Origin of the sequence: Streptomyces abikoensis, assembly GCF_014648775.1 — a bacterium.
Lineage (GTDB): Bacteria > Actinomycetota > Actinomycetes > Streptomycetales > Streptomycetaceae > Streptomyces > Streptomyces abikoensis.
Map to the genome: position 1 here is coordinate 573,582 of NZ_BMRT01000001.1, position 55,931 is coordinate 629,512.

Below are 55,931 nucleotides of genomic sequence, written 5' to 3' on the forward strand. Positions count from 1 at the left end.
CGTCGAGGCCCTGGCGTTCCTCGCGAGGGAGGCGGCGGTCCTGGCGCGGCGGCTGCTGGCGGAGGCGCTGGCTCCGGGCCATGAGCTGACGCCCGTGCCCGGGGAGCCGACTGTGCGTGAGGACGCGGAGCGGCTGGTGGCGGCGGGGGCGCCGGAGCGGGTCGCCGCGCGGCTCGCGTCGGTGGCCGGGTAGCGGAGGCTAGCCGGCGAGTCGTCTGCGGGTGCGTCGTGGCTGGTCGCGCAGTTCCCCGCGCCCCTTCGGGGCACCCGCTCAGAAACCGAAGATGTCCGAGGGAAGCGCCGTGGGCAGGCCCGACGGGAACCCCGACGGCAGGCCGCTGGGCAGGCTCGACGGTAGCCCGGTGGGGAGCGGGAAGGGGGACGAGGCGGTGCCGGTCGGCACCGTGCTGTGGCTCGGTGTGCTGCCGCCGGGATCCTTGTCGGCGAGGAGCACCACGGCCGCCACCGCGAGCACCGCGGCCCCCAGCAGCGCGGCGACGGCCGTCGCCACCCGCCGCCCTCCCCCGCCGTCGGACGGGGGCGGCGGGTCCGGCGGGCGGGCGGGGCCGAAGCCGCCGGACGGTCCGTGAGGTCCGTACGGCGGCCCGGAAGGCGGCCCCGGTGGGAAGCCTGGTGGGGTGGCCATACGGCCAGCGTTCCCCGGCCGCGGCGGCCCGGCCCGCGCGGTGACCGTTCCGCTACGGGATCCGCTCGGGAACCGGACATTCCAGCGACCCGCCGACGATGCGGCATTACCGGAATAAATATCTGTTAACCGTATGATTCGACCGATGACTGCCGAGATCACACGGACACGCGCCGTTGAGGCGAAGGCGGGCGCGGCCCGCCTTCTGCTCGCCTTCCGGCACGGCAATCAGGCGGCGTTCGACGACTCGCTGCCCCGGTCCATGGCGACCGAAGAGGCCCGGGACCTCGTCGCCGCGCTCGTCTGGATCGCCAACGAGGCCGTCCGGAAGGCCTACCGGCCCGATGTCGCCGACCGGGTGCTGCGGCACCTCGTCAAGCGGGTGCCGGACGAGCCCGGTTGGGTCGAGACGGACGAGGAGGCCGCACCGGATGTCGCAGTGCTGCTCGAATCCGTGTGGCGGAAGGACACGGAGAGGGTACGGGAGCTGGTGCGCGCCACGCCCGACACGACCTTCGTGCTGGGCAAGCTGGTGCAGGCGGTCGCGATGCTGCTGCCGTCGGTGCGGGACGCGGAAGTGTGCCGGGTGCTCAACGAGCTGCGCGCAGGAACGTCTCCAGACCTGCCAGGTCGTCCGTGTTGAGGTAGTCCACACCGGCGGCGAGGAGCTCCCGCCAGAGCGCGTCCCGCGCCGGGCCCGGCGCGTCAGGCGTGGCCCAGAAGCGGACCGTCCGGCCCTCCGCGTGCGCGGTGGCGGCGATCCGCCGCAGGGCGGCCCGCTCACGGGCGGGCATGGGGCCCACCCCCCGCCAGGTGAAGTTCTGCCCCCAGTTGTCGCTGACGAGGGGCGCGAAGGAGGCGGGCGCGCCCCCGAGGTCGGTGAGCCGGCCGTCGTAGAAGGCGTGGCGCGTCCGCTCCGCCTCCATGGGGGCGCGGGCGCCGCGGTCACCCGAGACCACGGCGGTCACCGCGGCGCGGCGGACCCGTCCGCCGGACCACTCGGTGAGCATCGGGTGGTACGGGCGCAGACGGCGCGACAGGGCCCGGTAGGTGGCGTCGCCCGGGGTCTTGATGTCGATGAGCAACTGGAGGGTCAGGTCGTATCCGCGGTAGACCCGGCCGCGGTTGGCTCTGACGCGGCGCAGCAAGGGGTCGAGATAGAGGGATTCGAGCGTGCGTGCGGGGTCGAGTCCGGAGGCGTCGTGCGCGACGAGGAGCTCGCCCCCGACCAGCCAGATGTCGGCCTCCACGCTGTTGAAACCGTGGGAGAGGGCGTCGGTGAGCGGGTGGGGGTGCTCGTAGTCGTTGTGCGCGTGGGCGTGGCGCAGCGGCGGCCTGCCGCGCCCGGCGTCCGCCGCCGCGAGGGCCGGGGCGGCGAGGGAACCGGTGAGCGCGGCTCCGAGGGTGAGGACGGCGGATCGGCGCGTTCGGGTCATGGGGCTGCCTCCCGGTGGCTCGGTGAGCGAATAGGGGCGGGCTGCGCGCGCTGACGCTTGCGAGTATCGGGGCCCACCGGGCCGTTTGACAGAGCCGGGCCGAGAGTTGCGCCGGGCGCCGCCTGAGATTTCCCTGTCGTTCTTTCGGGGCATGGATAAGTCCCTTGCGTCGTGACAGAGTTGACGGGACCTCTGGGGAGACAGTGGGAAGACGTGGACGCCGCGTGCGCGCGGTTCTGACGGTACTGGTGGCATGGGTCTCGCTGGTCGGGGGCGGCACGGCGTGGGCGGGCACGGAGGATTTCTCCCCGCCGGAGCTGGGCGCGCCGTCGGCGCTGGGGCCCGGGGTGACGTATCGGGGGTTCTCGCTGAAGGGATCGAACGGACCGGCGTACGGGCATCTGCTCACGGTCGATCTGCGCGAACGGCGGGTGTCGGTGGACCTGCTGTATCCGGGCGCGGTGGGCGCCCGGGAGCGGCTGTCCCGGATGGCCGCCGACAGCGGCGCGGTCGGCGGGGTGAACGGGGACTTCTTCAACATCGCCGAGGCGCAGCACCCCGGGGTGGACGCCACGGGCGCGCCGGTGGGGCCGGCCGTGACGGGCGGGCACGACCTGAAGGCGGCGGTGCCGGACGGCCAGCGGTTCGGGCCGGCGATGCCGTCGGGCGGCACCACGGAGGACGTGCTGGGCGTGGGCGCGGACCGGACGGCCCGGCTGGACCGGCTCACGCTGGAGGGTTCCGTGCGCGCGCGGAACGACGAGTTCCCGCTGAGCGGCTTCAATCAGTACGCGATCCCGGTCGACGGCATCGGGGCGTTCACCCCGGCCTGGGGCACGGCGTCACGGCTGCGGGCCACCTGTGGCACGGACACCGACCGGGGCGCGCCGTGCAGCGACGACACCCGTGAACTGACCGTGCGCGGGGGCAAGGTGACGGCCGTGGCGGAGCGGCCCGGCCGGGGCGCCGTCGCGCGGGGTTCGGTGGTGCTGCTGGGGCGTGAGGACGGGGCGCGGCAGCTGCGCAAGCTCAAGGTCGGTGACCGGGTGAGGGTCGACGAGTACCTGCGGCCCCGGCGTTCGGGGTCGTTGCGCTTCGCGATCGGGGGTTTCCCCCTGCTGCGCGGGGGCAGGCCGGTCTCGGGGCTGGACGCGGAGACCGCCGCCGTACGGACCGCGGCCGGCCTGGCGGACCGGGGGCGGCGGCTGTTGCTGCTGGCGCTCGACGGCGGCGGCGCCCACCGTCCGGGGCTGACCCTGCTGGAGCTGGCCCAGGCGTTGAAGGGGCTGGGGGCCTCCGACGGCTTCAACCTCGACGGCGGCGGCTCGTCGACGCTCGTCGCCCGGGAGCCGGGAGAGGCCCGGCCGACCGTGCGCAACCATCCGTCGGGCGGTGCCGAACGGCCCGTCCCCAACGGCGTGGGCATTTTTATCCGACCTTGACATCACCCTTCAATCCCATCCTTTTGAGTGATCGCCCCCATCGATTCGCGCTGCTAGCTTCGAATGGGGGCGAGCGGGAATTCCCGACGGTTCCGCAATGGGTTCTTCCGTAATGGATGGGTGGGCATTCGATTATGACGACGTCAGTGGAGACCGGAGCGGGCACGGATAATCCACCCGGGCGGCTGAGTCTGGGCACCGAGGCCGCCCGCAATCTGGCGACCACGACCAAGTCCGTGCCGCAGATGCAGGGGATCACCTCGCGGTGGCTCCTGCGGCTGCTGCCGTGGGTTCAGCTCTCCGGCGGTACGTACCGGGTGAACCGCCGGCTGACGCACACGCTCGGCGACGGCCGGGTGGAGTTCTTCACGACCGGCGCCGAGGTGCGGGTCATCCCGGCGGAGCTCGGCGAGCTGCCCTTGCTGCGCGGCTTCGAGGACTCCGCGGTCCTGGAGGCGCTGGCCGGCCGGTTCGTCCAGCGGGAGTACCGCCCCGGTGAGCTGCTGGTCGAGGCCGGGCGTCCAGCGGACGAGGTGGTACTGCTCGCCCACGGCAAGGCCGAGAAGTTCCACGAGGGCGAGTACGGAGAGCCGGCCGTGCTGGGCGTGCTGGCCGACGGCGGGTACGTCGGTGATCAGGCGCTGGCCGCCGAGCAGCCGGGCGAGTGGGATTTCTCCGTCCGGGCGGTGACGGCCTGTACGGTGCTGACGCTGCCGCGCGCGGATTTCCAGGAGGCCCTGGACGGCTCCCCCGGCCTGAGCGCGCATGTCGAGGGCTACCGCCGCCGGTCGGCCCTCCCCCACAACGAGTACGGGGAGTCGGCGATCGACGTCGCCTCCGGCCACAGCGGGGAGCCCTCCCTGCCCGGGGTCTTCGCGAACTACGAGACCTCGCCGCGCGAGTACGGGCTGAGTGTCGCCCAGACGGTGCTGCGGGTGCACACACGCGTCGCCGACCTCTACAACGAGCCGATGAACCAGCTCGAACAACAGCTGCGGCTCACCGTCGAGGCCCTGCGCGAACGCCAGGAACACGAAATGATCAACAACCGCGAGTTCGGCCTCCTCCACAACGCCGATCTCAGCCAGCGCATCCACACCCGCAGCGGACCGCCCACCCCCGACGACCTCGACGAGCTGCTGGCGACGGTCTGGAAGGACCCGGGCTTCCTGCTGGCCCACCCGCGCACCATCGCGGCGATCGCCCGGGAGTTCAACCGCCGGGGCGTCTACCCGGACAGCGCCCAGGTGGGCGGGCACTCCCTGCCGGCCTGGCGGGGCGTGCCCATCTACCCCTGCAACAAGATCCCGATCACGGAGACGGGTGTCAGCTCGATTCTGCTGATGCGCACCGGCGAGGAGTCCCAGGGTGTCATCGGCCTCCACCGCACGGGAATTCCCGATGAATACCAGCCGAGCCTTTCGGTGCGCTTCATGGGCATCAGCGAAAAGGCCATCATGTCCTATCTGGTGAGCGCCTACTACTCGGCGGCGGTCCTGGTGCCCGATGCCCTCGGAATCCTCGAGAACGTCGAGATCGGGCACTGAGGAATTCCGTCGAAGCCCTCTTCCCGTATGAGCGCGTGAAGAGGATCGCCACCCCGACAGCCGGGCGGGCCCATCGGTCTGGGCACAGCCGCCGTCCGGCTCTCCGGGGTGCTCCGCACCACGTTTCACAGCCTGATTCACACAGATGGGTGATCACCACATATGACCACGTCAGTGGAGCCGGAGAACACCGAGCAGGCCGCTCAGGCGCAGCTGAGCCTGGGCACCGGCGCGGCACGCCAGCTCGCGACGACCACCAAGTCCGTCCCCCAGATGCAGGGGATCTCCTCGCGCTGGCTGCTGCGCGTCCTGCCCTGGGTGCAGGTCTCGGCCGGCACCTACCGGGTCAACCGGCGGCTCACCTACACCGTCGGGGACGGCCGGGTGGAGTTCATCTCCACCGGCGCCGACATCCGGGTCATCCCGCCGGAGCTGGGCGAGCTGCCCGTCCTGCGCGGCTTCGAGGACGCCGACGTCCTGGAGGCCCTGGCGGACGCCTTCGTGCAGCGGGAGTACGCCCCGGGCGACGCGCTCGTGGAGGCGGGGCAGCCCGCCGACCAGATCTTCCTCATCGCGCACGGCAAGCTCGCCAAGACCGGCACCGGCAAGTACGGGGACGAGACCGCGCTCGGCACCCTCGCCGACGGCGACTACTTCGGTGAGAAGGTGCCCCTGGAGCCCGACGGCACCTGGGCCTTCACCGTCCGGGCCGTGACCCGCTGCGCGGTGCTGACGCTCAGCCGGCAGGCGTACGAGGCGATCGCCGATCGTTCCGACGCGCTGCGCGCGCACGTCGCGGGCTTCGCGTCCCGGCCCGCGCCCCCCGCCAACAAGCGGGGCGAGGCGGACATCGCGGTGACCTCGGGCCACACCGGCGAGCCGGCCATCACCGGCACGTTCGTGGACTACGAGCTCAAGCCCCGCGAGTACGAGCTGAGCGTCGCCCAGACGGTGCTGCGGGTCCACACACGCGTCGCCGACCTCTACAACGAGCCGATGAACCAGCTCGAACAACAGCTGCGGCTCACCGTCGAGGCCCTGCGCGAACGCCAGGAACACGAAATGATCAACAACCGCGAGTTCGGCCTCCTCCACAACGCCGACTTCAGCCAGCGCATCCACACCCGCACCGGCCCGCCCACCCCCGACGACCTCGACGAGCTGCTCTCACGGCGCCGCAAGACCCAGGTCTTCCTGGCCCATCCGCGGACGATCGCCGCCTTCGGGCGCGAGTGCACCAGCCGAGGTCTCTACCCGAAGAACCTCGATTTCCTGGGCACCTCCGTGCGCTCCTGGCGCGGTGTCCCCCTGCTGCCCTGCAACAAGATCCCGGTGAGCGACACCGGCACCAGCTCGATCATCGCGATGCGCATGGGCGAGGACAACCAGGGCGTCATCGGCCTCCACCAGACCGGCATCCCGGACGAGTTCCAGCCCAGCCTCAATGTGCGCTTCATGGGCATCAACGAGCAGGCCGTGTCGTCCTACCTGGTGAGCGCCTACTACTCGGCGGCCGTCCTGGTCCCGGACGCGCTGGGTGTGCTGGAGGACGTGGAGATCGGGCGCTGAGGGGCGCCGCCGGGCCGGTCAGGGCCTGACGCCGCCGACGATCTCGGCGGTGGCGTTGATCCCGTGCGAGATGGTCGGCGCGACGCTGGTGCTGGCGAGCACGAAACCCAGCAGAACGCAGACCATCGCGTGCGAGAAGCGCAGCCCTCCGTTGCGCATGAACACCACCGACAGAATCAGAAGCAACAGGACCATGGAAATCGATACGGCCATGATGTACCTCCTCGGTGCGGCAGCGGGCGTCCGCCAGTCTTGCTCATCTCACCGCAGGGACCGGTGCGACGGGCATACGCCATCCGGGTGGGAATCACCGATTCGGCCGTGAACCGTGGAACGGGTGCGCGAAACGGGGCGACAGCCGGGGGCGGACGAGGGACACGCCACCCGGCTGTCGGCTCGTGCGGGCCCTCGTCAGGGGCCCGGCGCCCTGTCGGCGTGCCGCGCGTGACACACGCCCCCGCGGAGCGCATTCCGACGGGCAGACGGCGCCGAGGATGCCTAGGCTGACGGAATGAGCCGCACAGTCCGGGACCGGTCCGCCGCAACCGTGCGGGAATCGGGGGCGCCGGCGACACCGGGGGCGCGCTCGGCACGGGAGGGCGCGGGGGGCGCCGAACGGGTGACGGCGTGGCAGCGCTTCCTGCGCCGGGTGCCCAACGGCTTCGCGCTCTTCTTCGGTCTGCTCGGCGTCTTCTGCGCGCTGACCTCCCTGATCCCGCCGCTGCGCCGCGCGGTGCTGCCGCTGACCCGCGCCCTGGACCTGCTGACGATCCCCACCGCCGCCAACCTCGCCTACGCCGTCTTCCTGCTGCTGCTCGCCGCCGCGACCGCCGCCCGCAAGCGGGTCACGCTCTGGTTCGTGCTGGCCTACCTGGCGCTGCTGGTCTTCACCGACGCGGTGCTGCTGGCCGTGGGCTACTGGGACATGATCCCCTCGCTGGCGCTCAGCCTCGCCGCGATGACGCTGCTGGTCCTGGCCCGGCGGGAGTTCTACGCGGCGTCCCGGCGCGGCGCGTTCCTGCGCGCCTTGCTGGTGCTGGCGGCGGGGCTGGCGGTGGCGATCCTGGTGGGCTGGGGGCTGGTGTCGCTGTTCCCGGGCACGCTGGAGCGCGGCGGCGGCAACCGGCTGCTGTTCGTGGCCAACAAGGTGTGCGGCGGCCTGGTCAGCGGGCGGCACTTCGCCGGGCACCCGCCGCACTGGCTGTTCTTCCTCCTCGGCCTGCTCGGCGCGCTGGCCCTGCTGAACGCGGCGATGACGCTCTTCCGCTCGCAGCGCCTGGAGGCGGCCCTCCACGACGACGAGGAGCCGCGCATCCGCGCCCTCCTCGGCCGCTACGGCGGCCGGGACTCCCTCGGCTACTTCGCGACCCGCCGCGACAAGGCCGTCGTCTTCTCCCCCAGCGGCAAGGCCGCCGTCACCTACCGGGTGGAGGCCGGGGTCTGCCTGGCCTCCGGCGACCCGCTGGGCGACCCGGAGGCGTGGGACCCCGCGATCGCGGCCTGGCTGGAGGTCGCGGGCCGCTACGGCTGGCAGCCGGCGGTGATGGGCGCCGGCGAGGAGGGCGCCAGGGCCTACGCCCGCGCGGGGCTGGGCGCGCTCCAACTGGGCGACGAGGCGATCCTCCAGGTGGCCACGTTCGACCTGGAGGGCCGGGAGATGCGGGTGACCCGGCAGGCAGTCCACCGGGTGGAGCGCACGGGCGCGACCGTGCGCGTACGGCGTCACTCGGCGCTCTCCGACGAGGAGATGGGCGAGGTCATCCGGCGCGCCGACGCCTGGCGGGACACCGAGACCGAGCGCGGCTTCTCGATGGCGCTGGGCCGGCTGGGCGACCCGGCCGACGGGGACTGCCTGCTCGTCGAGGCGTTCGACAGCGAGGGCACGATGATCGCGCTGCTGTCGTTCGTGCCCTGGGGGTCAGACGGGATCTCGCTGGACGTGATGCGCCGGGACCGGGCGGCGCCCAACGGGGTCATGGAGTTCATGATCGCGCGCTTGTGCGCCCAGGCCGGGCGGTTCGGCGTCAAGCACATCTCCCTGAACTTCGCCGTCTTCCGCTCCGCGTTCGAGGAGGGCGCGCGCATCGGCGCGGGCCCGGTGCTGCGGCTGTGGCGCAGGCTCCTGCTGTTCTTCTCCAAGTGGTGGCAGTTGGAGGCGCTCTACCGGTCGAACGTGAAGTACAACCCGGAGTGGCGCCCTCGCTTCCTGTGCTACGCCGACGCGGGCGCCCTGGCCCGGATCGGGCTCGCGGCGGGCATCGCGGAGGGCTTCGTCTCGGTGCCGAGCCTGGGGAAGCTGTGGCGCCGAGGACGGGCCCGGGGCATCGCCAGCCCCGCCTCCACGGCCGGCCTCCCCTCCCTGTCCGAGCTGGGCTTCGCCCCCGGCGAGGGAGCCGGGACGGCGGAGGCGGACGAGCTCGCGGGCCTGCCGGAGCAGGTCCGGGTACGGCGGCACAAGCTGGACCGGCTGCGGGAGGCGGGCGTCGACCCGTACCCCGCCGACGCCCACCGCACCCACACCCTGGCCGCGGTCCGTGCCGCCCACCCCGGCCTGCCCCCCGCCTCCCGCACCGGCGAACGGGTGACCGTCGCCGGGCGCGTGCTGCTCGTCCGCGACCACGGCGGCGTCGCCTTCGCCGTCCTCCGCGACTGGTCCGGCGACCTCCAGCTGACCTTCACCCGGGACGGCTCCGGCGAGGAGCTGCTGCGCCGCTTCACCCGCCACGTCGACCTCGGCGACCACCTGGAGGCCGAGGGCGAAGTGGGCACCACCGACCGGGGCGAGCTGACGGTCTTCGTCACCCGGGCCCGGCTGATCGCCAAGTGCCTGCGCCCCCTGCCCGACAAGCGGCGCGGCCTCGCCGACCCCGAGGCCCGGGTCCGGATGCGCTACGTGGACCTCGTGATCAGCCCGGCTGCCCGGCGGACCGTACAGGCGCGCGGCGCGGCCGTCCAGGCACTGCGCCGGGGCCTGCTCGACCGGGGCTTCCTGGAGGTCGAGACCCCGATGCTCCAGCAGGTCCACGGCGGCGCCAACGCCCGCCCCTTCACCACCCACATCAACGCCTACGACCTCGACCTGTACCTGCGCATCGCCCCCGAGCTGTACCTCAAACGGCTGTGTGTCGGCGGCATGGAGAAGGTCTTCGAACTGGGCCGGACCTTCCGCAACGAGGGCGTCTCGTACAAGCACAACCCCGAGTTCACGATGCTGGAGGCGTACCAGGCGTTCGCCGACTACGACGTGATGCTCGACCTGACCCGCGAGCTCGTCCAGGAGGCGGCGACGGCCGCCCACGGCTCCCCGGTGGCGGTACGGCCGGACGAGCGCGGCAGGCCCGTCCGGCACGACATCTCGGGCCCGTGGCCCGTGAAGACCGTCTACGGCGCGCTCTCCGAGGCCCTGGGCCAGGAGATCGGCGCGGACACGTCCGTCGCGGCGCTGCGCGCCCACTGCGCCGCGGCGGGCGTGCCGCACCGGCCGGAGTGCGGTCGTGGCGACCTGGTGCTGGAGCTCTACGAGCGGCTCGTCGAGGAGCGCACCACGCTCCCGGTCTTCTACAAGGACTTCCCCACCGACGTCTCCCCCCTGACCCGCCCCCACCGCGCGGACGCCCGGCTCGCCGAGCGGTGGGACCTCGTCGCCTTCGGCACGGAACTGGGCACCGCGTACTCCGAGCTCATCGACCCGGTGGAGCAGCGCCGCCGGCTGACGGCGCAGTCCCTGCTGGCGGCGGGGGGCGACGCGGAGGCGATGGAGCTGGACGAGGACTTCCTGCGAGCGCTGGAGTACGCGATGCCGCCGACCGGGGGGTTGGGGATCGGGGTGGACCGGCTGGTGATGTTCCTGACGGGCTTGTCGATCCGGGAGACGTTGCCGTTTCCGCTGGTGCGGCACCGTTGAGCGGTGGGTTTGCCCCCACCACCGGAGGGGCTGATCTCAGCCCCGGCGCAGCCGCAACGTCACGATCTCGAACGGCCGGAGCGACAGGCTCAGCGACCCGGCCGCGAGCGGTCGTTCCAGCAGGTCGCAGACCGTCACTTCCCCGACGTCGAAGCCCGCTGTCAGGCAAGCCTTCGCGCGTCCGCCCAGTGACTCGTAGACCCGGACGACCACGTCCCCGCTGCCGTCGTCCGCCAGCTTCACCGCCGAGACGACGACCGCGTCGTCGTCCACGGACACCAGCGGAGCGACGCCGTCCACCGCCCCCGGAACGCGCCGCTCCGGCAGGTTGATCCGGTAGCCCTCGCGTACCGCGTCCCCCACGGACGCCCCCGGCACCAGCGCGTAGCGGAAACGGTGGACGCCCTGGTCGGTGCGGGGGTCCGGGAAGCGGGGAGCCCGCAGCAGGGAGAGGCGCAGGGTGGTGGTCGTACCGGTCCGCGTCACGTCGTACCCGTACGTCGAGTCGTCGACCAGCGCCACGCCCCACCCCGGCTCCTCCACATGGACGAACCGGTGCGCGCAGGCCTCGAACTTGGCGGCGTCCCAGCTGGTGTTGGTGTGGGTGGGCCGGTAGAGGTGGCCGAACTGGGTCTCGGCCGCGACCCGGTCGGTGTGCACGTCCAGCGGGAAGGCGGCCTTGAGGAACTTCTCCGTCTCGTGCCAGTCGACCTCCGTCTCCACCTCCACCCGGCGCTCCCCCCGCGGCAGCGTGATCCGCTGCTCGACGCGCGAGGAACCGAAGGTTCGGACGATCAGGACGGTGGCGCCGTCGTCCGTCAGCTCCAGCGCGTCGACGTCCGTCAGATCCGTGACCGTGTTGCGGTAGAAGCGGTCGACGTCCCACGCGTCCCACATGTTGGGGAAGTCCTGGTGCAACTGGAGGAGGTTCCCGGCGGCCCCCGGCGCCAGGGTCTCGCGGCCGGCCCGCCGGTCGTGGACGGAGACGAGCAGCCCGCGCGCGTCGACGACGACCGTCAGCAGACCGTTGTCCAGCACGAAACCGCCGCCCTCGCGCGGCTCCACGGTGGTGGCCGGCGCTGTCGACGGCTCCGCCGAGGCCGCCGCCCCGAGCGCCGGCACGCCACCCCGCGCGTGGGGGGCCGCGTTGAAGACGACCGTCGCCTCGCCGTCACCCGCCAGCGCCCCCAGGGCGTCCGCGATCAGCGACTCGAGTTCGGCGGCCACCTCGGCGTACGTCCGTGCGGCCTCCCGGTGCACCCAGGCGATCGACGTCCCGGGCAGGATGTCGTGGAACTGGTGCAGCAGCACCGTCTTCCACAGCCGATCCAGCGCCTCGTACGGATACGGCGCCCCGGTCCGTACCGCCGCCGTGGCCGCCCACAGCTCCGCCTCGCGCAGCAGGTGCTCGCTGCGGCGGTTGCCCTGCTTGGTGCGGGCCTGGCTGGTGAGCGTCGCCCGGTGCAGCTCCAGGTAGAGCTCGCCGGCCCACACCGGGGCGTCGGCGTACTCGGCGTGGGCCTTCTCGAAGAACGCCGACGGCTTCTCGAAGACGACCTTGGCCGAGCCCTCCAGATCCGCCAGCCGCTTCGCCCTCGCCAGCATCTCCCGTGTCGTGCCGCCTCCGCCGTCGCCCCAGCCCGTGGGGGCGAGGGAGCGCGTCGCGCCGCCCTTCTCGCGGAAGTTGCGGGTGGCGTGGGCGAGTTCGCGGCCCGAGAGCTGGGAGTTGTAGGTGTCGATCGGGGGGAAGTGGGTGAAGACCCGGGTGCCGTCCAGGCCCTCCCACCAGAAGGTGTGGTGCGGGAAGGTGTTGGTCTGGCTCCAGGAGATCTTCTGCGTCAGGAACCACTTCGCCCCCGCCAGCCGCACCAGTTGCGGAAGCGCCGCCGAGTAGCCGAAGGAGTCCGGGAGCCAGACCTCCTCCGTCTCGATCCCGAACTCCTCCAGGAAGAAGCGCTTGCCGTGCGTGAACTGCCGGGCCAGCGCCTCCGACCCCGGCATGTTCGTGTCGGACTCCACCCACATGCCGCCCACGGGGACGAAACGGCCCTCGGCGACCGCCTTCTTCACCCGCGCGTACGCCTCCGGCCGGTGCTCCTTGATCCAGGCGAACTGCTGCGCCTGGGACATGGCGTAGACGAAGTCCGGCTCGTCCTCCAGCAGCGCGGTCATATTGGCGGTCGTCCGGGCCACCTTGCGGACCGTCTCGCGCAGTGGCCACAGCCACGCCGTGTCGATGTGGGCGTGTCCCACGGCGCTGATCCGGTGCGCGGAGGCGTGCGCGGGCGCGGCGAGGACGTCCACGAGCCGCTCGCGCGCCCGTTCCGCCGTACCGCCGACGTCCTGGAGGTCCACGGCGTCCAGGGCGCGTTCGACGGCCCGCAGGATCTCCCAGCGGCGGGGCGAGTCCACCGGCAGCTCGTGCATCAGCTGCCCCAGCACGTCGAGGTCCTGGACGAGCTCCCACACCGTCCGGTCGAAGACGGCGAGGTCCATCCGGGTCAGCCGGTAGCGGGGCGCGTCGCCGGCGGTCTCGCGGTCGCCCAGCTCGGTGGGGACGAAGGGGCGGTAGTCGAGGATGACGGGGTTGGCGGCCGCCTCGATGTGCAGCAGCACCGGCTCGCCGCCGTCGGCCCGCTCGGCGATCCGCACCCACTGGTTGCGCGGGTTGAGCCCCTTCACGGGCGAGCCGTCGGGGCGGTAGACCAGGCCCTCGCACTGGAAGCCCGTCATGTTCTCGTCGAAGCCCAGGTCCAGGAGGGCCTCGACCGTACGCCCCGCCCACGCGTCCGGTACCGCGCCGGAGACGGTGAACCAGCTGGTGCCCCACGCCGGGCCCCACTCCGTGCCCACCGCGACGGGGGTGCGCGGCGCCGCCAGCCCCTCCGCGACGGGCACGGGCTCGCCGGGCGCGTGCCACACCGAGACCTCCAGCGGCACCGACTCGGGGTACACGGCCGGGCGGATGCGCTCCTCCAGGACCCGCTCGAGCCGGGCCTCGGTGATGGTGCGGTCGTTGTGCATGCCTCTCCTTGTCCGGTCTTCGCGGTCTTCGCGGCTTCGTCCGGTGGTTACCAGCGGTGGGTGACGGAAGCGGGGGCCGACGCGGTGTAGAGCTCGTCCACGGCGCGCACCTCGACGCGGGTGGCCTCCTCGTCGGCCGTGCGGCGCAGCGCCGGGACGTAGTAGGCATGCCCACAGGTGCCGCCGAGGAAGCGGCGTCGGCCGCCGGGCACCACTTGGTGGAGCTCGTAGTGGCGTACGGGCGTGGGGGCCCGCCCCGATGTCCGCTTTGTGGGCTGCCAGGTCAGGCGGAGCGCTGCCGTGCCGTCGGGGTTGCGGGTGGAGGCGGTGACGGCCGGCGCGTCGGGCGGGCCGGGCGGGACGGGTGAGCCGTCGTGGAGGGCGAGCTCGCCGAGCCGCCAGCGGACGCGGCCGCCGTCCGGGACGGTGAGCCGGACGCCGAGGACGTGGGCGGTGGCGGCGGCGCGGCCGCGTAACAGGCGGGCCACGGGGATGGTGGCGGTGGTCCAGCCGCCGCCACCGGCGGGGAGGTCGCCCACGGGGAGGTAGCTGAAACGATCCGGCTCGTCCAGGGCGACGGCCAGCTCCACCCGGACGGCCGCCGAGCCGGGGTCGGTGCGGTGGGCCAGCTCGGCCACGGTGGCGGGTGACAGCGGAAGTCTCGCCGCGTAGAGCTCGACGGTGGAGGGAAACGCGGACTCGCTGCCGTCGCCGCTGCCGACGCCGTCAATGAGGAGGCTGCTGCCGCCGCGCCAGGCGTCGGCGAAGTCGAAACCGACGACGGGCCGGGCGGCGCCGGCCGTCCGGACGACCCAGCGGCGGCCGGGGAGCCGGTCCTGAAGCCCCAGGTGGTTCCAGGGCGCGTCGGCGACGCGCACGCCCCGCTCGTACCAGCCGAGGCCATGACCGGTGTTGAAGGTGGTGGCGAAGGGGAGGGAGGTGAGGGTGGAGTGGTCCGCGACCGAGGCCGCCGGAGCGCGCCAGGGCCCTGGCCCGGGTTCGGGCCGGGCCGGGTCCAGGGAGGCACCGGACCAGAAACGGTCGTCGCGCGCGTGGAACGCGGCGGGGCCGCGATCGGTGCCGGGGAGGCTCTTCCAGGTCCACTCGGGGCGGTAGAAGCCGAACGAGGCGACGTGGGGGCGCCCGGCGGGGACCACCGCGTCCCAGTCGACCCGGGTGTCCCAGCCGTTCGCCTCCACATCGATCCCCGCCCACAGCTCGTACGGGCTCCGGCCGAGGCTCCGGGCGAGCTCTCCGGAGGAGGCGAGACCGGTGCGGCTCCAGTTGAAGTTGAGGAACATGGTGTCGGCGGCGCGGAAGAACGGGGAGTTGCGGTCGTTGAGCTCGTTCTGCCAGGCGATGTCACCGGAGATGACCATGGCGTCGTACCACGTCACCCGCAGGCCCGGGCCGCCGCGCCGGCGGAGGTACGCGACGAAGTCCCGCGTGTCGGCCCCGAGCCGGGCGTCCCCGCCGCCCGTCTCGGCGTTGAGGAACCAGCCGTCGAAGCCGTACGCCCGGGCCACCTCCACCAGCTTGTCGGCGAGCGGGAAGCCGCCGTCGGCGTCGCGCCGCACGAGGTCGCGGGTCCACTCCAGCCGTCCGCCGTAGGCGGTGGGCGGCAGGAAGACCGTCCCGAGCACGGGCACGCCGTTGCGGTGCGCGGCGTCGACCACGGGCGCGTTGGGCGCGAGGATCAGCCCCTCGTCCGAGGAGCCGCCCCAGAAGACGAGCTCGTCGAGGTAGGCCCAGTGCGTGAGGGCGTAGTAGTCGGCGGTGGCCGACCCCTGCGAGGGGTTGCCGGACGTCGGCGCGAACGCGACGAGCGCGGAGATCCGCGCCTCGTCGCGCCGCGCGGCGGAGTTGGGGGGCGGGGGAACGAACCGGGGGGCGAGGGGGACGGTGGCCCTGTTGAAGGGGAGGTCGGGGTCGCCGGCGGGGGCCCAGGCGCGAAGGCTGCGCCGGCGGACGCCGGGGGGTGGGGTGCCGGAGGGGAGGGTGTCGGGGTACCAGTAGGAGGCGTAGGGCTGGAGGTCGGCGGCAGGGGCGGGGGCGGTTGGCATCGCGAGCCCTGTGGCGGTGGCGGCGCCTGCCACGAGGGCCTGACGGCGGGTCATGTGCACGGTGACTCCTTCGAGCGGGGGTTCGGTGGCGGAGCCCCTGAAAGAAACGGGAAGGGGCGGGTCAGGGGCGAACGACCTCCGTGATGCCACGGGCGGCCAGATAACCGGCGTCCCCCGCCCGCTCCGCCAGCACCACCCCCGGCCGCCCCCCGCCGGAGGCGCCCCGCATCCATGCCTCGAAGAACGTGCCGCCCGGCGCGCACACCCCGCGCCCGGGGGCGTCCTCCGGCTCCCCCGCGTCCAGGACCAGCGCGGTCCGCCGCACCCCCGCCACGCCCCGGTGGCGCTCCCGCGCGTACCGCCCCACCACCTCCCCCACCGGCTTGACCACCCGGTCGTTCGTCAGCAGCCCCAGCCCGTACTCCAGCTCCGGGAAGTCCGCCAGCGCCCGGTCGACGTCGTGGGAGCACCACCAGGTGATGCCCCAGACGTCCGGGCAGTCCAGGACGGCCTCGATCGTCGCCTCCGCGAAGGCCGCCGCGCTCGACGGCGGAACGTGCGGGGCCGGTGCCCCGACCTCCTGGAGCCACACCGGGCGGGCGGGGTCGTCGGCCCATGCCCTGGAGAGCTCGACGAGGTAGGCGGCGTGCAACCCGGTGGCCGGGGCGTCGGGGCCGTAGCGCTGGGCGGTGCCGTCGAAGACCCACGAGTGGACGGCGGTCATGGCGCCGAGCCGGGCCGAGTGGGCGGGGGTGAAGGGGTGGGTGCCGTCGTACCAGGCGGCGTCGTAGGAGGCGTGGACGTGGGGCAGGCCGGGCGCGCCCGCCTCGCACGCGGCGAGCATCCGCCGCAGCCACCGGCCGGCCTGTGCGGGGGTGACGGGGTCGGGGTCGGGGTGGGGGCGGCCGGAGAACTGGTTGATCTCGTTGCCGACGGTCATGCCGAGGAAGCCGGGCCGGCCGGCGAGGGCGGCGGCGAGCGCCGTCAGATAGGCGGCCTGCGCGTCGACGACGTCGGGGGCGGTGAAGATGTTGCGGCGGTGCCAGGTGGTGGTCCAGGAGGGGATGAAGTCGAAGCTGGACAGGTGCCCCTGGAGTCCGTCGACCGCGACGTCGAGCCCGCGTTCGGCGGCGGCGTCGGCCAGTCGTACCAGCTGGTCGACGGCGCGGGGGCGGATGAGGGTGCGGTTGGGCTGGAAGATCGGCCAGAGGGGGAAGACGCGGATGTGGTCGAGGCCGAGGGCAGCGATGGAGTCGAGGTCGGCGCGGACGTCGTCGAGGTCGAAGTCGAGCCAGTGGTGGAACCAGCCGCGCGTGGGGGTGTAGTTGACGCCGAAGCGCATGACGGTCGGGGCTCCCTTCAGCCCTTGACGGCGCCCTCGCCGACGCCGCGGAAGAAGTACCGCTGGAGGCAGGCGAACATCACGACGAGCGGGGCGACGGCGATGACGGTCCCGGCCGCCACCAGCCGGGGGTTCTGCGTGAACGTGCCGTGGAGGTAGTTCAGCCCGACGGTGAGGGTGAAGCGGTGCTGGTCGGAGAGGACGATCAGCGGCCACAGGAAGTCGTCCCAGGCGCCCATGAACGCGAAGATCGCGACGACCGCGAGGGTGCCGCGGACGGAGGGGAGGGCGATCCGGAGGAAGCGCTGCCAGGCGTTCGCCCCGTCGATGACGGCCGCCTCCTCGGTCTCGTAGGGCAGGGCGGCGAAGGCGTTCCGCATGAGGAGGACGTTCAGGGCGCTCACGGAGCCGGGGAGGACGACGGCGACGAGCGTGTTGTTGAGCTGGAGGTCGCGTACGAGCGTCAACTGGGCGATGACGATGGACTCCACCGGCACGAGCAGGGCCAGGACGAAGGCGAGCCCGGCCGCCCGCCGCCCCCGGAAGCGCAGCCGGGCCAGGGCGTAGCCGGCCATGGCGGCGCCGACGAGGTTGGTGAGCACGGCGGCGGTGGCGACCTTGAGGGAGTTGAAGGCGTAGTCCCAGACGGGGATGGTGTCGGCGACCTCGGCGTAGTTGTGGCCGGTGGGGTGCTGGGGGAGGAAGCGCGGGGGTGAGGTGTAGATGTCCTCGGTGGTGTCCTTGAGGGAGGTGGAGAGCTGCCAGAGGAACGGGCCGACGGTGAGGGCCAGCACCAGCAGCATCAGCGCGTATCGCAGGACCTTCTCCCGGCCCGAGGTCCGGAGCATCAGCCGCGCTCCTCACGTCGGGCGCGGCCGTGACCGTGCCGGGCGTGACTGTCATCGCCTCGGGCGTGACCGGCCTCGCCTCGAACGCGGCCGGCCCGCAGGACGAGCAGCATCAGCAGCAGCGTGATGACGAAGACGACGAGGGAGAGCGCGGAGGAGTAGCCGACACGGCCGTTGAGACCGGTGCCGGTGCGCTGGACGAGCATCACGAGCGTGGTGTCCTGCCCGGCCGGCCCGCCGGTGGGCCCGGCCATCAGGTACACCTCGGAGAAGACCTTGAACGCGGCCACGGCCGACAAGGCAGCGACCAGCACCATGGTCGGCCGTACGGCGGGGAGGGTGACGCTGAGGAAACGGCGCAGGGCTCCGGCGCCGTCGACGGCGGCGGCCTCGTGGAGCTCGCGGGGGACGTTCCCGAGCGCCGCCAGATAGATGATCATGTAGTAGCCGAGGCCCTTCCAGACGGTGAGGGCCATGGCGCTGAACAGCAGCAGCCACGCGTCGCCCAGGAAGTCGACGGGCCCGGCGCCGAAGGCGCGCAGGATGCCGTTGACGAGGCCGCGGTCGTCGAGCATCCAGGTCCAGATCAGGGCCACCACGACCACGGAGGCGACGACGGGGGTGTAGTAGGCGGCGCGGAAGAACGTGACGCCGGGCAGTTGCTTGCGCACCAGCAGGGCGAGCAGCAGCGGGAGGAGGACGGTGCAGGGGACGACGAGGAGGACGTAGAGGGCGCTGTTGCGCAGGGCGGTCCAGAACTGCTCGTCGTCCAGCATCGCGCGGAAGTTCTCGAGCCCGGTCCACCGGCCGGGGGTGAGGGTGCGGGCGTCGGTGAACGCCTGGTGGGCGGTGGTGAGGAAGGGGTAGAGGCTGAAGACGGCGACGACGGCGAGGGCGGGCAGGAGGAAGAGCCAGGGACCCAGGGCCCCGAGAACGCGCCCGGCGCGCGTTGTCACAGCGGGAATCTTCACGGCGGCGGCTCAGCTCTGCCGGAGAAGTCTGTCACTCTGCGCGACGGCGTCGTCGAGTGCCTGCTGGGGGGATTTCTTGCCCTGGAGGGCCTTGGCGACCTCGTTCTTGAGGACGGTCTTCATCTCGTCGCTCATCACCACGGGGGTGTAGTTGACAGCGCCCTTCAGCATCCTCGCGGAGGCCACGCGGACCCGGCCCTCGTCGGTGCCGTCGTCCTTCGTCCAGTACGGGTCGTCGAGCGACCCCCGGGTGCTGGGGAAGACGGCGACCTCGTGGGCGAAGGCCTCCTGGTTCTTCCTGTCGGTGACGAAGTGGGCGAAGGCGATCGCGGCGGCCTTGCGCTTGCTCTTCTCGTTGACGGCCACGCCCATCACGTACATGTTGGGCTTTCCGGTGTTGTTCGGCGCTTCGGCGATGCCGAGGTTGCGGTAGAGGGTGGGGGCGTTCTCCTTGAAGTTGGCCAGGTCGTTGGCGCCGCCGGGGTTCATGGCGACCTTTTGTTCCAGGAACTTCTGGCCGGATTTCTCGGGGGTGTTGGTGAGGGCCTGCGGGTCGAGGCCGCCGCGGTCGTAGAGCTCCTTGTATTTGGTGAGCAGTTCCACGCCCTTGGGCTCGTTGTAGGTGAATTTCGTGGCGTCGCCGTTCATCAGCTTCACGCCGTAGCGGCCGAAGTCCTCGACGGACGGGGTGTTCGCGAGCGTGGCGATCCGTCCGCCGGACCCGCCGGCCATGGCGAGGGCGGTGGTGAACAGTTCCGCGTAGTTCTTCGGCGGTTTCTCGGGGTCGAGCCCGGCGGAACGGAAGAGGGCCTTGTTGTAGAAGAGCGGACCGGTGGTGAGGTACCAGGGGAAGGAGTACGAACCTCCCAGGCCGGGGAGGGTGTTGCCCTGCCATGCCTCCGTCGTGTATTCGCCCTTGAAGCGTTGCGCGGCGTTCTCCTTGTCGAGATTGACCAGCATTCCCGCTTTGGCGAGCGGATAGGACAGGTCCGGGGAGACGTTGACGACGTCGGGCAGGGTGCCGGCGGCGGCGTCGGCGCTGAGCTTGTCCGCGTAGTGCTCGGCGGGCTGATCCAGCCAGGTGACCTTGACGCCGGGATTCTGCTTCTCGAAGTCGCCCACCAGATCCTCGAAGTAGTCCTTGAAGTTCGCGCGGAGATTCCAGGTCTGGAAGGTGATGCCGCCGTCCCCGCTGCCTCCCCCGCCGCCGCCCGAACCGCAGGCGGTGAGCGCCATGGCGATGGCGAGGAGGGCGGCGGTGACGGCGAGGCGCCCATGCGGCTTCGGGCGGGATAAGGGCATGGCGGACGAGCTCCTTCGATCGGGTCGGACGGTCGGTAGGAGGCCGGTCAAAACCTGCACCCGGCAAGGGAGTTCCGTCAATACTGCCGTCGGGCACTAATGCGCTTTAGTGGAAGGCAGCGATGCGCCGCAGACCGACGATCAAGGACATAGCGCGGCGCGCGGGCGTCTCGGAGAGCGCGGTGTCCTTCGCGCTCAACGGCCGTCCGGGCGTCTCGGCCGCCACGCGCGAGCGGATCCGCCGGGTGGCCGATCAGCTCGGCTGGCTGCCCAGTGCCGCGGCCAGGGCCCTGTCCGGCGAGGGCTCGGCGACGGTCGGCCTGGTGCTGGCCCGTCCGGCCCGTACGCTCGGCGTCGAGTCGTTCTTCCTCCAGCTGGTCTCGGGGGTACAGGAGGCGCTCGGCGTACGCGGGTTGGGCCTCCTCTTCCAGGTGGTGGAGGACGTGGGCGCCGAGTGCGCCGCCTACCGGCGCTGGTGGGCCGAGCACCGCGTGGACGGGCTCCTCGTCGTCGACCCGCGCGGGGACGACCCGCGCCCGGCACTCCTGGCGGAGCTGGGGCTGCCGGCGGTGATCGTGGGCGCGCCGGGAGCGGGTACCGTCCCGTCGGGCGCCGCGATCTCCTGCGTCCGGGCCGACGACGCGGCCGCGATGGCCTCGGTCGTCGACCACCTCCACGGCCTGGGCCACCGGCGCGTGGCACACGTGGCGGGCCTGGCCGAGCTGGCGCACACCCGCCGCCGCATCGCGTCGCTCCGCGCGGAGGCCACCCGCCGGGGCCTGCGCGAGGCGACGTCCGTGACCACCGACTACTCCGACGCGCAGGGTGCCGAGGCGACCCGGCGCCTCCTGTCGGGCGAGCGTCCGCCCACCGCGATCGTCTTCGACAACGACGTGATGGCGGTGGCGGGCCTGGCGGTGGCGGCGGAGCGCGGCGTGTCCGTACCGCATGCGCTCTCCATCGTCGCGTGGGACGACTCCGCGCTCTGCCGCAACACCCACCCCACCCTCACGGCCCTGACCCGCGACACCGCCACGTTCGGCCGGCACGCGGCCGAGGAGTTGATCGCCCTGCTGGACGGGGGCCCGGCGCGATGGGTGGAGGACGCGGCGCCGCGGCTGATGGCGCGTGAGTCGACGGCGGCGGCACCCGTGAGCCGAGGGCGCTTGTCGTGACACCGACAAAAATTCACCGACAACACCTCCCCACGTAACCGCCGACGGCCACACCATGGGGGCCGACGTACCCACCTCCCACCAACCGGAGTTCGGCATGCGCGCTCCCCATCCCTTCCGCCGGATCGCCGTGGCCGCCGGCGCCCTCCTGCTCTCCTCGATGTCGCTCCTGGCCACCCCGGGCGCGGCCCAGGCGGCCCCCGGTACGTACTCCCTGCTCGTCTTCCCGGATCAGAGCCACGGCGCGGTGTACGACCTCATACGCTCGGCCGCGAAGTCGGTGGACGTGACCATGTACGAGCTGGACGACCCCGAGGTCGTGAACGCGCTGGTGAACCGCGAGAGAGCCGGGGCGACCGTCCGGGTGATCCTCGACGCCAAGCACCCCTCGGTGAACGAACCGGCCTACCAGGCCCTCACCGCCGCGGGCGTCGGCGTGGTGTACTCCTCGCCCGACTTCGTCTACACCCACCAGAAGACCATCACCGTGGACCGCGCGAAGTCGCTGATCCTGACGGGCAACCTGGACGCGAAGTACTACGCGACCGGCCGCGACTACGGCGTCGTCGACACCGACCCCGCGGACGTCGCCGCCATAGAGCAGACCTTCGACGCCGACTACACCCACACCGCCGCCACCCCCTCCGACGGCGCCAACCTGCTCTGGTCGCCCACGGACTCCCAGGACCGCCTGCTCGCGCTGATCAACGGAGCCCGGCACTCGCTCGACCTGGAGCAACTGGAGTTCGGCGCCGGCGCCCTCGTGGACGCCGTGGTGGCGGCACGGAACCGCGGCGTCACGGTCCGGGTCGTCGGCATGAACCCCGACCGCTACGCCGGCTACTTCGACCAGATCAAGGAAGCCGGCGGCACGGTCGTCACCTTCTCCTCGACGGAGGGCCTCTTCATCCACGCCAAGACGATCGTCGCCGACTCCGGGACGCCGTCGGCCAAGGTCTTCGCGGGTTCGCAGAACTTCTCCGACAACTCGCTCAACAACAACCGCGAGCTCGGCTTGATCGTCGACGACGGGGGCGTACTGAACGGCATCGAGTCGACGTTCAAGACGGACTTCGCGAACGGGATGCCGTACTAGCCCCGGTCGACACCCCCCGTCATGGCCACTCCTTGACCTCCTGTTTAATTGCACTTTGTTCGCAATAGCAAGAGATCTTGATTAGAGGTGTGGGCATGACGGCCCGGTCCATACGGGGAGTGGCCGCCACGGCCATGGCCGGCGTCCTCGCGGCAGGCGCGGCGGCCTGTTCGGCGCCGGGCGGCGGTGACAAGGCCGGGAAGGGCAGGGACGAGCTCGTCGTGGGGCTCGCCAACGAGCCCGAGACGCTCAGCCCGCTCCTGGGCTACGGCAAGGACGGCAACTCGAAGATCTTCGACGGGCTGCTCCGCCGCGACTCCGCGATGAAGCTGGAGCCGGCCCTGGCCGCCGAGCTGCCGAAGGTCACCGACGACGGACGGACGTACACCTACAAGCTCCGCAAGGGCGTGACGTTCAGCGACGGCAAGCCGTTCTCCGCCGGGGACGTGGTCTTCACCTACCGGACCATCCTCGACGAGAAGACGAACAACGCCGCCAAGGGCGAGCTCGCCGCGATCGACAAGGTCACGGCCGCCGGTGACGACACCGTCGTCTTCGCGCTCAAGTACCCCTACGCGCCCTTCGCCGAGCGGACCGTCCTGCCGATCGTGCCCGAGCACGCGGCCAAGGGGCAGGACGTCAACACCGGCTCGTTCAACACGGCGCCCATCGGCACCGGGCCCTACGTCCTCACCGGCTGGAGCAAGGGCGAGAAGCTGACCTTCAAGGCCAACCCCGCCTACTGGGGCGGCGAGCCGAAGGTCAAGAAGCTGACCATGGCGATCATCAAGGACGACGACGTGCGCGCCACCCGGCTGCGCTCCGGCGACCTCGACGGCGCGATCCTGCCGCCGAACCTGGTCAAGGGCTTCAAGGGCGACAAGTCCAAGGTCACTCTCACCGCCCGGACCACCGACTTCCGCGGGGTGACCCTGCCGACCGCGAACAAGGTCACCGGCGACGTCGCCGTGCGCCGCGCCCTCGATCTCGCCGTCGACCGCGACGCGATGGTCGACAAGCTGCTGGAGGGCGCGGGCCGGGCCGGATACGGGCCCGTGCCCACGGACAGCGAGTGGTTCGCGAAGGGCACCGAGCGGCCGCACGACCTGGACAAGGCGAAGAAGCTGCTGGACGACGCGGGCTGGAAGCCCGGCGGCGACGGCATCAGGGAGAAGGACGGGCAGCGCGCCGCCTTCACCCTCTGGTTCCCCGCCGGTGACAAGCTGCGCGAGGAGCACGCCCTGGCCTTCGCCTCCGACGCCAAGAAGGCCGGTGTGGACGTGAAGGTGCAGAGCGGCACCTGGGAGGTCATCGAGCCGCGGATGAAGGAGGACGCCGTCCTCGCCGGCGGCGGCAACCCGGCCGACCCCGACTTCGACCTCTACAACCTGCTGCACTCCTCCCTCGCCCTCGACGGCTTCAACAACATGGCCGCCTACAGCGACCCGGCCGTCGACAAGGCCCTGGAGGAGGGCCGGCGCGGCGGCGACAAGGCCACCCGCAAGGCCGCCTACGACGCGGTGCAGCGCGGTCTCGCCGACAACCCCGGCTATGTCTTCCTCACCCACGTCGACCACCTCTACGTGATGAACGGCGACCGGAAGGGCCTCACCACCCAGGTCGAGCCGCACGACCACGGCCTGGGCGCCGGCCCGTGGTGGAACGTCGAGGACTGGCAGCCGGCGAAGTGAACCGCAAGGCCCTCCCCTGGGGGCCGATGGCGCGCATGGCGGGGCGGCGGCTGCTGGCCGCCGTCCCCCTGCTCGCCGTCGTGACCTTCGGGGTCTTCGCCCTCGCCGCCGCCTCGCCCTTCGACCCGGCCAAGGCGTACGCCGGCTCCGCCGGGCTCGGCGCCCGGCGGGACGTCCTGGACCAGCTGCGCGCGAACCTCGGCGCCGACGAGCCGTTCGTCACCCGCTGGTGGGACTGGCTGGGCGCCGCGCTCACCGGTGACCTCGGCGAGTCGACGGCGCTGCGCCAGCCCGTTTCCCACGTCATCGGCGAGCGCGTCGGGTGGTCCGTGCTGTTGTGCGGCGTCGCCTTCGTCGTGGCCGTGAGCGTGGGCACCGTCCTGGGCGTCCTCGCCGCCCGGCGGCGCGGCGGGTGGCTCGACCGGGCCGTCACCGGGCTCGCCTACACGCTGGAGGCGGCCCCGCCGTTCTGGCTGGGGCTGCTCGCCGTCTGGTTCTTCTCCGTCGAGCTGGGCGTCCTCCCGGCCGGCGGTCTCACCGACACCGGCGCCGACGTCGCCACGGCCGGCCAGGTCGCCTCGCACCTCGTGCTCCCGGCGGCCGTCCTCGCCGCCACCCAGCTGCCGTGGTTCGTGCTGTACGTGCGTCAGGGAGTCGGGGACGCGCTGGCGGAGGACCCCGTGCGCGGCGCCCGCGCCCGCGGGCTGCGCGAGCGGACGGTCCTCCTCGGCCACGCCCTGCGGTCCGGGCTGCTGCCCGTCCTCACCCTGATCGGCTCCCGCGTGCCCGAGCTCATCACCGGCGCGCTGCTGGTGGAGACCGTGTTCAGCTGGCCGGGCATCGCCTCGGCGACGGTCGAGGCGGCCACCAAGGTCGACTTCCCGCTGCTCGCCGCCCTGACCGTGCTCGCCACGGCGGCCGTGCTGGTGGGCAATCTGCTGGCCGACCTGTTGTACGGGCTGGTCGATCCGAGGATAGGTTTCGATGGGTAGCCGCACCCGGGCCCTGCGGGTCTCGGCCGGTGTCATGGCCGCCGTCGTCCTCGCCGTGCTCGTCGTACCGCTCGCCGTGCCGCTGGACGAGCAGGCCGTCGACCTCGGCGCGAAGCTGCTCCCGCCGGGCGCGGCGCACCCCTTCGGCACCGACGAGGTCGGCCGCGACCTGCTGCTGCGCTGCGTGTACGGGCTGCGCGTCTCCCTGCTCGTGGGCGTGGTGGCCGCGCTCGTCGCGACCGTCGTGGGCACGGCGGCCGGGGCGCTCGCGGGCGCGTTCGGCGGCTGGCCGGACCGGCTGCTGATGCGGCTCGTCGACCTCTTCTCGGCCGTGCCGCACCTGCTGCTCGGCATCTTCGTCGTCGCCCTGTTCCGGCCCGGGATCTGGCCGGTGGTCGCCTCGGTGGCGGTCACCCACTGGCTGTCGACGGCGCGCGTGGTGCGGGCCGAGGTGCTGTCGCTGCGCTCCCGGCCGTACATCGACGCGGCCGTCTCCGGCGGCGCGTCGCGGTGGCGCGTGACGGTGCGGCACCTGCTGCCGGCGGTGCTGCCGCAGGCGGGGCTCGCGGCGGTCCTGATGGTGCCGCACGCGATCTGGCACGAGTCGGCGCTGTCCTTCCTGGGCCTGGGCCTGCCCACGCACCGGGCGAGCCTGGGCAACATGGTCAACAGCGCGCGGGGTTCGCTGCTCGCGGGCGACTGGTGGCCCACGCTCTTCCCCGGGCTGTTCATCATCGTTCCCACCCTCGCCCTCGCGGGCCTGGCCGGCGCGTGGCGAGCGCGGCTCAATCCCCGGCACCGATCGGAGCTGACGCTGTGACGACGGTCCTCTCCGTCCGTGAGCTGTCCGTACGGTTCCGGATGCCCGGCGGCAGGCATGTCGCGGCCGTCGGCGACGTCTCGTTCGAGCTGGCCGCCGGGGAGTGCCTCGTCCTGGTCGGCGAGAGCGGCTGCGGCAAGTCCGTCCTGGCCTCGGCGCTGCTCGGGCTGCTGCCCGGCAACGCCGAGACGTCCGGGGAGGCGCGCCTCGGCGACGGCCTGGAGCTGCTCTCCGCCGACGAGCGGACGCTGGCCCGTACCGTCCGGGGCCGCCGTATCGGGCTCGTGCCGCAGAGCCCGGCCGCGCACCTGACGCCCGTACGGACCGTGCGCGCGCAACTGGCGGAGACGGTGCGTGAGCTGACCGGCGCCCGGGGGGCCGCGCTGGCGGAGGCCGTGGAGGCGGCCGCCGCACGGGCGGCGTTCCCGGCCGGTCACCTCGACCGCTATCCCCACCAGCTCTCCGGCGGCCTGGCGCAGCGCGCGGCCACCGCGCTCGCGCTCGTCGGCGACGCGCCGTTGCTGCTGGCCGACGAGCCGACGACCGGCCTGGACCGCGAGCTCGTCGACCGCACGGCCGACGAACTGCGCCGCCACGCGGACGCGGGCCACGCACTGCTGATGATCACGCATGACCTGGCGGCGGCCGAGCGGATCGCCGACCGCGTCGCCGTGATGTACGCGGGCCGCGTCGTCGAGATCGCGGACGCGGCCGTGTTCTTCGGCGCCGCCGGGCCCCGGCACCCGTATGCGCGGGGGCTGCTGGACGCGCTGCCGGAGCGGGCGTTCGCGCCCGTTCCGGGGATGCCGCCGGAGCTCGGCGCGCTGCCCGCGGGCTGCGCCTTCGCGGCGCGCTGCGCCACACCGAAGGAGGCGTGCGAGGCCGTTCCGGCGCTGGTCGACGGGGTGGCCTGCCATCATCCGCACCGCCCGCTCGCCGAGGAGGCTTCCCGTGCTTGAGCTGCGCGGTATCACCGCCGGGTACGACCCGCGCGACCCGGTCGTCCGCGACGTGTCGCTGACCATCGGCGACGGCGAGGCCGTGGGGCTGCTCGGGCCCAGCGGCTGCGGCAAGTCCACGCTGGCGCGCGTGGCCGCGCTGCTGCACCGGCCGGACGCGGGGTCCGTCGTCATCGACGGCGAGCCCGCCCGTGGCTGGCGGCACCGCGCGCCGCGCGAGCAGCGCACCGCGTTCGGGGTCGTCTTCCAGCAGCCCCGGCAGTCGGCCGACCCCCGGCTGCGGCTCCGCGACCTGATCGCCGAGCCGCTGCGGGCGACGGGCCGCCGTGCCGAGGCCGACACCCGGGTGGGCGAGCTGGCGCCGGTCGTCGGCCTGTCGGCCGAGCTCCTGGCGCGCCGCCCGCACGAGGTGAGCGACGGGCAGCTCCAGCGGGCGTGCGTGGCGCGGGCGCTGGTGGCGCGGCCGCGGTGGCTGATCTGTGACGAGATGACGGCGATGCTGGACGCGTCGACGACGGCGGCGTTGGTCGGGGTCGTCGAGGCGTACCGCCGGGAGAGCGGGGCGGGGTTGCTGGCGGTGGGGCACGACGCGGTGCTGCTGGAGCGGTGGTGCGACCGGACGGTGCGGTGGGAGCCCCTGACCCGCCCCTTCACCGTTTCCCGGGGGCTCCGCCCCCGGACCCCCGGTCCTCAAACGCCGGACGGGCTGAATACGGTCCCCGTGATTAGGGTGACGCAATGACAACGTATGTGGCGCTGCTGCGCGGTATCAACGTCGGCGGCAAGAAGCGCGTCCCCATGCAGACCCTGCGGGAGCTGCTGGCCGGCATGGGGTGCGAATCCGTCCGGACCCATCTCAACAGCGGCAACGCCGTCTTCACCCACTCCGCCGACGACGGCGCCGACGAGGCGACGCTGGCCGCCCGTCTGGAGGAGGCCATCGAGCGGGAGCTGGGGTTCTCCGTGACCTGTCTCGTACGCGAGGCGGGTGAGATACGCCGTGTCGTCGACGCCAATCCGTTCGCCGGGCAGGAGGTCGACCCCGCGCGGTTCGTCGTGACCTTCCTCGCCGGGCCGGCCGACCCGGCGACCGTCGCGGATCTCGACCCGGCGGAGTACGCGCCCGAGGCGTTCGCGCTGGGCGAGCGCGAGGTGTACGCGCACTACGCGAACGGCATCCGGGACTCCCGGCTGGCGAAGGTGCTCACCGAGCGGCGGCTGGGCACGGCGGGCACCGGGCGCAACTGGAACACCGTCACCAGGCTGGCGGACATGGCCGGGGAGTGACCACCGCGCTCAGCCGGACACGGGCTCCGCTTAGCATTCGAACATGAAGCTGCGTCTCCCCCGTCCGCGCGGGCGGCGGCTGTTCGCCGCCGTGGCCGCGGTCGTCGTGCTCGGCGGTGCCGGCACCTGGACGGTCGCCTCGGCCACCGGCGGCGATCCTCCCGTGCGCCGCGAGGACCGGTCGATCGTCATGCCCGAGGGCCCGGGCGGGGGCAAGGACACCGTCCGGATCGACACCTCCTTCTTCACGTCCGGCCCCGCCGGCGAGCGTCGCCCGGCGGTGCTGCTCGCGCACGGCTTCGGCGGCAGCAAGGACGACCTGCGGCCCGAGGCGGAGGAGCTGGCCCGTTCCGGTTACGCCGTGCTGACGTGGTCCGCGCGAGGCTTCGGGCACTCCACCGGACGGATCGGCCTCAACGACCCGGACCGCGAGGTCGCCGACGTCAGCCGGCTGATCGACTGGCTCGCCCGGCGCCCCGAGGTGCGCCTCGACGCGGCCGGGGACCCGCGCGTCGGCATCGCGGGCGGCTCGTACGGCGGTGCGATCGCGCTGCTCGCCGCCGGGTACGACAAGCGCGTCGACGCCATCGCCCCGCAGATCACCTACTGGAACCTCGCCGATTCCCTCTTCCCCGGCGACGTCTTCAAGAAGCTCTGGGCCGGGATCTTCTTCACCACCGGCGCCACCTCGGCCCCCGCCGGATCCGCCCCGGCCCCGTCCAGGACCACGGGCGGCCCCTCCGGCTGCGGCCGGTTCGAGCGGAGCCTGTGCGAGATGTACGAGCGGGTGGCCGTCGCCGGGAAGCCCGACGCGGAGGCGCGGAAACTGCTGGAGCGCCGCAGCCCTTCCGCCGTCGCGGACCGCATCAAGGTTCCCGCGCTCATCGTCCAGGGGCAGAACGACTCCCTCTTCCCCCTCGACCAGTCCGACGCCGCTGCCGCCGCCGTCCGCCGCAACAGGGCGCCCGTGGCCGTCGACTGGATCGCCGGCGGGCACGACACCGGCCTCGCGGCCGAGCAGGACCGGATCGAGCGGCGCACGCGCGCGTGGTTCGACCGCTACCTCAAGGACGACGAGTCCACGGGCACCGGACCGGCCTTCCGCGTCAGCCGCACCGGCGGCATCGACACCACCGACGGCAGGGCGCGGCTGCGCGCGGCGACCGGCACCCGCTACCCCGGGCTGCGGTCCGACACCCGGACCGTACCCCTGGCCGGTGGCACACGGTCGTTCGCCAACCCGGCGGGTGCCGCTCCGCCGGCCGTCTCCGCCGTGCCCGGCGTCGGGGGCGGGCTCTCCCAGCTGTCGGGGCTCGGCCTCGGGGTGTCCCTCGACTTCCCCGGCCAGTACGCCCGTTTCGACTCCGCCCCGCTGTCCGAGGGCGTCCACGTCACCGGCACGCCGACCGCGAAGGTGAAGGTCGCCTCCGACACCGGCGAGGCGGTCCTCTTCGCCAAGGTCTACGACGTCGGCCCCGGCGGCCAGCAGCAGTTGCCCGGACAGCTCGTCGCCCCGCTGCGCGTCGAGGACGCGAAGGACGGCAGAACGGTCGAGCTGCGGCTGCCCGCGATCGACCACACCTTCGAGGCCGGGCACCGGATGCGGCTCGTGCTCTCCGCCACCGACCTCGGCTACGCCTCCCCCACGCACCCCGCCCGCTACACCGTTTCCCTCGCGGGCGGCGGGCTGAGCGTCCCGACCGCCCTCGACGTGCGGACCGGCTCGGCCGGCCTGCCGTGGTGGACGTGGGGACTCCCCGTCGGCGGCGTGCTGGTCGCGGCGGCCCTGCTGCTGACCGGGCGGCGCCGCACCACCGCCCCCGCGCCCGACCCGGAGCTGGCCGACGTGCCGCTGCGGATCTCCGGGCTGAGCAAGCGGTACGCCAAGTCGGCGGACCGGTACGCCGTGCGCGACCTGTCGTTCCAGGTCGAACGCGGACAGGTGGTGGGGCTGCTGGGGCCCAACGGCGCGGGCAAGACCACGACGCTGCGGATGCTCATGGGCCTCATCCGGCCCGACGCCGGGGAGATCCGGGTCTTCGGGCACGCGATCCGGCCGGGCTCGCCCGTGCTGTCGCGGGTCGGCGCGTTCGTCGAGGGCGCGGGTTTCCTGCCGCACCTGTCCGGGCGGGCCAACCTGGACCTGTACTGGCGGGCCACCGGCCGTCCCGCCGAGGACGCGCACCTGGAGGAGGCCCTGGAGATCGCCGGGCTGGGCTCCGCGCTGGACCGGGCCGTCCGCACCTACTCCCAGGGCATGCGGCAGCGCCTCGCGATCGCCCAGGCCATGCTGGGCCTGCCGGACCTGCTGATCCTCGACGAGCCGGCCAACGGGCTGGACCCGCCGCAGATCCGGGAGATGCGCGAGGTGATGATCCGATACGCGGCGGCCGGCCGCACGGTGATCGTCTCCAGTCATCTCCTCGCCGAGGTCGAGCAGTCCTGCACCCATCTGGTCGTCATGGACCGGGGGCGGCTGGTCGGCGCGGGCCCGGTCGCGGACATCGTCGGCTCGGGCGACACCCTGCTGGTGGGCGTCGCGGGCCCGCCCTCGGAGGTGACGGTGGACAAGGTGGCCGCCCTGCCCGGCGTGGCGTCGGCCGTGCGGGCCGACGAGGGGCTGCTGGTGCGGCTCGACGGCGCGACCGTGCCGGAACTGCTGGTGGAACTGGTCCGGCTGGAGGTGCCCGTGACGAGCGTGGGCCCGCACCGGCGCCTGGAGGACGCGTTCCTGACCCTGATCGGAGGCTCCGCGTGAGCGGCACCACGGCTGTCGAATCCGCGCCCGGCTACCGGGCCGGCCGCACCCTTCCGCTGCGGGTGGAGGCGGCGCGGCAACTGCGGCGGCGCCGCACGCTGGTGATGGGCGCCGTGCTGGCGGTGCTGCCGTTCGTCCTGATCGCGGCCTTCGCGATCGGCGGCGACCGGCAGGGCCGGGACGGGCGGGTGACGCTGATGGACACGGCCACCGCCTCCGGCGCGAACTTCGCCGCCACCGCGCTGTTCGTCTCGGCGGGCTTCCTGCTGGTGGTACCGGTGGCGCTGTTCTGCGGTGACGCGGTGGCCTCGGAGGCGAGCTGGTCGTCGCTGCGGTACCTGCTGGCCGCGCCCGTGCCGCGCGCCCGGCTGCTGTGGGCCAAGCTGGCCGTGGCGCTGGCCTTCAGCGCGGCGGCGATGGTGCTGCTGCCGCTGGTGGCGCTCGCGGCGGGCACGGCCGCCTACGGCTGGGGGCCGTTGCGGATCCCCACCGGCGGCTCCCTGGACGCGGGCACGGCGACGGGCCGGCTGGCCCTCTGCGTGGCCTTCGTGTTCGTCGGCCAGCTGGTCACGGCGGCGCTGGCGTTCTGGCTGTCGACGGTCACGGACGCGCCGCTGGGCGCGGTGGGCGGCGCGATGGGCCTGACGATCGTCGGCAACGTCCTCGACGCCGTCACCGCGCTGGGCGACTGGCGGGACCTGCTGCCGGCCCACTGGCAGTACGCGTGGGCCGACGCCCTCCAGCCGCGTCCGGAGTACGGCGGGATGGTCAAGGGCACGGCGGTGTCGGTCGCGTACGCGGTGGTGTTCTTCGCGCTGGCGTTCCGGCACTTCCGGGGCAAGGACGTGGTGTCCTGATCAGGACAGTGCCCTGACCCTCAGCCCTTCCGCGAACGCGCGCGCCGCCTGGAGATCGGTGGCGTCGGGCCGTCCCTTCTTGATCCCGCCGACGAGCTTGAACGGCAGCCAGGTGTCGTACCCGCGGCACTGGAAGCTGTCGTTCACGTCGAAGCCCTTCTTCTCCAGAAGCCGCGCGAGGGAGCGGCTGTGGGGCCGGAACGGCGGCTCGGGCAGTCCGCTGGTGGTGAAGACGAACGCCTTGCGGTACCGGCCCTCCGGCAGCGACTCGGCGAACCGGCGCAGCCGCGGGTGGATGTTCTGCGTGTAGATGCCCGAGCCGAATCCCACCAGGTCGTAAGTGGCGAGCTCGGCCGCGTCGATCTGTTCGGGCTCGACGACCCGGGCGTCCAGGACCCGGCCCATGACGTCGGCGATCCTCCTCGTGTTGCCGTGGGAGACGGACGTGCACACGATGACGGTCCTCATGATGGCGCTCCTTTCGTTTCGGCTCGCACCATGGGGACACCACCCGGGCGGCGGGCGTGACAGGCGGCGGATGTGTCGGTGATCACACCTCTCGGCCCGTCCCGTACACCGGCCCTTCCGTCCGCGCCCGTAGCAGCAGCTCCCGTACCGCCTTTCCCGCCTCCCCCGGTGTCCAGCGGTCGCCCTTGTCGGCCGTGGGGCCGGGGTGCCAGCCCTCCATGACCGTGATGCGCCCGGCCTCCGCCTCGAAGACCCGGCCCGTGACGCCGGCCGCGTCCGCCGACGCCAGCCAGGCCACCAGCGGCGAGACGTTGGCCGGGGCCATCGCGTCGAATCCGCCGTCCTCCGGCGCGGCCATCGCCTCCGCGAAGACCCGCTCGGTCATCCGGGTGCGGGCCGCCGGGGCGACGGCGTTGACCTGGACGCCGTAGCGGGCCAGTTCGGCGGCGGCCACGAGGGTGAGGGCGACGACGCCGGCCTTGGCGGCGGCGTAGTTGGCCTGCCCGACGCTGCCCAGCAGCCCTGCGCCGGACGTGGTGTTGACGACGCGCGCCTCGGGCACGCTCCCCGCCTTCGCCCGTGCCCGCCAGTGGGCGGCGGCGTGGCGCAGGGGCAGGAAGTGGCCCTTGAGGTGGACGCGGACGACGGCGTCCCAGTCGTCCTCGCCGAGGTTGACGAGCATGCGGTCGCGCAGGAACCCGGCGTTGTTGACGAGCGCGTCGAGGCGTCCGTAGGTCTCCAGGGCGGTGGTGACGAGCGAGCGGGCGCCCTCGTCGGTGGCGATGTCACCGGCGTGGGCGACGGCTTCGCCGCCCCGGGCGCGGATCTCCTCGGCGACGAGCCGGGCGGGGTCCGCCGAGGCGCCCTGCCCGGCGGGCCCCGCGCCCAGGTCGTTGACGACGACCCGGGCGCCCTCGGCGGCGAGCGCCAGCGCGTGGGCGCGGCCGAGGCCGCGCCCGGCGCCGGTGACGACGGCGACCCGTCCCGCGCGGATTCCGGTCATGCCGTTCCTCCCTGTGCTGCGGCGAGGAAGGCGGGGGCCTCGCCCCCGCCGTGGACGAGCAGGGCGGCCCCGGAGATGTAGGCGGCCCGGTCCGAGGCGAGGAAGACGGCGGCCTCGCCGATCTCGTCGGGCTCGGCGAGCCGCCCGGCCGGTACGGTCCGGCCGACGGCGGCCACGCCCGCCTCGCCGCCGTAGTGCGCCCGGGCGGCCGGGGTGTCGGCCATGCCGAGGACGAGGGTGTTGACCCGGACGTCCGGGGCCCACTCGACGGCCATGGTGCGGGCCAGGTTCGCGAGCCCGGCCTTGGCCGCGCCGTAGGCGGCGGTGCCGGGCGAGGGACGGGTGCCACTGACGCTGCCGATCATCACGATCGCCGCGGCCGCCGGGCCGGGCCGCGCCCGCAGCAGCGGCCGGGCGGCGAGCGAGACGGCGAGCGGCACGAGGAGGTTGAGCTCCAGGACGCGGACGTGCCGGGCCGCGTCCGCCGCGTCCAGGGGCCGGTGGGGCGTGCCGCCGGCGTTGTTGACGAGGACGTCGAGCCGGCCGTACTCGGCGGCGAGCCAGGTGAAAACCTCCTCGACAGCCGCTGGTTCCCTCAGATCCGCGCTGTGGAAGCGGGCCGTCCACCCCGCCGCCGTGACCGGCTCGTCGGGTGGGCGACGGGCGCACACCACGACGTGCGCGCCGGTGCGCAGAAAGGCCCGCGCGATGCCCGCGCCCACGCCCCGGGTGCCGCCGGTGACGAGTACGACCCGGCGGCCGTCCGGCTCCGGACCGGGAGTTCCGCTCATCCACGCCTCCCCCGGCGAACGGTCCGCTGCTACCGTCGACAACGGACCGATACCTAACAAACGTTTGGTGGAAAGGTAGCCGATGGGCATCTCCACCGCACGCCCCGAACCGGGCATCGCCGTCGTCACCGTGGACGTCCCGCCCGTCAACGCCCTGCCCGTGCGCGGCTGGTACGCGCTGGCGGCCGCGGTCCGCACGGCCGGCGCCGACCCGGACACCCGCTGTGTCCTGCTCACCGCCGCCGGGCGGGGCTTCAACGCCGGCGTGGACCTCAAGGAGTTGAGCGGCACGCCGGGCCACCGGGCCCTCGTCGACGTCAACCACGCCTGCGCCGAAGCCTTTTCCGCCGTCTACGACTGTCCCGTCCCGGTCGTCGCGGCCGTGCACGGCCACTGTCTGGGCGGCGGCGTCGGCCTCGTGGGCAACGCGGACGCGATCGTCGCCTCCGACGACGCGGTGTTCGGGCTGCCCGAGCTCGACCGGGGCGCGCTGGGCGCCGCCACCCACCTCTCCCGTCTCGTACCCCAGCATCTGATGCGCACGCTCTTCTACACCTCGCGCACCGTCACGGCCGCCGAGCTCCACCGGCACGGCTCGGTCTGGCGCGTCACGCCCCGGCCGGGGCTCGCCGGGGCGGCGCTGGAGCTGGCGCGGGAGATCGCGGCGAAGGACGGCGCGCTGCTGCGCATGGCCAAGGCCGCGCTCAACGGCATCGACCCCGTCGACGTCCGGCGGGGCTACCGCTACGAGCAGGGCTTCACCTTCGAGGCGGCCCTCGGCGGCGTCGGCGACCGGTACCGCGCCGCCTTCGCCGCCGGCCGGCCGGGCCCGGGGAGGGAGGGGGCATGACGGCCGACAAGAGGATGACCGCCGACGAGGCGGTGGCCCGGCTGGCGGACGGCATGACGATCGGCATCGGCGGCTGGGGGTCGCGCCGCAAGCCGATGGCGCTGGTCCGGGCCGTGCTGCGGGCCGGGCTGACCGATCTGACCGTCGTCTCCTACGGCGGCCCGGACGTCGGCCTGCTGGCGGCGGCGGGCCGGATCCGCAAGCTGGTGACGGCCTTCGTCTCCCTCGACTCGATCCCCCTCGAACCGCACTTCCGCGCGGCCCGGCAGCGGGGCGGGCTGGAGCTGGTGGAGCTCGACGAGGCGATGGTCATGTGGGGCCTGACGGCCGCCGCGCACCGGCTGCCGTTCCTGCCCGTGCGGGCCGGGATCGGCTCGGACGTCATGACGGCGGGCCCGGACCTGCGGACGGTGGTCTCGCCGTACGAGGACGGGGAGGAGCTGGTCGCCGTGCCCGCGCTGTCCCTCGACGCGGCGCTGGTCCACCTCAACCGCGCGGACGCGCGCGGCAACGCCCAGTACCTGGGCCCGGACCCGTACTTCGACGACCTGTTCTGCGAGGCGGCCAAGGAGGCGTACGTCTCCTGTGAACGGCTCGTCACCAGCGAGGAGTTCGCGGACGAGGGCGGGCCGCAGACGCTGCTCGTCCAGCGGCACTGCGTCACCGGGGTCGTCGAGGCGCCGGGCGGCGCCCACTTCACCTCGTGCGCGCCGGACTACGACCGCGACGAGGCGTTCCAGGCGGCGTACGCGCGGGCCGCCGCCGACCCAGCGGCCTGGCGGGAGTTCGTCGCGCGGTTCCTGTCCGGCGACGAGGACGAGTACCGGGCGGCGGTCGCGGCGACACACGGGCGGGATGCCTCGTGAACGCGAGCAGGGCCGAGATCTGCGTCGTCGCCTGCGCGGAGGTCTGGCGCGGCGACGGGGAGATCCTGGCGAGCCCGATGGGCACGGTCCCCACGATCGGGGCAAGGCTGGCGCGGCTGACGTTCGCCCCGGAGCTGCTGCTGACGGACGGCGAGGCGATGCTGATCGCCGACGTGCCGGCGCTGGGCCGCCCGGCCCGGGTGATCGAGGGCTGGCTGCCGTTCCGCCGCCACCTGGCGCTGGTCACCGGCGGCAGACGGCACGTGATGATGGGCGCGAGCCAGCTCGACCGGTACGGCAACCAGAACATCAGCCGCATCGGCGACGCCCGCCGCCCCGACCGGCAGCTGCTGGGCGTGCGCGGCGCGCCCGTCAACTCCCTCAACCACCCGGTCAGTTACTGGATCCCCCGGCACTCCCCCCGGGTCCTGGTCGAGCGCGTCGACATGGTCTGCGGCGTCGGCCACGACCGGGCGGCCGCCGCCGGGCCCGCCGCGACACGCTTCCACGGCCTCCGGCGCGTCGTCACCGACCTCGCGGTGCTGGACTTCGAGACGCCGGACCGCACGCTGCGGGTGCGCTCGCTGCACCCCGGCGTCACGGCCGAGGAGGTGCGGGCGGCCACCGGCTTCCCCCTCGACGTGCCGGCGGACGTGCCGCGCACCCGGCCGCCGACGGCGGCCGAACTGCGGCTGATCCGCGAGGTCCTCGACCCGGACGGCCTCCGCGACCGCGAGGTACGGCCGTGAGGACGGCCCTCACCGAGCTCGTGGGCGTCCGGCACCCCGTCGTGCAGACCGGCATGGGCTGGGTGGCGGGCCCCCGGCTGGTGACGGCCGTCGCCGCCGCCGGGGGCCTCGGCATCCTGGGCGCGGCCACCATGACCCCGGAGCGGCTGCGGGCCGCCGTCCGGGAGGTGAGGTCCCGCACCGACCGGCCCTTCGGCGTCAACCTGCGCGCGGACGCGGGCGACGCCGCCGAACGCGCCGCGATCCTGGTGGCGGAGGGGGTGCGGGTGGCGTCGTTCGCGCTGGCCCCCTCGCGGGAGCTGATCGCCCGCCTCAAGGACGCCGGCGTGGTCGTCATCCCCTCCGTCGGCGCCCGGCGGCACGCCGAGAAGGTCGCGGCGTGGGGCGCCGACGCGCTGATCGTCCAGGGCGGCGAGGGCGGCGGCCACACGGGCGAGGTCGCGACGTCGGTGCTGCTGCCGCAGGTCGTCGACGCGGTCGGCGTCCCGGTCGTCGCGGCGGGCGGCTTCCACGACGGCCGGGGCCTGGTCGCCGCCCTCGCCTACGGGGCGGCGGGCATCGCCATGGGCACCCGTTTCCTGCTCACTTCCGACAGCACGGTCCCGGCGGCCGTGAAGGCCGCGTACCTCGCCGCGTCCGTCAAGGACGTCACCGTCACCGACCGGATCGACGGCCTGCCCCACCGCATGCTGCGCACCCCCTTCGTCACCGCGCTGGAGCGCGCGGGCCGCACCGCCACGCTCGTGCGGGCGCTGCGGCACGCGGCGGCGTTCCGGGCACTGTCGGGGCTGACGTGGCGGCGGATGCTGCGCGACGGGCGGGCCCTGCGGCACGGCGGGGAACTCGGCTGGGGGCGGGTGCTGCTGGCCGCGAACACGCCGATGCTGCTGAAGGCGGCGATGGTCGACGGCCGGACGGATCTGGGGGTGATGGCCGCCGGGCAGGTGGCGGGAGTCATCGAGGACCTGCCGTCCTGCGCGGCGCTGATCGAACGGATCATGGCGGAGGCGGAGGGGGTGCTGCGAGGATTGGGCCGGCATGTGCCGGAGGATCGGAGGTCCTGGCAATGAACGACACGGCCGCCCGCGCGCTGTGGGAGCTGTACGAACCCGTCCACGCCGTCGTCTACTTCGCCCCGGAGGCGCTGACCGCCTTCGAGGAGGCGGGGCTTCGGGGCTGGCGGCGCGGCTACTTCGCCGGACGGGCGGCACCGCTCGGGCCGGTGGGCCCGGAGCCGGTCACGGCGGCGTTCTTCGGCTTCGCGCCGGGGACGGTCGCCCGGGCGCTGCCGTCCGTCTGGGACATCACTCCGCCCGCGCGGGCCCTGGAGATCCGGCGCGCGGGAGCGCGGGCGGCGCTGGAACGGCTGCTGGCGGGCCGGGAGAAGGAGGCGGCACGGGCGGGGGAGCTACTCGCCGGCGTCGCGGAGGGCCTGGACCACGGCGGGCGCGTGCTGTCCGCCGCGCACGCGGCGCAGCCCTGGCCCGACGACCCGCTGGAGCGGCTGTGGCACGCGGCGACGCTGCTGCGCGAGCACCGGGGCGACGGCCATGTGGCGGCCCTCGTCGCCGCCGGGCTCGACGGCTGCGAGGCGCTGGTGCTGCGGTCGGGCATCGACGTGCCGCGCTCGGAGCTCCAGCCCTACCGGGGCTGGACGGACGACGAGTGGGAGGCGGCGGGGGCGCGGCTGGTGGGGCGGGGGCTGCTCGGGGGCGACGGGGTCGCTACGCGGGAGGGGCGGGCTCTCCTGGCGTCCGTCGAGGAGGCGACGGATCTGGCGGCGGGGCGGGTGTGGGCCGAGTCCGACGCCGAGGAACTTCGGGCCGTGCTCGCGCCGTTGGCAAAGGCTTGTGCGGGAGCGCTGCGGTTCCCGAATCCGATCGGGCTGCCCAGGGGCGGGCGGGGGTGAGGAGGCCCCAGTCCCGCCCTTTCACCGTTTCCCGGGGGCTCCGCCCCCGGACCCCCGTCAGCCAGCGTGGCTGAACACCGCGCTCGCCAGGGCCACATGGATCGCCGTGCCGCCCAGGACGCTCAGGACCGCGTTGCGGCGCCACAGGTGGAGGGCGAGCGTGGCCGCGAGGGCGAGGGCGACGGGTGGGGCGGTCGTGAGGGAGACGTCGCGGAGGGTGTACACGGTGAGGATCACCATCACACCGACCGGCATGTGCACGCTGAGGTAGCGCAGGGTGTCGCTCGCCCGCAGGGGGGCCAGCGCGGCGAAGGGGAGGCAGCGGAGCGCCCAGGTGACGGCGGCGGATATGGCGATGGCGGCGGCGACGTACGTCGCGTGGTCAGGCACGGGCCGTCTCCCCTCGCGGCGCGAACGCGCGGCGGGCCAGGAGCCCGGCGGTGAACAGGCCCAGCGCGGCGAGCAGCATCTGCCCCGGCAGGACGAAACGGGCGACCAGCGCGCACACCAGGGCGAGGGCGGGCGTGGGGATGTCGCGCTTGGCCAGGTAGGCGTCGACGGCCAGGACGACGAACAGGGCGGTCAGCGCGAAGTCCAGACCGGTCAGTTCGGCCGGGACCAGCGAGCCGAAGAGCGCGCCGAGGGTGGCGCCGACGACCCAGTAGACCTGGCACAGCGCCTGGAGCCAGACGATCCGCCGACCGCTCCAGTCGTGCGCCGACTCACCCGTGGTCAGCGCGTAGGCCTCGTCCGTCAGCGTGTAGGTGCTGTAGACCTTGCCGGCGCGGCTCCTGACGCGGTGCAGCGGGAAGGACAGGGCGTAGAAGACGTGCCGGAAGTTGACCAGGAACGCCGTGAGCGCGACCTGGGCCAGCGGCGTCGCCGCGGCTATCAGGCCGACGAGGAGGAATTCGAGCGAGCCCGCGTACACGAAGGCGGTGATCGCGGTCGCCCACCACCAGTCCAGCCCCGCGTGGACGACGAGCACGCCGAGGGCTATGCCCAGCGGGAACAGGGCCAGGCCCACGGAACTGGAGTCCTTGAGGGCCGACCGGAAGTCGGACGTGGTGGGAGGGGGTGGGGCGGTGTCCTGGTGCTCGCGGCGGATGGCCACGTCTGACGGGGCGTTCATGCGGCAATTTTAGGTTTTTGACCACGTAATTTGGTTTCCGATCATTCCTCCGTTTCGCGCTCGTGCGACACTTCATTACATGGACGACATCGACCGGGAAATTTTGTTCCATCTGCGCCAGGACGGTCGTCTGACCAACGTCGAGCTGGCCAAACGCGTCGGTCTGACGCCGCCGCCGTGTCTGCGCCGGGTCAAGCGCCTGGAGGACGAGGGGATCATCACCGGCTACCGGGCCCGGATCGACCCGGCGGCGTCCGGCCGGCACTTCGAGGTGATGGCCGCCGTGGAGATCGGCGTCAACGACCTCCAGACGGTCGAGGAGCTGGAGTCGGCGATCGCCTCCTATGACGAGGTCGTCGAGTTCCACCGTCTCTTCGGCCGCCCGGACTATTTCATCCGGGTCGCCGTCGAGGACCACGCGGCGTACGAGACGTTCCTGACCACCAAGCTGATCGGGCTCCGGGCCGTCACCCGGGTCGACTCCCACCTCGTCATGAAGAAGATCAAGACGGACGACTGAGGGGCTTCACAACCGCTCGACGATCGTCACGTTCGCCTGTCCGCCCCCCTCGCACATCACCTGCAGGCCGAAGCGTCCGCCCGCCCGCTCCAGCTCCGCCACCAGCGTCGTCATCAGTCTCGCCCCCGTCGCCCCCAGCGGGTGCCCGAGCGCTATCGCCCCGCCGTTCACGTTGACGCGGTCCGGGTCGGCGCCGGTCTCCTTCAGCCAGGCCAGGACGACGGGCGCGAAGGCCTCGTTGACCTCGAAGAGGTCGATGTCGTCCACGTTCAGGCCCGCCCGGCGCAGCGCGTGGGCGGTCGCCGGGATGGGGGCGGTGAGCATGCGGATGGGGTCCTCGCCGCGCGCGGAGAGGTGGTGGATCCGGGCGCGGGGGGTCAGCCCGTGGTCGCGCACGGCACGCTCGTTCGCGATCAGCAGGGCCGCCGCGCCGTCCGAGACCTGGGAGGAGACGGCGGCGGTCAGCCGCCCGCCGGGGACGACGGGCTGGAGGGCGGCCATGCGGGCGAGGGAGGTGTCGCGGCGCGGGCCCTCGTCGGCCGTCACGTCCCCGTACGGCACGGTCTCCCGGGTGAAGCGGCCCTCGTCGCCGGCGCGCACCGCCCGTTCGTGGGAGCGCAGCGCGTACTCCTCCATGGCTTCGCGGGTGATGCCCCACTGGTCGGCGATGGTCTCCGCGCCGTGGAACTGGTTGACGGGCCGGTCGCCGTAGCGGGCGCGCCAGCCGTGGGAGCCGGCGAAGGGGCCCTGGGTGAGGCCGAGGGGTTCGGTGGCGCGGTGGAAGGCGTAGCCGATGGGGATCTGCGACATGCTCTGGGTGCCGCCGGCCACGACGAGGTCCTGGGTGCCGGAGAGGACGGCCTGGGCGGCGAAGTGGACGGCCTGCTGGCCGGAGCCGCACTGCCGGTCGACGGTGACGCCGGGGACCTCCTCGGGGAGGCCGGCGGACAGCCAGCTGGTGCGGGCGATGTCCCCGGCCTGCGGGCCGACGGTGTCGAGGCAGCCGAGGACGACGTCGTCGATGGCCGCCGGGTCGACGTTCGTGCGCCGGATGAGTTCGGCGATGACGTGGGCGCCCAGGTCGGCGGGGTGGACGGCGGCGAGGGCGCCGCCGCGGCGGCCGACGGGGGTGCGTACCGCTTCGACGATGAACGCTTCGGCCATGACGGGCTCCTAAGGTCGTGCGGCGATGCCGTCCAGGACCATGGACAGGTACTGCCGGGCGATCTCCTCCGCGCTGTGCGTCCCGCCGGGCCGGTACCAGGACGCGGCCACCCAGACGGTGTCGCGCAGGAAGCGGTAGGCGAGGCGGGTGTCGAGGTCGGCGCGGAAGGACCGGTCGGCCACGCCGCGCCCGAGGACGCCCAGCCACATCTCCTCGAACCTCCGCCGGGAGTCGGCGAGGTAGGAGAAGCGGGGGTTACCGGCGAGGTGCGGGGACTCCTTCTGGTAGAGGGCGACGGCCGCGCGGTGCCGGTCGATCTCGCGGAAGGACTCGGTGACGAGCGCGGTGACGGTCTCGCGGGGGCCGTGCCCGGCGGCGAGGACGGCGTCGTAGCGAGCCCACAGGTCGTCGAGGAAGCCGGTGAGGATCTCGTCGAGCATCGACTCCTTGGAGTCGAAGTGGTAGTAGAGGCTCCCGGCGAGCATGCCCGCCTCGTCGGCGATCCGGCGGACGGTGGTGGCCCGGTAGCCGTGTTCGGCGAACACCTCGGCGGCCGTGGCGAGGAGTTCCCCGCGCCGCGTGGGGGTGGCCTTCTTGCTGGTCGGCTTGCTGGTCGGCACGGTGCCATTCTCGTTCACGCGCGCTGGCTGCTGACGGCGACGGTCTCCCCGGTCATGTACGAGGAGTAGTCGCTGGCGAGGAAGACGATGACGTTGGCGATCTCCCAGGGCTCGGCCGCCCGGCCGAACGCCTCCCGTTCCGCCAGCCGTTCCAGCAGCTCGGGCGTGGTGACCCGGGCGAGGTGGGGGTGGGCGGCGAGGCTGGGGGCGACGGCGTTGACGCGGACGCCGTGGTCGGCGGCCTCCAGGGCCGCGCAGCGGGTGAGGGCCATGACGCCGGCCTTGGCGGCGGCGTAGTGGGCCTGGCCGCGCTGGGCGCGCCAGCCGAGGACCGAGGCGTTGTTGACGACGGCGCCGCCGGTGCCGCGCGCCCGCATGCGGCGCAGGGCGGCGCGGGTGCAGCGGAAGGTGCCGGTGAGGGTGGTGTCGAGGACGCGGTGCCACTGGTCGTCGGTCATGTCGGCGAGTTCGGCGGTACCGCCGAGGCCCGCGTTGTTGACGAGGACGTCGAGGGTTCCGTGGCGTTCCTCGGCGAGGTCGAGGAGGGCGGCGACGCGGGCCTCGTCGGTGACGTCGCAGGGCGTTCCGGCCACGCGGTCCGCCCCGAACTCCCCGGCGAGCTCGGCCACTACGCGTTCGAGGCGGGACGCGTGGGCGTCGCCCAGGACCACGCTCGCGCCCTCCTCCAGGAAGCGGCGGGCGGTGGCGCCGCCGATGCCGGTGCCCGCGGCGGCGGTGATGACGGCGGCGCGGCCGGTCAGCAGGTCGTGGCCGGGTGGCGGAGGCGGCGGGCCGGAGCCCTCGACGCTGCTCATGGCCCCACGCTAACCTACCAAACACTTGTTAGGGAAGGATGGTTGATGACCACTGACCCTGTGGACGCCGGTCCTGTCGTGCGCTACGAGTGCGACGGCCCCGTCGCGACCGTCACCATGAACCGGCCCGCGTACCGCAACGCGCAGAACTCCGCGATGACCTACGCCCTGGACACGGCCTTCTCCGAGGCGGCGGCCGACGACGACGTCCGCGTCGTCGTCCTGGCCGGGGCGGGTGAGCACTTCTCGGCCGGGCACGACATCGGGTCGCCCGGCCGGGACGAGCATGTGTCGTTCCCCCGCCGGGCCGGGCTGTGGTGGGACCACTCCGGCAGATCCGGCGCCGAGCGGCGCTTCGCCCGCGAGTCCGAGGTGTATCTCGGGATGTGCCGGCGCTGGCGCGAACTGCCCAAGCCGCTGATCGCGAGCGTCCAGGGAGCCTGCGTGGCGGGAGGGTTGACGCTGGCCTGGGTGTGCGACCTGATCGTGGCGAGCGAGGACGCGTTCTTCGCCGACCCGGTCGTACGCATGGGCATCCCGGGCGTCGAGTACTTCGCCCACCCGTGGGTGATGCCGCCGCGGATCGCCAAGGAACTCCTCTACACCGGCGACCGGATGAGCGCGCGCCGCGCGTACGAGGTGGGGATGGTCAACCGGGTGGTGCCGCGCGAGGCGCTGGCCGCCGAGACCCGCGCCCTGGCCGGGCGGATCGCCCGGATGCCCCGGATGGGCCTGGCGCTGACGAAACGGGCGGTCAATCAGGCCGAGGACCTCCAAGGGCTGCACAGCGGCCTGGACTCGGCCTTCGCCCTCCACCACCTCGCGCACGCGCACAACGCGGAGACGGCCGGCGATCCGCTCGCCGGGATGGACGCCCGGGCCATGAAGGACCGCTGATGGACCTCGACCTCACCCCCGAGGAGACCGCCTTCCGCGCCGAGGCGCGGGCCTGGCTGGCGGAGCACGTGCCCGCCACCCCGCTCGCCCCGCCGGAGACCGCGCGGGGCTTCGCCGAGCACCGGGCGTGGGAGCGGACGCTGTACGAGGGCCGCTGGTCGGCGGTCTCCTGGCCGTGCGCGTACGGGGGCCGGGGCGCCTCGCCGGTGGAGTCGCTGGTCTTCGAGGAGGAGTACCACGCGGCGGGCGCGCCCGTCCGGATCTCCCAGAACGGCATCGCCCTGCTCGCCCCCACGCTCCTCGCGCACGGCACCGAGGAGCAGCGGGCGCGGATCCTGCCGCCGATGGCGCGCGGCGAGACGGTCTGGGCCCAGGCGTGGTCCGAGCCCGAGGCGGGCTCCGACCTGGCGGCGCTGCGCTCGGTCGCGGTCCGTGCGGACGGCGGGTGGCTGCTCAGCGGGAACAAGACGTGGTCGTCGCGGGCGGTGTTCGCGGACCGGGCCTTCGGCCTGTTCCGCAGCCACCCGGGGGCGGACCGTCCGCACCGGGGGCTGACGTACGCGCTGTTCCCGCTGGACGCGCCCGGGGTGACCGTACGGCCCGTCGGGCGTCTCGACGGGAAGCCGGTGTTCGCCGAGATCTTCCTGGACGAGGTCTTCGTGCCCGACGAGGACGTCGTCGGGGAGCCGGGGCAGGGCTGGCGGGTGGCGATGAGCACGGCGGGCAGCGAGCGCGGGACGGCGCTGCGCGCCCCGGGCCGGTTCACGGCGGCGGCCGGGCGGCTGGTGGAGCTGTGGCGTTCGGCCGCCGATCCCGGTGACACGGCGTTGCGGGACCGGGTCGCGGACGCGGTGATCCGGGCGCGGGCGTACCGGCTGTACGCCTACGGGCAGGTGTCGCGGCCGGGTCCGCCGCCGGAGGCGGAGGCGAGCCTGACGAAGGTGTTCTGGTCGGAGCTGGACCTCGCGCTGCACGAGACGGCCCTCGACCTGCTGGGCGCCGACGGCGAGCTCGTCGACGCGGACTGGGCGCAGGGCTGGCTGTTCGCCCTGGCCGGGCCGGTCTACGCCGGGACGAACGAGATCCAGCGGGATGTGATCGCGGAGCGGCTGCTGGGGCTGCCGAAGGGACGGCGGGGATGAGGTTCGCGCTGGACGACGGGCAGACGGCCTTCGGGCGCTCGCTGGACGGGATGTTCGCGGCGGCGGACACGCCCTCGGCGGTGCGGGCGTGGGCGCGCGGCGAGCACGGGCCGGGGCGGGCGCTGTGGCGCCGGGCGGCGGACGCGGGCGTGTTCACGCTGGCGGCGCCCGGCGGGCTGGGCGGGGTGGGGCCGCTGCCGGTGGAAGTGGGCGTCGCGTTCGTCGAGTTCGGCCGGCACTGCGTGCCGGGCCCGCTGGTGGAGACGGTGGCGGTGATGGCCCTGCTGTCGCGGCTGGCGGAGGCCGGGGAGGCGGCGCCCGCGAAGGAGTGGGTGCCGAAGGTGTGCGCGGGCCGGGCACGGGTGACTCTGGCGGCCCCGGCCCGCGCCGAGCACGGCCCTCGCGCCGGCCGGGCGGCGGCGCCGGCCGGGGGGCCGTACGCGCCGGCCGCCGACGCGGTCGACGCGGTCTTCGTGGCGACGGCCGGTGCCGAGGATGCGGAGCCCGGTCGCGGCCCGGTCCTGCGGTCCATCGGCCCCGCGCGGCCGTACGCGCTGGACGCGGACGCGGCGGACGCGGTCTTCGTGGTGACCAGCAGTGACGGGGAGGCGGCGGACGGGGACGCGGCGGACGGGCTGTGGCTGGCGCCCGGTCACGGGCCGGTCCTGCCGTCCGTCGACCCCGCGCGGCGTCTGGCCGTACCGGCGGCGGGCGGGGAGCGGCTGGCGGCCGGGCCCGCCGTGCGGGAGGCGGCCGCGCACGCGCGCCTGTGGGCGGCGTACGCGACCGCCGCGCAGGCGCTCGGGGTGGGGCACGCGCTCCTCGACCGGACGGTGGCCCACGCACGGCGGCGCGTCCAGTTCGGCACGGTGATCGGTTCGTTCCAGGCGGTCAAGCACCGGCTGGCGGACGCGCTGATCGGCCTGGAGTTCGCGCGGCCCCTGCTGTACGGCGCGGCCGTGGCGCTGGCGGCGGGCTCCCCGGGCGCCCGGGCGGAGGTGGCGGCTGCCAAGGCGGCCGCCTGCGACGCGGCGTACGCGGCGGCGCGCACGGCCCTCCAGGTGCACGGGGCGATCGGCTACACATCCGCATACGAGCTGTCGCTGTGGCTGGGCAAGGCACGGGCCTTGCGGCAGGCGTGGGGATCGCCGGAGGACTGCCGCCGGGATGCCCTGGAACTCCCCCACTGAACTCTTTCACCAGTAAAACACCTGCTAATGTTTTTGTATGGCGAAGCTCCCTCCCCTGCCCCTGCGCGGTGTCGTCCGGCTGAAGCCGGCGGCGGACGGCTGGCACCGGCCCGCGCTGAGCGCGGCCCTCGCGCTGGCCGTCCCCGACGTGACGCTCCTCGCGCTCGGCCGCCTCGACCTCGCCCTGTACACCGCCGCCGGCGCGCTCTGCGCGCTGTACGGGCACGACCGGCCCTACGCCCGGCGCGCCCGGACGCTGGCCTGGGTGGTCCTGGGCGCGGTCGCGGGCATGGGCGTGGCCCTGACCGGTGCCGCCCTCGTCCACTCGGCTCCCCTGCTGGTGCTGCTCGCGGCGCTCGTCGCGGCGGCCCACAAGGCCGTGTGCGACGCCGCGCGGATCGGGCCGCCGGGGAACGTGGTGCTGACGTTCGTCACGTCGACGGCGTTCTTCGTGCCGCAGCGGGCCACCGAGGTGCCCGCGCATCTGGGCCTGGTCGCGGCGAGCGGCGCCCTGGCCTGGCTGATCTGCATGGCCCCGGGCCTCGTCCGGCCGCGCGGGCCGGAGCGGATCGCCGTGGCACGGGCCCTGGAGGCGGCGGCCCGGGGCGACCGGCACGCGGTGCTGGTGACGGCGGAGGCGGCGCGGCGGGCGTGCGCGGGCGAGCCCACCCTGGAGGCCCTGGTCAGGTGGGCCGAGGCAGCGTCCGAGGGGGAGGCGGGGCCGCTGCGGGAGGTGGCGCGGGGCCTGCGCCGTGGGAATTCCCCGATCCCGGCCCTTCCCGACGCCGGGGGCTTCGCCCCCGGGCCCCCGTTCCGCGCTGACGCGCGGTGTCCTCAAACGCCGGACGGGCTGTATTTGGCCGCGCTGCGCGTCGCGCTCGGCGGCGCCCTCGCCGGGTGGGCCGCCCTCGCGCTGGGCGGTACGCACCCCCACTGGGCCGTCGTCGCCGCCGCGTCCGTCGTCCAGGCGCACGCCTCCGCGTCCTGGCAGCGCGGCGCACAGCGCGTGATCGGCAATGTCGTGGGGCTGGCGCTGTTCGCCGCGCTGCTGCCCCTCGCCCGCGCGGGTGAGGTCGTCATGGTGGCGGTCGCGCTCGCGCTCCAGGTGACGGCGGAGGCGACCATCGCCCGGAACTACTGGCTGGGCAGCGTGTTCGTGACTCCGATGGCGCTGCTGCTGGGCGAGTTCGCCGGGGCGCACCCGGCGGGCGGGACCATCGCGGACCGGGGCGTCGACACGGCGGCGGGCGCCGCGGTGGGGGTGCTGGTCTGCCTGCTGGTCGCCGACGGACGGGCCGTGGCACGGGTGGAGGCCGCCCTCGCCCGGGTCCGCGACGCGCGTGCCGACGCGCATGACAGCACGCGGGATCCGGCCCATGCCCGGCAGCGGCTCGGGGCGGCGCTGCTGGAGCTGCGCGCGGCGGCGGACGTCGCGGCCGGTGAGCGGCGGCGGCACCCGCTGCCCGAGGCGCGGATCGCCCACGAGGAGCACGAGGGGCACCGGGCCCTGGCCGCCCTCCGCGCCCCCGCGCCCGCCGCCGGCTGACGCCGCCCGACGGCACGCGGCCCTCCGGCGGGCCTCGACGGATCCGCCCGCGCACGTCGCGGCAGAATCTACCGGGGAACACCGACTGGAGAGGATCGAGAACTGTGGCCGAGGACGCCGAGGACATCGTCGCGCGCGTGCTGCGCCAGTGGCAGCAGGTCCACCCCGGACTGGACACCGCGCCGATGGCCGTGATCGGCAGGCTCAACCGGTGCGCCGCCCTGCTCCAGCAGGCCACGGACGCCCCGCTGGTGCGCGAGGGGCTGACGCGGGCGGAGTTCGACATCCTGGGCACCCTGCGGCGCACGGGCCGGGAGCTCACGCCCGGGCAGATCGCCCGGGAGACGTTCGCCTCGGGCGCGGCCGTCACCAAGCGGCTGCGGGTGCTGGAGGAGCGCGGCCTGGTCGCCCGCCGACCGGACGACCGCGACCGGCGGGTGGCCCACCTGTCGCTGACCGACTCCGGCCGGGAGCTCATCGACGTGCTGATCCCGCGCCAGCTGGAGTACGAGCAGGTGCTGCTCGCGGGGCTCGGCAAGGACCGGCAGGACGAGCTCGCCGACATCCTCGCCGAGCTGCTCGTCCTCCTTGAGGGGCGGCTCGGCGGGCTTCAGCCCTAGCCTCCCGGGGGGGCACCCGACAACGCGTCCGAGCGCTCGGTCGGTGCGGTCGTGCGGCCGCGGGCCGTCCGTGGCTTGTCGCGCCGTTCCCCGCGCCCCTTACGTACGCGGCTGCGTGAAGCGGAGCATGTTGCCCGACGGGTCGCGGAAGGCGCAGTCGCGGACGCCGTAGGGCTGGTCGACCGGCTCCTGGAGGACCTCGCCGCCGGCGGCCCGGATCTTCTCGAAGGTGGCGTCGCAGTCGTCCGTGGAGAAGATCACGCCGCGCAGCAGGCCCTTGGCCAGCAGCTCCGCCATGGCCTGCCGGTCGGCGGGCGAGGCGTTGGGGTCGGCGAGCGGCGGTTCGAGGACGATCTCGACATCCGGCTGCGCGGGCGAGCCGACGGTCACCCAGCGCATCCCCTCGAAGCCGACGTCGTTGCGGACCTCCAGGCCGAGGATGTCGCGGTAGAAGCCGAGGGCCTTGTCGTGGTCGTCGACGGCGATGAAGCACTGTGAAAGCTTGATGGTCATGCCCTCGACGCTACGAGGCGACGGCCGGATCCGCTTCTCCGATCCTGACCGGTTGCCCGGCGCCGGCCGGGTCCCTGGTCCTGAGCGGCCGTGTGTAGACCTTGGCCACGCACGCCGGGATCGCGGCGCCCGCCTCGTGGGGGCGGGCCCGGTACGCGCTCGGGCTCTCGCCGACCAGCTCGGTGAAGCGCGAGCTGAACGAGCCCAGTGAGGTGCATCCGACGGCGAAGCAGACCTCCGTCACGCTCAGGTCGCCCCGCCGCAGCAGCGCCTTGGCCCGCTCGATACGGCGGGTCATCAGGTAGTTGTACGGCGTCTCGCCGAACGCGGCGCGGAAGCTGCGGGAGAAGTGCCCGGACGACATCAGGGCGACGCGGGCCAGCGCCGGGACGTCCAGCGGCAGCGCGTAGTCGCGGTCGATCACGTCCCGCGCGCGGCGCAGCCTCACGAGGTCCTCGAGTGTCACGCGCTCCAGCATCGCACGGCGGTCAGGGCGCGGGCGTGATCGAGGGGGCCGGGGCGGGGCTGCTGCCGACCCGGGGCGTGAGGAGCTCGTTGTCGCAGACGAGGTTCTTCAGGCCCTTGCCGTTGCCCATGAGGTCGACCTTGACGTCCTCGGGCCGGCGGTCGTCGGGCACGCCGTTGTGGGAGGCCGTGCAGACGAGCTGGTTGCGGGCGATGGCGCTGAGCCGGGTCGGGTCCAGCGGCAGCCGGATCGTCACCGTGCCGGGGACCGTGGCGACGACGACGGAGTTCTGCGGCAGCTTCGGCAGGTCCGTGAACAGGCCCTGCATCCGCTCGGCCTCGTTGGGGCCCTGGAGCAGCAGGGCCACGGCCTCCTCCGCGCCGACCTCGCCGGCGGCGGGGCGGGAGCGGGGTTCGAGGCCGCCGGGGAAGCCGAAGTAGAGCCGGACCTCCCGCACGGGGGCGCCGGGCTGCTTCGCGCCCTGCGCGGGCTGGCCCACCTCGATGACGTCGGTGGGCTCGACGCCGCACCCGGCCAGGACGCCCGCGAGGGCGCCGAACAGCGCCGCGGCGGCGGCCGCGCGCCGCTTGTCCGTACGTCGCCGTCTCATGACTCGTCACCTCCACGCCGCAGCGGGAGGTCGACGGTGAACACCGCGCCTCCCCCTGGGCCGTTGGCGGCCCGGACGGTCCCGTCGTGCAGTCGTACGTTCTCCATGGTGATGGCGAGGCCGAGGCCGCTGCCCTCGGAGCGGACCCGGGCGGCGTCCGCCTTGAAGAACCGCTCGAAGACGTGCGGCAGGACGTCCGGGTCGATGCCCTCGCCCCGGTCGGCGACCTCGATCAGCAGCCGCTCGCCGCTGTGCTCCCCGCCGTCGTACCGCTCCTCCGTGCGGACGGCGACGGCGACCGGCTCGCCGCCGTGCCGCAGCGCGTTGCCGACGAGGTTGGCGACGACGACGTCGACGCGGCGCGGGTCCAGCCGGGCCCGGACGCCCTCGGGCAGGTCGGCGGTGACCTTGTCCTGCCAGCCGCGCGCCTGGAGGGTCTTGCGGACCGTCTCGGCCACGTCGACCTCGTCGAGGTGGAGGGCGGCGGCGCCGGCGTCGAAGCGGGAGATCTCCATCAGGTCCTCGACCATGCGGGCGAGCTTGCCGGTCTCCTGGCTGATGAGGCGCACGGCGTAGGCGGTGTCCTCGTCGAGGCTCTCGGCGTCCTCGTCGAGGACGTCGACGACGGCGGTCATCGCGGCCAGCGGGGTGCGCAGCTCGTGGGAGACGTCGGCGGCGAAGCGGCGGGAGTTGGCCTCCATGCGGCGCAGTTCGGCGACGTTCTCCTCCAGGGCGGCGGCCATGTCGTTGAACGTGCGGGAGAGGTCGGCGAGTTCGTCGCTGCCGGTGACCTTCAGCCGGGTGTCCAGCTCGCCCTCGGTGATCCGCTGGGTGGCGCGGCGCAGCTCGCGCACGGGCCGCAGCACGCCGCGCGCGGCGAGGAGGGCGGGCACGATGGCCAGCGCGAGGGCGGGCAGGGCGCCGCTCTGTGCCGCTTCGACCAGTGCCTGGACGTTCGCCTCGTCCTCGCGGAGGGGCACCTGGGCGTAGACCTCCAGGCCGGACAGCTCACCGCCCTCGCCGCTGTAGGCGACGGGCAGGCCGATGGCGAGCCAGGGTTCGCCGTTGATCTCGACGCGCTGGAAGGCGGCGATGCCGGAGTGGACCTTCTGCTGCACCCCGTCGGGGATGCCCCTGGCGCCGGGGCGGGCCTTGGGGACCATGGCGCCGTCCCGGTAGCGGGCGTAGATGTTCCACTGCTGTGCCTGGCCGGCGCGGGCGAGGTTGGTGGTGAACCTGGCCAGGTCGCCGTGGCCGGGCGGGAAGCGCAGGTCGGGGACCTGGGAGTTGACCTGGGAGCGCAGGGCGGAGACGGCCGTGTCCTGGGTGCGCTTGAGGATCGCGGTGCGGGCCTCGCGGAAGGTGAGCGCGGCCGTGGTGAGCGCGCTGAGCGCGGCGACGAGGAGGAACGCCACCACGAGCCGGGCCCGCAGGCCCCGGAAGAGGGTGCGCAGGGCCGGCCGTCCCAGGGAGGGGCGGCGCAGGTGGACCGGGCGGTTCAGGGGGCTCATGAGGGGTTTCCGCGGCTCACACGGGGCCGAAGCGGTAGCCGAAGCCCCGGACGGTCTGGATGTAGCGGGGGGAGCGCGTGGACTCCTCGACCTTGGTGCGCAGCCGCATGACGCAGGCGTCCACGAGGCGGGCGTCGCCGTGGTAGCTGTGCTCCCAGACATGCTCGAGGAGCTGCTGGCGGCTGAAGACCCGGCCGGGGGTGGCGGACAGGTAGAGCAGCAGCTTCATCTCGGAGGGGGCGAGCGGCAGGTCCTGGCCGTGCTTGGAGACGAGCAGCCCGGCGCGGTCGATGGTCAGGTCGCCGTGGGTCTCGGCGGTGGCCTGCGGGACGGCCGGGTCGGGGCCGCCGCCGTCGACGGGGGCGGCGCGGCGCAGGACGGCCCGGATGCGGGCCTCCAGGACCTCGCCGCGGGCGGGCTTGACGATGTAGTCGTCGGCCCCGGCCTCCAGGCCGAGGACGACGTCGATGTCGTCGCCGCGGGCGGTGAGCATGATGATGGGTATCTGCTGGGTGGCGCGGATGCGCCGGCAGACCTCGAAGCCGCTCTTGTCGGGCAGCATCAGGTCCAGCAGCACCAGGTCGGGGCGGAAGCTCTCCAGCGCCGCCAGCCCGGCCTCGCCGGTGGGCGCGCCCTCGACCTCGTGGCCGCGGCGGCGCAGGGTGAGGGTGACCCCTTCCCTGACGGCCCGGTCGTCCTCGATCAGAAGCACGCGTGACATGGGCACCAGTATCGGTCGTTCGTTCGCACGAATGCGCCCGGGGGCTCGCTCCCGCCGGAACTGTCACCGACTTCTCATAAATCGACCGCCGTCACTTACACCCCGATGTGCCGCAGGAGCAAGGTACGGAAGTCCCGGTCGAAGTCCTCGTAGCGCTCGCGCAACCGCTCGCCCGGCCAGTCGGCGGGCAGCAGGGGCGGGGGCAGTACCGGGTCGGCCAGCAGGTGACGCAGCACCGCCGCCGAGACGGTGAACCGCTCGGCGAGGCGGTCCGGCCCGCCCGGCAGCGCCTCCAGGGCGGCTTCCAGGGCGCGGGCGCGACGGGCCCAGCCGGTCAGGTCCCACAGGCCGGCGGCGAGGGCGGCCGGGTCCCCTTCGGGCGCCCCGGTGAACAGCGCGCACTGTCCGGCCACGACGGGCGGCCACGCCGGGGCGCGGACGAGGTTGGCGGGCCGCGTCCAGCACCCTTCGCGCAGCTCGGCCAGGCGCAGCGCGGTCATCGCCTGCCGCAGGGCGGCGCGCTCGGGGGCGGGGCGCCGCTCGGCGGTGACGACCGCGATCTCCCAGCCGCCGGACCAGGCGCGGGTGCGGGGCGCGCGGCTGTCGTCCTGCCGGGCCTGGCGGGCGAGCAGCCGGTCGGTGAGCCGGTACGTGCCGTCGCGCTGCTCCAGGTCCCCGGCGGCGACCATCCGGGTCAGGGCCGTGCGCACGGTGCCCTCGGCGGTGCCGAAGAGCTCGCCGACGCGGACCAGGGCCCGGGCCGGGAGCGCGGGCGGGTGGTGGCCCAGGAGAGTCGAGAGCACGACCGAGCGCGCGGTCAGCGGCCGCAGGGCGAGGGAGTCGAGGGAATCAGTGGCATCGGTGGATTCGGTGGAATCAGTGGCGTCCATGGCTGGCGAAACCCCTATCCATTACAGCCTCGCATCACGCATCATAAAAGTGTAATGCCATGCGGACCGTGTCCCCCGGAGGTCGCCGTGAGCGCCACGCACGACGTGTTCAACCAGGCCCCGCCCCTCACCGGCTTCTCCACCGCCGACGAGCCCGCGCTGCTGGAGGCCCTGCGCCGGGACGGCGGCGGCTGGGGCGAGGCCGAGGTCCGCGAGCTGGGGGCGCGGGCCGGTTCGGAGGAGGTGCGGGAGTGGGCCCGGACGGCCGAGGCGAGCCCTCCGGTCCTGCGCACCCACGACCGCTACGGCCACCGGATCGACGAGGTCGAGTTCCACCCCGCGTGGCACCAACTGATGGCCGCCGCCGTCGGGAGCGGCCAGCACGCCGCGCCCTGGGCGGAGGCCCGGCCCGGCGCGCACCTGGTGCGCACGGCGAAGTTCTACGCCTGGGCGCAGGCCGAGGCCGGCCACGGCTGCCCCGTCTCGATGACGTACGCGGCCGTGCCCGCCCTGCGCGCCCAGCCGGAGCTGGCCGCCGTCTACGAGCCGCTGCTGGCGTCCCGGACGTACGACTTCGGGCTGCGCCCGCCGCTCGGCAAGCGCGGCCTGATCGCGGGCATGTCGATGACCGAGAAGCAGGGCGGCTCGGACGTCCGCGCCAATACGACCCGGGCCGTGCCCACGGGCGACGGCTCGTACGCGGTCACGGGCCACAAGTGGTTCACCTCGGCGCCGATGAGCGACGTCTTCCTGATGCTGGCCCAGACCGAGGAGGGCCTGACCTGCTTCCTGATGCCGCGCGTGCTGCCCGACGGCACCCGCAACGCGATGCGGCTCCAGCGGCTGAAGGACAAGCTCGGCAACCGCTCCAACGCCTCGGCGGAGATCGAGTACGAGCAGGCGCTGGCCTGGCCCGTGGGCGAACCCGGGCGCGGGGTGCGCACGATCGTCGAGATGGTCAACATGACCCGCCTCGACTGCGTGACCGGCTCGGCCGCCGGGATGCGCGCCGGGCTGCGGGAGGCGCTCCACCACACCGCGCACCGGCGGGCGTTCGGCGCGGAGCTGATCGACCAGCCGCTGATGCGCAACGTCCTGGCCGACCTCGCCGTCGAGTCCGAGGCGGCGACGACGCTGGCCCTGCGGCTCGCGGCGGCGCTCGACCGCTCCGAGGCGGGCGACGCCCGGGAGGGCGCGCTGCGCCGGCTCGCGCTGGCCGCCGGCAAGTACTGGGTGTGCAAGCGCGGCAGCGCCCACGCCGCCGAGGCCCTGGAGTGCCTGGGCGGCAACGGCTACGTCGAGGAGTCCGGCATGCCGCGGCTCTACCGGGAGGCGCCGCTGCTGTCCATCTGGGAGGGCTCCGGCAATGTGGCGGCGCTCGACGTGCTGCGGGCGCTGACCCGGGAACCGGACTCGCTGGACGCCTACTTCGCCGAGGTCGGCCTCGCCGCCGGCGCGGACGCCCGACTGGACGCCGCCGTCGCCCGGCTGCGCACCCTGCTCGGCGAGCTCTCCGACCCCCACCGCGCCCAGCTCCTCGCCCGCCGCGTCGCCGAGCAGCTCACGCTCGTCCTCCAGGGCAGCCTGCTGGTGCGGCACAGCACCCCGGCCGTCGCCGACGCTTTCTGCGCCTCGCGGCTCGGCGGCGAGTGGGGCAACGCCTTCGGCACCCTGCCGACCGGCACGGACCTCGGGCAGATCCTCGAACGCGCCCGGCTCAAGGACACCCCGTGACCGCCTCCGCGTCGGCGGCCGTACGCACCGAGCGCCGGGGCCCGGTGACCACCGTCGTCCTCTCCCGCCCGGACGTCCGCAACGCCGTGGACGGCCCGACGGCCGCCGCCCTGGCCGACGCCTTCCGGGCGTTCGACGCGGACCCGGCGGCGCGCGTCGCGGTGCTGTGGGGCGAGGGCGGCGCGTTCTGCTCGGGCGCCGACCTCACGGCCTTCGGCACCGCCCGCGCCAACCGCGTGGCGCCCGACGGCGACGGGCCGATGGGCCCCACCCGGCTGCGGCTGGCCAAACCGGTGATCGCCGCGATCGCCGGGCACGCCGTCGCGGGCGGCCTGGAACTCGCGCTCTGGTGCGATCTGCGGGTGGCGGAGGAGGACGCCGTCCTCGGCGTCCTCTGCCGCCGCTGGGGCGTGCCCCTGATCGACGGCGGCACGGTCCGGCTGCCCCGGCTGATCGGCGCCTCCCGGGCCATGGACCTGATCCTCACCGGCCGCCCGGTCCCGGCCGCCGAGGCCCACGCCATGGGTCTCATCAACCGCCTGGTGCCGCCCGGCACCTCCCGCGCGGCGGCGGAGGACCTGGCGGCGGAGATCGCCCGCTTCCCGCAGACCTGCCTGCGGAGCGACCGGGCGTCGCTCCTCGACCAGGAGGGGCTGGACGAGGAGCGGGCACTGGGCGTCGAACTCACCCACGGCATGGGGGCCTTGCCGGAGGCGGCGGAAGGGGTGGCACGCTTCACCGGGGGACGGCGGCGGCGCTGAGGCAGAACTGCAGGAGACCCGCGCTCACGTCCTTGATGATCTCCTCCATATCGGCCCACGGCGGCTGGAATTCCTTGCCCCATTCGATGGTGTAGGCGAGGACCTTCTCCTTCTTGTCGTCGACGAAGTGCCGGGAGAACGCGTAGTCGTCGCTGGTGCCGCACGTCGGGTAGAGGTCGAAGCCGGACTTCGGGGTGTACTCGGTGCCCCGTACCTCACGCAGCCCATCGGTGAAGCTCCGCGCAAGCGCGGTCGCGCTGTCGAAATCGTCCTGGGGAATGTATTCGCGGTAGTCGGTGTCGCCGGGCAGGCCCCGGCGTCCGTCGTAGGCGGGGTTGAGGAAATTCATCGACTTGTCTTCGCTCTGATCCTCGTCGTCGCCCCATACGTAGAGCATGTCCTCGGAATAGCTGTGCACGTCCACGAACCAGCGCGTGTGCGGGAATCCCTCTTCCAGGAGCCACCGGACGTTCCGGGTCTCGGGCTCGGAGAACGCGTAAGGCCCCTGGTAGACCTGCGGGTCGCACGGATCGCTCGACACGCGCACGCCCGCCGTGGGCGAGAACGCCTTGGTGGCGTCGAACAGGAAGTCGTAATTGCGGTTGATGTCGACGCCCACGCAGTCGCCGCCATGACCGGCGGGCGCGTTGGCGGTGTCGCGGTTCTTGCGCCACATCGGTTCGACGGTCTGGCTGTAACGGCGACCGTCCGGA

The 55,931-nt window shown here is 73.8% G+C and carries 52 protein-coding genes and 1 pseudogene (2 of these 53 cut by a window edge); 29 read left to right on the forward strand and 24 right to left on the reverse strand.

The features are described from left to right. A pseudogene (locus IE096_RS02490) lies at positions 1-190 on the forward strand (SWIM zinc finger family protein) (its annotated part extends 752 nt beyond the left edge of the window); the annotation flags it as partial. A gap of 81 nt (positions 191-271) precedes the next feature. On the opposite strand, the gene IE096_RS02495 reads toward IE096_RS02490, so the two are convergent. After that, positions 272-511: a hypothetical protein gene (locus IE096_RS02495; protein WP_189447882.1), complete on the reverse strand. Its 240-nt coding sequence runs from the start codon at positions 509-511 to the stop codon at positions 272-274. Positions 512-791: 280 nt separating this feature from the next. Here IE096_RS02495 and IE096_RS02500 point away from each other — a divergent pair, with 280 nt between their 5' ends. Beyond that, positions 792-1,289 (forward strand): hypothetical protein, encoded by a 498-nt coding sequence (locus IE096_RS02500; protein WP_189447884.1) that lies wholly within the window; start codon positions 792-794, stop codon positions 1,287-1,289. Here IE096_RS02500 and IE096_RS02505 read toward each other — a convergent pair. Next, a complete protein-coding gene (locus IE096_RS02505) occupies positions 1,237-2,082 on the reverse strand; it encodes a phosphatidylinositol-specific phospholipase C/glycerophosphodiester phosphodiesterase family protein (protein WP_189447892.1) in 846 nt (281 codons plus the stop codon). The genes IE096_RS02500 and IE096_RS02505 overlap by 53 nt on opposite strands. A 224-nt stretch (positions 2,083-2,306) precedes the next feature. On the opposite strand from IE096_RS02505, the gene IE096_RS02510 reads away from it, so the two are divergent. The 3 genes from IE096_RS02510 to IE096_RS02520 all read left to right on the forward strand — a co-directional run bounded on the left by IE096_RS02510 (position 2,307) and on the right by IE096_RS02520 (position 6,640). Then, positions 2,307-3,524 (forward strand): phosphodiester glycosidase family protein, encoded by a 1,218-nt coding sequence (locus IE096_RS02510; protein ID WP_189447894.1) that lies wholly within the window; start codon positions 2,307-2,309, stop codon positions 3,522-3,524. Positions 3,525-3,658: 134 nt separating this feature from the next. Next, a complete protein-coding gene (locus IE096_RS02515; RefSeq protein WP_189447896.1) occupies positions 3,659-5,071 on the forward strand; it encodes a family 2B encapsulin nanocompartment shell protein in 1,413 nt (470 codons plus the stop codon). Positions 5,072-5,233: 162 nt separating this feature from the next. After that, positions 5,234-6,640 (forward strand): family 2B encapsulin nanocompartment shell protein, encoded by a 1,407-nt coding sequence (locus IE096_RS02520; RefSeq protein ID WP_189447898.1) that lies wholly within the window; start codon positions 5,234-5,236, stop codon positions 6,638-6,640. Positions 6,641-6,658: 18 nt separating this feature from the next. Here the strand turns inward: IE096_RS02520 and IE096_RS02525 are convergent, their stop codons facing one another. Continuing rightward, positions 6,659-6,853 (reverse strand): hypothetical protein, encoded by a 195-nt coding sequence (locus IE096_RS02525; RefSeq protein ID WP_126917074.1) that lies wholly within the window; start codon positions 6,851-6,853, stop codon positions 6,659-6,661. A gap of 298 nt (positions 6,854-7,151) precedes the next feature. On the opposite strand from IE096_RS02525, the gene lysX reads away from it, so the two are divergent. Next, a complete protein-coding gene (lysX, locus tag IE096_RS02530) occupies positions 7,152-10,544 on the forward strand; it encodes a bifunctional lysylphosphatidylglycerol synthetase/lysine--tRNA ligase LysX (RefSeq protein ID WP_189447901.1) in 3,393 nt (1,130 codons plus the stop codon). A gap of 36 nt (positions 10,545-10,580) precedes the next feature. On the opposite strand, the gene IE096_RS02535 is transcribed toward lysX, so the two are convergent. The 6 genes from IE096_RS02535 to IE096_RS02560 form a co-directional block, all read right to left on the reverse strand. After that, a complete protein-coding gene (locus IE096_RS02535; protein ID WP_189447903.1) occupies positions 10,581-13,568 on the reverse strand; it encodes an alpha-mannosidase in 2,988 nt (995 codons plus the stop codon). Between the two features lie 47 nt (positions 13,569-13,615). Continuing rightward, complete coding sequence (locus IE096_RS02540; RefSeq protein ID WP_189447905.1) at positions 13,616-15,685, reverse strand: endo-beta-N-acetylglucosaminidase; 2,070 nt, start codon at positions 15,683-15,685, stop codon at positions 13,616-13,618. Positions 15,686-15,752: 67 nt separating this feature from the next. Further along, the gene (locus IE096_RS02545) at positions 15,753-16,973 is read right to left on the reverse strand and encodes a glycoside hydrolase 5 family protein (RefSeq protein WP_189447907.1); all 1,221 of its coding nucleotides are present in this window, start codon (positions 16,971-16,973) and stop codon (positions 15,753-15,755) included. 17 nt (positions 16,974-16,990) lie between these two features. Then, positions 16,991-17,821 (reverse strand): carbohydrate ABC transporter permease, encoded by an 831-nt coding sequence (locus IE096_RS02550; RefSeq protein WP_189447909.1) that lies wholly within the window; start codon positions 17,819-17,821, stop codon positions 16,991-16,993. Further along, positions 17,821-18,777 (reverse strand): carbohydrate ABC transporter permease, encoded by a 957-nt coding sequence (locus tag IE096_RS02555; RefSeq protein ID WP_229819868.1) that lies wholly within the window; start codon positions 18,775-18,777, stop codon positions 17,821-17,823. The genes IE096_RS02550 and IE096_RS02555 overlap by 1 nt, the downstream gene beginning before the upstream one ends. 24 nt (positions 18,778-18,801) lie before the next feature. Continuing rightward, entirely contained in the window at positions 18,802-20,094 is a 1,293-nt protein-coding gene (locus tag IE096_RS02560; RefSeq protein WP_189447913.1) for an ABC transporter substrate-binding protein, read from the reverse strand. 122 nt (positions 20,095-20,216) lie between these two features. Here IE096_RS02560 and IE096_RS02565 point away from each other — a divergent pair, with 122 nt between their 5' ends. The 10 genes from IE096_RS02565 to IE096_RS02610 all read left to right on the forward strand — a co-directional run bounded on the left by IE096_RS02565 (position 20,217) and on the right by IE096_RS02610 (position 31,729). Continuing rightward, a complete protein-coding gene (locus IE096_RS02565) occupies positions 20,217-21,269 on the forward strand; it encodes a LacI family DNA-binding transcriptional regulator (protein WP_189447914.1) in 1,053 nt (350 codons plus the stop codon). 97 nt (positions 21,270-21,366) lie between these two features. Beyond that, on the forward strand, positions 21,367-22,365 hold the full coding sequence (locus tag IE096_RS02570) for a phospholipase D-like domain-containing protein (RefSeq protein ID WP_229819869.1): 999 nt from the start codon (positions 21,367-21,369) through the stop codon (positions 22,363-22,365). A gap of 95 nt (positions 22,366-22,460) precedes the next feature. Next, complete coding sequence (locus IE096_RS02575) at positions 22,461-24,056, forward strand: ABC transporter substrate-binding protein (protein WP_189447916.1); 1,596 nt, start codon at positions 22,461-22,463, stop codon at positions 24,054-24,056. A 26-nt stretch (positions 24,057-24,082) separates the two neighbouring features. Beyond that, positions 24,083-25,048, forward strand: a complete 966-nt coding sequence (locus tag IE096_RS02580; RefSeq protein WP_189449509.1) for an ABC transporter permease — start codon at positions 24,083-24,085, stop codon at positions 25,046-25,048. Next, the gene (locus IE096_RS02585) at positions 25,041-25,868 is read left to right on the forward strand and encodes an ABC transporter permease (protein ID WP_189447918.1); all 828 of its coding nucleotides are present in this window, start codon (positions 25,041-25,043) and stop codon (positions 25,866-25,868) included. The genes IE096_RS02580 and IE096_RS02585 overlap by 8 nt, the downstream gene beginning before the upstream one ends. A 41-nt stretch (positions 25,869-25,909) precedes the next feature. Further along, the gene (locus tag IE096_RS02590) at positions 25,910-26,827 is read left to right on the forward strand and encodes an ABC transporter ATP-binding protein (protein ID WP_189449508.1); all 918 of its coding nucleotides are present in this window, start codon (positions 25,910-25,912) and stop codon (positions 26,825-26,827) included. Next, entirely contained in the window at positions 26,820-27,569 is a 750-nt protein-coding gene (locus IE096_RS02595; protein WP_189447920.1) for an ABC transporter ATP-binding protein, read from the forward strand. The genes IE096_RS02590 and IE096_RS02595 overlap by 8 nt, the downstream gene beginning before the upstream one ends. Further along, the gene (locus IE096_RS02600; RefSeq protein ID WP_189447923.1) at positions 27,566-28,114 is read left to right on the forward strand and encodes a DUF1697 domain-containing protein; all 549 of its coding nucleotides are present in this window, start codon (positions 27,566-27,568) and stop codon (positions 28,112-28,114) included. Before IE096_RS02595 ends, IE096_RS02600 begins: the two co-directional genes overlap by 4 nt. A 43-nt stretch (positions 28,115-28,157) precedes the next feature. Further along, the gene (locus IE096_RS02605; RefSeq protein WP_189447925.1) at positions 28,158-30,872 is read left to right on the forward strand and encodes an alpha/beta fold hydrolase; all 2,715 of its coding nucleotides are present in this window, start codon (positions 28,158-28,160) and stop codon (positions 30,870-30,872) included. Then, entirely contained in the window at positions 30,869-31,729 is an 861-nt protein-coding gene (locus IE096_RS02610; protein WP_126917046.1) for an ABC transporter permease, read from the forward strand. The genes IE096_RS02605 and IE096_RS02610 overlap by 4 nt, the downstream gene beginning before the upstream one ends. Here IE096_RS02610 and IE096_RS02615 read toward each other — a convergent pair whose 3' ends face one another. From IE096_RS02615 to IE096_RS02625, 3 genes are all read right to left on the reverse strand, one after another. Then, positions 31,730-32,197, reverse strand: a complete 468-nt coding sequence (locus tag IE096_RS02615; RefSeq protein WP_189447927.1) for a flavodoxin family protein — start codon at positions 32,195-32,197, stop codon at positions 31,730-31,732. It abuts the gene before it with no gap. Between the two features lie 82 nt (positions 32,198-32,279). Further along, on the reverse strand, positions 32,280-33,200 hold the full coding sequence (locus IE096_RS02620; protein WP_189447929.1) for an SDR family oxidoreductase: 921 nt from the start codon (positions 33,198-33,200) through the stop codon (positions 32,280-32,282). Continuing rightward, entirely contained in the window at positions 33,197-33,991 is a 795-nt protein-coding gene (locus IE096_RS02625) for an SDR family oxidoreductase (protein ID WP_189447931.1), read from the reverse strand. Before IE096_RS02625 ends, IE096_RS02620 begins: the two co-directional genes overlap by 4 nt. Before the next feature lie 82 nt (positions 33,992-34,073). On the opposite strand from IE096_RS02625, the gene IE096_RS02630 reads away from it, so the two are divergent. From IE096_RS02630 to IE096_RS02650, 5 genes are read left to right on the forward strand one after another with little or no spacing between them, the layout of a single operon-like run. After that, positions 34,074-34,841, forward strand: a complete 768-nt coding sequence (locus IE096_RS02630) for an enoyl-CoA hydratase family protein (RefSeq protein WP_189447933.1) — start codon at positions 34,074-34,076, stop codon at positions 34,839-34,841. Beyond that, positions 34,838-35,707, forward strand: coding sequence for a CoA transferase subunit A (locus tag IE096_RS02635; protein ID WP_189447934.1), 870 nt, complete (start codon positions 34,838-34,840; stop codon positions 35,705-35,707). The genes IE096_RS02630 and IE096_RS02635 overlap by 4 nt, the downstream gene beginning before the upstream one ends. Beyond that, complete coding sequence (locus tag IE096_RS02640; RefSeq protein WP_189447937.1) at positions 35,704-36,456, forward strand: CoA-transferase subunit beta; 753 nt, start codon at positions 35,704-35,706, stop codon at positions 36,454-36,456. Before IE096_RS02635 ends, IE096_RS02640 begins: the two co-directional genes overlap by 4 nt. After that, positions 36,453-37,526 carry an NAD(P)H-dependent flavin oxidoreductase gene (locus IE096_RS02645; RefSeq protein WP_189447939.1) on the forward strand — a complete coding sequence of 358 codons (1,074 nt, stop codon included), beginning with the start codon at positions 36,453-36,455 and terminating at the stop codon, positions 37,524-37,526. Before IE096_RS02640 ends, IE096_RS02645 begins: the two co-directional genes overlap by 4 nt. Beyond that, on the forward strand, positions 37,523-38,365 hold the full coding sequence (locus IE096_RS02650; protein ID WP_189447941.1) for an SCO6745 family protein: 843 nt from the start codon (positions 37,523-37,525) through the stop codon (positions 38,363-38,365). Before IE096_RS02645 ends, IE096_RS02650 begins: the two co-directional genes overlap by 4 nt. A gap of 57 nt (positions 38,366-38,422) precedes the next feature. On the opposite strand, the gene IE096_RS02655 is transcribed toward IE096_RS02650, so the two are convergent. Then, on the reverse strand, positions 38,423-38,755 hold the full coding sequence (locus IE096_RS02655) for a branched-chain amino acid transporter permease (protein WP_189447942.1): 333 nt from the start codon (positions 38,753-38,755) through the stop codon (positions 38,423-38,425). Continuing rightward, positions 38,748-39,497, reverse strand: a complete 750-nt coding sequence (locus IE096_RS02660) for an AzlC family ABC transporter permease (RefSeq protein WP_189447945.1) — start codon at positions 39,495-39,497, stop codon at positions 38,748-38,750. Before IE096_RS02660 ends, IE096_RS02655 begins: the two co-directional genes overlap by 8 nt. 79 nt (positions 39,498-39,576) lie before the next feature. Between IE096_RS02660 and IE096_RS02665 the strand changes: the two genes are divergently transcribed. Further along, complete coding sequence (locus IE096_RS02665) at positions 39,577-40,017, forward strand: Lrp/AsnC family transcriptional regulator (protein ID WP_189447947.1); 441 nt, start codon at positions 39,577-39,579, stop codon at positions 40,015-40,017. Positions 40,018-40,023: 6 nt separating this feature from the next. On the opposite strand, the gene IE096_RS02670 is transcribed toward IE096_RS02665, so the two are convergent. The 3 genes from IE096_RS02670 to IE096_RS02680 are packed head-to-tail and all read right to left on the reverse strand — an operon-like array spanning position 40,024 to position 42,617. After that, complete coding sequence (locus tag IE096_RS02670; RefSeq protein WP_189447949.1) at positions 40,024-41,181, reverse strand: acetyl-CoA C-acetyltransferase; 1,158 nt, start codon at positions 41,179-41,181, stop codon at positions 40,024-40,026. Between the two features lie 9 nt (positions 41,182-41,190). Continuing rightward, entirely contained in the window at positions 41,191-41,802 is a 612-nt protein-coding gene (locus IE096_RS02675) for a TetR/AcrR family transcriptional regulator (protein WP_189447950.1), read from the reverse strand. A 14-nt stretch (positions 41,803-41,816) separates the two neighbouring features. Further along, positions 41,817-42,617: an SDR family oxidoreductase gene (locus tag IE096_RS02680; protein ID WP_189447952.1), complete on the reverse strand. Its 801-nt coding sequence runs from the start codon at positions 42,615-42,617 to the stop codon at positions 41,817-41,819. 45 nt (positions 42,618-42,662) lie between these two features. On the opposite strand from IE096_RS02680, the gene IE096_RS02685 reads away from it, so the two are divergent. The 5 genes from IE096_RS02685 to IE096_RS02705 all read left to right on the forward strand — a co-directional run bounded on the left by IE096_RS02685 (position 42,663) and on the right by IE096_RS02705 (position 48,012). Further along, positions 42,663-43,514 carry an enoyl-CoA hydratase gene (locus tag IE096_RS02685; protein WP_189447954.1) on the forward strand — a complete coding sequence of 284 codons (852 nt, stop codon included), beginning with the start codon at positions 42,663-42,665 and terminating at the stop codon, positions 43,512-43,514. Next, the gene (locus IE096_RS02690) at positions 43,514-44,656 is read left to right on the forward strand and encodes an acyl-CoA dehydrogenase family protein (RefSeq protein ID WP_189447956.1); all 1,143 of its coding nucleotides are present in this window, start codon (positions 43,514-43,516) and stop codon (positions 44,654-44,656) included. The genes IE096_RS02685 and IE096_RS02690 overlap by 1 nt, the downstream gene beginning before the upstream one ends. After that, positions 44,653-45,846, forward strand: coding sequence for an acyl-CoA dehydrogenase family protein (locus tag IE096_RS02695; protein WP_189447958.1), 1,194 nt, complete (start codon positions 44,653-44,655; stop codon positions 45,844-45,846). The genes IE096_RS02690 and IE096_RS02695 overlap by 4 nt, the downstream gene beginning before the upstream one ends. 37 nt (positions 45,847-45,883) lie before the next feature. Then, the gene (locus IE096_RS31745; protein ID WP_189447960.1) at positions 45,884-47,392 is read left to right on the forward strand and encodes an FUSC family protein; all 1,509 of its coding nucleotides are present in this window, start codon (positions 45,884-45,886) and stop codon (positions 47,390-47,392) included. A gap of 104 nt (positions 47,393-47,496) precedes the next feature. Next, positions 47,497-48,012, forward strand: coding sequence for a MarR family winged helix-turn-helix transcriptional regulator (locus IE096_RS02705; protein ID WP_189447962.1), 516 nt, complete (start codon positions 47,497-47,499; stop codon positions 48,010-48,012). A gap of 99 nt (positions 48,013-48,111) precedes the next feature. On the opposite strand, the gene IE096_RS02710 is transcribed toward IE096_RS02705, so the two are convergent. The 6 genes from IE096_RS02710 to IE096_RS02735 all read right to left on the reverse strand — a co-directional run bounded on the left by IE096_RS02710 (position 48,112) and on the right by IE096_RS02735 (position 52,723). Continuing rightward, a complete protein-coding gene (locus IE096_RS02710; RefSeq protein ID WP_189447964.1) occupies positions 48,112-48,525 on the reverse strand; it encodes a VOC family protein in 414 nt (137 codons plus the stop codon). Positions 48,526-48,535: 10 nt separating this feature from the next. Beyond that, on the reverse strand, positions 48,536-48,991 hold the full coding sequence (locus tag IE096_RS02715) for a helix-turn-helix transcriptional regulator (protein ID WP_229819870.1): 456 nt from the start codon (positions 48,989-48,991) through the stop codon (positions 48,536-48,538). 22 nt (positions 48,992-49,013) lie between these two features. Then, a complete protein-coding gene (locus tag IE096_RS02720; protein WP_189447968.1) occupies positions 49,014-49,601 on the reverse strand; it encodes a hypothetical protein in 588 nt (195 codons plus the stop codon). Next, on the reverse strand, positions 49,598-51,112 hold the full coding sequence (locus tag IE096_RS02725) for an ATP-binding protein (protein WP_189447970.1): 1,515 nt from the start codon (positions 51,110-51,112) through the stop codon (positions 49,598-49,600). The genes IE096_RS02720 and IE096_RS02725 overlap by 4 nt, the downstream gene beginning before the upstream one ends. A gap of 16 nt (positions 51,113-51,128) precedes the next feature. After that, positions 51,129-51,833, reverse strand: coding sequence for a response regulator (locus IE096_RS02730; RefSeq protein ID WP_189447972.1), 705 nt, complete (start codon positions 51,831-51,833; stop codon positions 51,129-51,131). Positions 51,834-51,928: 95 nt separating this feature from the next. Then, positions 51,929-52,723, reverse strand: a complete 795-nt coding sequence (locus IE096_RS02735; protein ID WP_189447974.1) for a PaaX family transcriptional regulator C-terminal domain-containing protein — start codon at positions 52,721-52,723, stop codon at positions 51,929-51,931. Between the two features lie 87 nt (positions 52,724-52,810). On the opposite strand from IE096_RS02735, the gene IE096_RS02740 reads away from it, so the two are divergent. Together IE096_RS02740 and IE096_RS02745 are read left to right on the forward strand one after the other, a co-directional pair. Beyond that, positions 52,811-54,457 carry an acyl-CoA dehydrogenase family protein gene (locus IE096_RS02740; protein ID WP_189447976.1) on the forward strand — a complete coding sequence of 549 codons (1,647 nt, stop codon included), beginning with the start codon at positions 52,811-52,813 and terminating at the stop codon, positions 54,455-54,457. Further along, a complete protein-coding gene (locus IE096_RS02745; protein ID WP_189447978.1) occupies positions 54,454-55,218 on the forward strand; it encodes a crotonase/enoyl-CoA hydratase family protein in 765 nt (254 codons plus the stop codon). The genes IE096_RS02740 and IE096_RS02745 overlap by 4 nt, the downstream gene beginning before the upstream one ends. Here IE096_RS02745 and IE096_RS02750 read toward each other — a convergent pair. Further along, on the reverse strand, positions 55,193-55,931 hold the 3' portion of the coding sequence (locus IE096_RS02750; protein ID WP_189447980.1) for a M14 family metallopeptidase. It continues 350 nt past the right edge of the window; the window shows 739 of its 1,089 coding nt (coding positions 351-1,089); the start codon falls outside the window, past its right edge; the stop codon is at positions 55,193-55,195. The genes IE096_RS02745 and IE096_RS02750 overlap by 26 nt on opposite strands.

Coding starts and splice junctions, on each gene's coding strand:
- IE096_RS02500 (WP_189447884.1), top strand. CDS start 792: ATGACTGCCGAGATCACACGGACACGCGCCGTTGAGGCGAAGGCGGGC.
- IE096_RS02505 (WP_189447892.1), bottom strand. CDS start 2,082: ATGACCCGAACGCGCCGATCCGCCGTCCTCACCCTCGGAGCCGCGCTC.
- IE096_RS02515 (WP_189447896.1), top strand. CDS start 3,659: ATGACGACGTCAGTGGAGACCGGAGCGGGCACGGATAATCCACCCGGG.
- IE096_RS02520 (WP_189447898.1), top strand. CDS start 5,234: ATGACCACGTCAGTGGAGCCGGAGAACACCGAGCAGGCCGCTCAGGCG.
- IE096_RS02525 (WP_126917074.1), bottom strand. CDS start 6,853: ATGGCCGTATCGATTTCCATGGTCCTGTTGCTTCTGATTCTGTCGGTG.
- lysX (WP_189447901.1), top strand. CDS start 7,152: ATGAGCCGCACAGTCCGGGACCGGTCCGCCGCAACCGTGCGGGAATCG.
- IE096_RS02535 (WP_189447903.1), bottom strand. CDS start 13,568: ATGCACAACGACCGCACCATCACCGAGGCCCGGCTCGAGCGGGTCCTG.
- IE096_RS02540 (WP_189447905.1), bottom strand. CDS start 15,685: ATGACCCGCCGTCAGGCCCTCGTGGCAGGCGCCGCCACCGCCACAGGG.
- IE096_RS02545 (WP_189447907.1), bottom strand. CDS start 16,973: ATGCGCTTCGGCGTCAACTACACCCCCACGCGCGGCTGGTTCCACCAC.
- IE096_RS02550 (WP_189447909.1), bottom strand. CDS start 17,821: ATGCTCCGGACCTCGGGCCGGGAGAAGGTCCTGCGATACGCGCTGATG.
- IE096_RS02560 (WP_189447913.1), bottom strand. CDS start 20,094: ATGCCCTTATCCCGCCCGAAGCCGCATGGGCGCCTCGCCGTCACCGCC.
- IE096_RS02565 (WP_189447914.1), top strand. CDS start 20,217: ATGCGCCGCAGACCGACGATCAAGGACATAGCGCGGCGCGCGGGCGTC.
- IE096_RS02570 (WP_229819869.1), top strand. CDS start 21,367: ATGCGCGCTCCCCATCCCTTCCGCCGGATCGCCGTGGCCGCCGGCGCC.
- IE096_RS02575 (WP_189447916.1), top strand. CDS start 22,461: ATGACGGCCCGGTCCATACGGGGAGTGGCCGCCACGGCCATGGCCGGC.
- IE096_RS02580 (WP_189449509.1), top strand. CDS start 24,083: ATGGCGCGCATGGCGGGGCGGCGGCTGCTGGCCGCCGTCCCCCTGCTC.
- IE096_RS02585 (WP_189447918.1), top strand. CDS start 25,041: ATGGGTAGCCGCACCCGGGCCCTGCGGGTCTCGGCCGGTGTCATGGCC.
- IE096_RS02590 (WP_189449508.1), top strand. CDS start 25,910: ATGCCCGGCGGCAGGCATGTCGCGGCCGTCGGCGACGTCTCGTTCGAG.
- IE096_RS02600 (WP_189447923.1), top strand. CDS start 27,566: ATGACAACGTATGTGGCGCTGCTGCGCGGTATCAACGTCGGCGGCAAG.
- IE096_RS02605 (WP_189447925.1), top strand. CDS start 28,158: ATGAAGCTGCGTCTCCCCCGTCCGCGCGGGCGGCGGCTGTTCGCCGCC.
- IE096_RS02615 (WP_189447927.1), bottom strand. CDS start 32,197: ATGAGGACCGTCATCGTGTGCACGTCCGTCTCCCACGGCAACACGAGG.
- IE096_RS02620 (WP_189447929.1), bottom strand. CDS start 33,200: ATGACCGGAATCCGCGCGGGACGGGTCGCCGTCGTCACCGGCGCCGGG.
- IE096_RS02625 (WP_189447931.1), bottom strand. CDS start 33,991: ATGAGCGGAACTCCCGGTCCGGAGCCGGACGGCCGCCGGGTCGTACTC.
- IE096_RS02630 (WP_189447933.1), top strand. CDS start 34,074: ATGGGCATCTCCACCGCACGCCCCGAACCGGGCATCGCCGTCGTCACC.
- IE096_RS02635 (WP_189447934.1), top strand. CDS start 34,838: ATGACGGCCGACAAGAGGATGACCGCCGACGAGGCGGTGGCCCGGCTG.
- IE096_RS02650 (WP_189447941.1), top strand. CDS start 37,523: ATGAACGACACGGCCGCCCGCGCGCTGTGGGAGCTGTACGAACCCGTC.
- IE096_RS02660 (WP_189447945.1), bottom strand. CDS start 39,497: ATGAACGCCCCGTCAGACGTGGCCATCCGCCGCGAGCACCAGGACACC.
- IE096_RS02665 (WP_189447947.1), top strand. CDS start 39,577: ATGGACGACATCGACCGGGAAATTTTGTTCCATCTGCGCCAGGACGGT.
- IE096_RS02670 (WP_189447949.1), bottom strand. CDS start 41,181: ATGGCCGAAGCGTTCATCGTCGAAGCGGTACGCACCCCCGTCGGCCGC.
- IE096_RS02680 (WP_189447952.1), bottom strand. CDS start 42,617: ATGAGCAGCGTCGAGGGCTCCGGCCCGCCGCCTCCGCCACCCGGCCAC.
- IE096_RS02685 (WP_189447954.1), top strand. CDS start 42,663: ATGACCACTGACCCTGTGGACGCCGGTCCTGTCGTGCGCTACGAGTGC.
- IE096_RS02690 (WP_189447956.1), top strand. CDS start 43,514: ATGGACCTCGACCTCACCCCCGAGGAGACCGCCTTCCGCGCCGAGGCG.
- IE096_RS02695 (WP_189447958.1), top strand. CDS start 44,653: ATGAGGTTCGCGCTGGACGACGGGCAGACGGCCTTCGGGCGCTCGCTG.
- IE096_RS31745 (WP_189447960.1), top strand. CDS start 45,884: ATGGCGAAGCTCCCTCCCCTGCCCCTGCGCGGTGTCGTCCGGCTGAAG.
- IE096_RS02710 (WP_189447964.1), bottom strand. CDS start 48,525: ATGACCATCAAGCTTTCACAGTGCTTCATCGCCGTCGACGACCACGAC.
- IE096_RS02720 (WP_189447968.1), bottom strand. CDS start 49,601: ATGAGACGGCGACGTACGGACAAGCGGCGCGCGGCCGCCGCCGCGGCG.
- IE096_RS02725 (WP_189447970.1), bottom strand. CDS start 51,112: ATGAGCCCCCTGAACCGCCCGGTCCACCTGCGCCGCCCCTCCCTGGGA.
- IE096_RS02730 (WP_189447972.1), bottom strand. CDS start 51,833: ATGTCACGCGTGCTTCTGATCGAGGACGACCGGGCCGTCAGGGAAGGG.
- IE096_RS02735 (WP_189447974.1), bottom strand. CDS start 52,723: ATGGACGCCACTGATTCCACCGAATCCACCGATGCCACTGATTCCCTC.